Origin of the sequence: Pseudomonas sp. GD03842, assembly GCF_029841165.1 — a bacterium.
Classification (GTDB): Bacteria; Pseudomonadota; Gammaproteobacteria; order Pseudomonadales; family Pseudomonadaceae; genus Aquipseudomonas.
The window spans coordinates 173,015-230,685 of the sequence record NZ_JAOCEA010000008.1 but is presented as its reverse complement, the minus strand read 5'-3'; the positions used below and the strand labels follow the sequence as shown (position 1 = coordinate 230,685).

Annotated in this window: 48 protein-coding genes, 1 tRNA gene and 4 pseudogenes; 29 read left to right on the top strand and 24 right to left on the bottom strand. The window is 59.5% G+C overall.

The features are described from left to right. Positions 1 to 53 precede the first annotated feature (53 nt). Positions 54 to 1,283 (top strand): multifunctional CCA addition/repair protein, encoded by a 1,230-nt coding sequence (locus tag N5D61_RS13875; protein ID WP_279893251.1) that lies wholly within the window; start codon positions 54 to 56, stop codon positions 1,281 to 1,283. Between the two features lie 79 nt (positions 1,284 to 1,362). Here N5D61_RS13875 and folK read toward each other — a convergent pair whose 3' ends face one another. Together folK and folB are read right to left on the bottom strand one after the other, a co-directional pair. After that, the gene (gene folK / locus N5D61_RS13870) at positions 1,363 to 1,890 is read right to left on the bottom strand and encodes a 2-amino-4-hydroxy-6-hydroxymethyldihydropteridine diphosphokinase (protein ID WP_108239948.1); all 528 of its coding nucleotides are present in this window, start codon (positions 1,888 to 1,890) and stop codon (positions 1,363 to 1,365) included. Beyond that, entirely contained in the window at positions 1,881 to 2,234 is a 354-nt protein-coding gene (folB, locus tag N5D61_RS13865; RefSeq protein ID WP_108239947.1) for a dihydroneopterin aldolase, read from the bottom strand. Before folB ends, folK begins: the two co-directional genes overlap by 10 nt. Before the next feature lie 74 nt (positions 2,235 to 2,308). Between folB and plsY the strand changes: the two genes are divergently transcribed. Next, complete coding sequence (gene plsY, locus N5D61_RS13860) at positions 2,309 to 2,878, top strand: glycerol-3-phosphate 1-O-acyltransferase PlsY (RefSeq protein ID WP_279893249.1); 570 nt, start codon at positions 2,309 to 2,311, stop codon at positions 2,876 to 2,878. Positions 2,879 to 2,930: 52 nt separating this feature from the next. Here the strand turns inward: plsY and tsaD are convergent, their stop codons facing one another. Then, positions 2,931 to 3,956 (bottom strand): tRNA (adenosine(37)-N6)-threonylcarbamoyltransferase complex transferase subunit TsaD, encoded by a 1,026-nt coding sequence (gene tsaD, locus N5D61_RS13855; RefSeq protein ID WP_108239992.1) that lies wholly within the window; start codon positions 3,954 to 3,956, stop codon positions 2,931 to 2,933. A 195-nt stretch (positions 3,957 to 4,151) separates the two neighbouring features. Between tsaD and rpsU the strand changes: the two genes are divergently transcribed. The 6 genes and pseudogenes from rpsU to N5D61_RS13825 form a co-directional block, all read left to right on the top strand. After that, positions 4,152 to 4,367: a 30S ribosomal protein S21 gene (gene rpsU, locus N5D61_RS13850; RefSeq protein ID WP_108239945.1), complete on the top strand. Its 216-nt coding sequence runs from the start codon at positions 4,152 to 4,154 to the stop codon at positions 4,365 to 4,367. 245 nt (positions 4,368 to 4,612) lie between these two features. Next, positions 4,613 to 6,580: a DNA primase gene (dnaG, locus tag N5D61_RS13845; protein WP_279893248.1), complete on the top strand. Its 1,968-nt coding sequence runs from the start codon at positions 4,613 to 4,615 to the stop codon at positions 6,578 to 6,580. Positions 6,581 to 6,647: 67 nt separating this feature from the next. Continuing rightward, complete coding sequence (gene rpoD, locus N5D61_RS13840; protein WP_108239943.1) at positions 6,648 to 8,495, top strand: RNA polymerase sigma factor RpoD; 1,848 nt, start codon at positions 6,648 to 6,650, stop codon at positions 8,493 to 8,495. Between the two features lie 440 nt (positions 8,496 to 8,935). After that, positions 8,936 to 11,893: pseudogene (locus N5D61_RS13835) on the top strand (EAL domain-containing protein); the annotation flags it as partial. 16 nt (positions 11,894 to 11,909) lie between these two features. Next, positions 11,910 to 11,986 (top strand) — tRNA-Ile (locus N5D61_RS13830). Positions 11,987 to 12,092: 106 nt separating this feature from the next. Continuing rightward, a pseudogene (locus N5D61_RS13825) lies at positions 12,093 to 12,330 on the top strand (hypothetical protein); the annotation flags it as partial. A 7-nt stretch (positions 12,331 to 12,337) separates the two neighbouring features. Here N5D61_RS13825 and N5D61_RS13820 read toward each other — a convergent pair. Further along, positions 12,338 to 13,500 (bottom strand): annotated as a pseudogene (locus N5D61_RS13820) (IS3 family transposase). A 170-nt stretch (positions 13,501 to 13,670) separates the two neighbouring features. Here N5D61_RS13820 and N5D61_RS13815 point away from each other — a divergent pair. Then, complete coding sequence (locus N5D61_RS13815) at positions 13,671 to 14,084, top strand: hypothetical protein (protein WP_279893247.1); 414 nt, start codon at positions 13,671 to 13,673, stop codon at positions 14,082 to 14,084. 22 nt (positions 14,085 to 14,106) lie between these two features. Here the strand turns inward: N5D61_RS13815 and dctA are convergent, their stop codons facing one another. After that, positions 14,107 to 15,414, bottom strand: a complete 1,308-nt coding sequence (dctA, locus tag N5D61_RS13810) for a C4-dicarboxylate transporter DctA (RefSeq protein ID WP_279893246.1) — start codon at positions 15,412 to 15,414, stop codon at positions 14,107 to 14,109. 101 nt (positions 15,415 to 15,515) lie between these two features. Further along, a complete protein-coding gene (locus tag N5D61_RS13805) occupies positions 15,516 to 16,685 on the bottom strand; it encodes a mandelate racemase/muconate lactonizing enzyme family protein (protein WP_279893245.1) in 1,170 nt (389 codons plus the stop codon). A gap of 98 nt (positions 16,686 to 16,783) precedes the next feature. On the opposite strand from N5D61_RS13805, the gene N5D61_RS13800 reads away from it, so the two are divergent. The 3 genes from N5D61_RS13800 to N5D61_RS13790 all read left to right on the top strand — a co-directional run bounded on the left by N5D61_RS13800 (position 16,784) and on the right by N5D61_RS13790 (position 18,434). Next, positions 16,784 to 17,689: a LysR substrate-binding domain-containing protein gene (locus N5D61_RS13800; protein ID WP_279893244.1), complete on the top strand. Its 906-nt coding sequence runs from the start codon at positions 16,784 to 16,786 to the stop codon at positions 17,687 to 17,689. 124 nt (positions 17,690 to 17,813) lie between these two features. Beyond that, a complete protein-coding gene (locus tag N5D61_RS13795; protein WP_279893243.1) occupies positions 17,814 to 17,975 on the top strand; it encodes a hypothetical protein in 162 nt (53 codons plus the stop codon). 90 nt (positions 17,976 to 18,065) lie between these two features. Further along, entirely contained in the window at positions 18,066 to 18,434 is a 369-nt protein-coding gene (locus N5D61_RS13790) for a hypothetical protein (RefSeq protein WP_279893242.1), read from the top strand. A 246-nt stretch (positions 18,435 to 18,680) separates the two neighbouring features. Here N5D61_RS13790 and N5D61_RS13785 read toward each other — a convergent pair. Next, a pseudogene (locus N5D61_RS13785) lies at positions 18,681 to 19,839 on the bottom strand (IS3 family transposase). 526 nt (positions 19,840 to 20,365) lie between these two features. Here N5D61_RS13785 and N5D61_RS13780 point away from each other — a divergent pair. After that, entirely contained in the window at positions 20,366 to 21,412 is a 1,047-nt protein-coding gene (locus N5D61_RS13780) for an FUSC family protein (protein WP_279893240.1), read from the top strand. A gap of 28 nt (positions 21,413 to 21,440) precedes the next feature. On the opposite strand, the gene ppk2 is transcribed toward N5D61_RS13780, so the two are convergent. From ppk2 to N5D61_RS13755, 5 genes are all read right to left on the bottom strand, one after another. Further along, entirely contained in the window at positions 21,441 to 22,352 is a 912-nt protein-coding gene (ppk2, locus tag N5D61_RS13775; protein ID WP_108239941.1) for a polyphosphate kinase 2, read from the bottom strand. Positions 22,353 to 22,484: 132 nt separating this feature from the next. Further along, complete coding sequence (locus N5D61_RS13770) at positions 22,485 to 23,255, bottom strand: DeoR/GlpR family DNA-binding transcription regulator (RefSeq protein ID WP_108239940.1); 771 nt, start codon at positions 23,253 to 23,255, stop codon at positions 22,485 to 22,487. A gap of 54 nt (positions 23,256 to 23,309) precedes the next feature. Then, positions 23,310 to 24,311 carry a 4-hydroxythreonine-4-phosphate dehydrogenase PdxA gene (gene pdxA / locus N5D61_RS13765; RefSeq protein ID WP_279893239.1) on the bottom strand — a complete coding sequence of 334 codons (1,002 nt, stop codon included), beginning with the start codon at positions 24,309 to 24,311 and terminating at the stop codon, positions 23,310 to 23,312. Next, positions 24,308 to 25,600 carry a four-carbon acid sugar kinase family protein gene (locus N5D61_RS13760; protein WP_279893238.1) on the bottom strand — a complete coding sequence of 431 codons (1,293 nt, stop codon included), beginning with the start codon at positions 25,598 to 25,600 and terminating at the stop codon, positions 24,308 to 24,310. Before N5D61_RS13760 ends, pdxA begins: the two co-directional genes overlap by 4 nt. Further along, the gene (locus tag N5D61_RS13755; protein WP_108239937.1) at positions 25,597 to 26,601 is read right to left on the bottom strand and encodes a 2-keto-3-deoxygluconate permease; all 1,005 of its coding nucleotides are present in this window, start codon (positions 26,599 to 26,601) and stop codon (positions 25,597 to 25,599) included. The genes N5D61_RS13760 and N5D61_RS13755 overlap by 4 nt, the downstream gene beginning before the upstream one ends. Before the next feature lie 230 nt (positions 26,602 to 26,831). On the opposite strand from N5D61_RS13755, the gene N5D61_RS13750 reads away from it, so the two are divergent. The 10 genes from N5D61_RS13750 to N5D61_RS13705 all read left to right on the top strand — a co-directional run bounded on the left by N5D61_RS13750 (position 26,832) and on the right by N5D61_RS13705 (position 37,808). Beyond that, positions 26,832 to 27,293, top strand: a complete 462-nt coding sequence (locus N5D61_RS13750; RefSeq protein WP_279893236.1) for an Lrp/AsnC family transcriptional regulator — start codon at positions 26,832 to 26,834, stop codon at positions 27,291 to 27,293. Positions 27,294 to 27,473: 180 nt separating this feature from the next. Then, positions 27,474 to 29,168, top strand: coding sequence for an NAD(P)/FAD-dependent oxidoreductase (locus N5D61_RS13745; protein ID WP_108239935.1), 1,695 nt, complete (start codon positions 27,474 to 27,476; stop codon positions 29,166 to 29,168). Positions 29,169 to 29,178: 10 nt separating this feature from the next. Then, on the top strand, positions 29,179 to 29,979 hold the full coding sequence (locus N5D61_RS13740; RefSeq protein ID WP_279893235.1) for a carbon-nitrogen hydrolase family protein: 801 nt from the start codon (positions 29,179 to 29,181) through the stop codon (positions 29,977 to 29,979). A gap of 109 nt (positions 29,980 to 30,088) precedes the next feature. Further along, the gene (gene pqqF / locus N5D61_RS13735; RefSeq protein WP_279893234.1) at positions 30,089 to 32,530 is read left to right on the top strand and encodes a pyrroloquinoline quinone biosynthesis protein PqqF; all 2,442 of its coding nucleotides are present in this window, start codon (positions 30,089 to 30,091) and stop codon (positions 32,528 to 32,530) included. A 156-nt stretch (positions 32,531 to 32,686) separates the two neighbouring features. Then, positions 32,687 to 32,761, top strand: coding sequence for a pyrroloquinoline quinone precursor peptide PqqA (gene pqqA, locus N5D61_RS13730; protein ID WP_003422658.1), 75 nt, complete (start codon positions 32,687 to 32,689; stop codon positions 32,759 to 32,761). Positions 32,762 to 32,868: 107 nt separating this feature from the next. Then, positions 32,869 to 33,780 carry a pyrroloquinoline quinone biosynthesis protein PqqB gene (pqqB, locus tag N5D61_RS13725; RefSeq protein ID WP_108237791.1) on the top strand — a complete coding sequence of 304 codons (912 nt, stop codon included), beginning with the start codon at positions 32,869 to 32,871 and terminating at the stop codon, positions 33,778 to 33,780. Positions 33,781 to 33,814: 34 nt separating this feature from the next. Continuing rightward, complete coding sequence (gene pqqC / locus N5D61_RS13720; RefSeq protein WP_108237790.1) at positions 33,815 to 34,570, top strand: pyrroloquinoline-quinone synthase PqqC; 756 nt, start codon at positions 33,815 to 33,817, stop codon at positions 34,568 to 34,570. Continuing rightward, positions 34,567 to 34,842: a pyrroloquinoline quinone biosynthesis peptide chaperone PqqD gene (pqqD, locus tag N5D61_RS13715; protein WP_108237789.1), complete on the top strand. Its 276-nt coding sequence runs from the start codon at positions 34,567 to 34,569 to the stop codon at positions 34,840 to 34,842. The genes pqqC and pqqD overlap by 4 nt, the downstream gene beginning before the upstream one ends. 4 nt (positions 34,843 to 34,846) lie before the next feature. Further along, positions 34,847 to 36,016 carry a pyrroloquinoline quinone biosynthesis protein PqqE gene (gene pqqE / locus N5D61_RS13710; protein ID WP_279893283.1) on the top strand — a complete coding sequence of 390 codons (1,170 nt, stop codon included), beginning with the start codon at positions 34,847 to 34,849 and terminating at the stop codon, positions 36,014 to 36,016. Beyond that, positions 35,982 to 37,808 carry a S9 family peptidase gene (locus N5D61_RS13705; protein WP_279893233.1) on the top strand — a complete coding sequence of 609 codons (1,827 nt, stop codon included), beginning with the start codon at positions 35,982 to 35,984 and terminating at the stop codon, positions 37,806 to 37,808. Before pqqE ends, N5D61_RS13705 begins: the two co-directional genes overlap by 35 nt. A gap of 62 nt (positions 37,809 to 37,870) precedes the next feature. Here the strand turns inward: N5D61_RS13705 and N5D61_RS13700 are convergent, their stop codons facing one another. From N5D61_RS13700 to N5D61_RS13690, 3 genes are all read right to left on the bottom strand, one after another. Continuing rightward, positions 37,871 to 38,032, bottom strand: a complete 162-nt coding sequence (locus N5D61_RS13700) for a YqaE/Pmp3 family membrane protein (RefSeq protein WP_108237786.1) — start codon at positions 38,030 to 38,032, stop codon at positions 37,871 to 37,873. A gap of 180 nt (positions 38,033 to 38,212) precedes the next feature. Continuing rightward, on the bottom strand, positions 38,213 to 38,917 hold the full coding sequence (locus N5D61_RS13695; RefSeq protein ID WP_279893232.1) for an aminotransferase class III-fold pyridoxal phosphate-dependent enzyme: 705 nt from the start codon (positions 38,915 to 38,917) through the stop codon (positions 38,213 to 38,215). After that, entirely contained in the window at positions 38,914 to 39,612 is a 699-nt protein-coding gene (locus tag N5D61_RS13690; protein ID WP_108237784.1) for an MOSC domain-containing protein, read from the bottom strand. The genes N5D61_RS13695 and N5D61_RS13690 overlap by 4 nt, the downstream gene beginning before the upstream one ends. A gap of 102 nt (positions 39,613 to 39,714) precedes the next feature. Between N5D61_RS13690 and N5D61_RS13685 the strand changes: the two genes are divergently transcribed. Beyond that, positions 39,715 to 40,611 carry a LysR family transcriptional regulator gene (locus N5D61_RS13685; RefSeq protein WP_279893231.1) on the top strand — a complete coding sequence of 299 codons (897 nt, stop codon included), beginning with the start codon at positions 39,715 to 39,717 and terminating at the stop codon, positions 40,609 to 40,611. Positions 40,612 to 40,901: 290 nt separating this feature from the next. Here the strand turns inward: N5D61_RS13685 and N5D61_RS13680 are convergent, their stop codons facing one another. From N5D61_RS13680 to bioB, 9 genes are all read right to left on the bottom strand, one after another. Beyond that, positions 40,902 to 42,680 carry an acyl-CoA dehydrogenase C-terminal domain-containing protein gene (locus N5D61_RS13680; RefSeq protein ID WP_279893230.1) on the bottom strand — a complete coding sequence of 593 codons (1,779 nt, stop codon included), beginning with the start codon at positions 42,678 to 42,680 and terminating at the stop codon, positions 40,902 to 40,904. 225 nt (positions 42,681 to 42,905) lie between these two features. Continuing rightward, positions 42,906 to 44,201: a GGDEF domain-containing protein gene (locus N5D61_RS13675; protein ID WP_108237781.1), complete on the bottom strand. Its 1,296-nt coding sequence runs from the start codon at positions 44,199 to 44,201 to the stop codon at positions 42,906 to 42,908. A gap of 181 nt (positions 44,202 to 44,382) precedes the next feature. Continuing rightward, on the bottom strand, positions 44,383 to 46,188 hold the full coding sequence (locus N5D61_RS13670) for a phenylacyl-CoA dehydrogenase (protein WP_279893229.1): 1,806 nt from the start codon (positions 46,186 to 46,188) through the stop codon (positions 44,383 to 44,385). Positions 46,189 to 46,543: 355 nt separating this feature from the next. Beyond that, on the bottom strand, positions 46,544 to 46,840 hold the full coding sequence (locus N5D61_RS13665; protein ID WP_108237779.1) for a pyrroloquinoline quinone biosynthesis protein PqqE: 297 nt from the start codon (positions 46,838 to 46,840) through the stop codon (positions 46,544 to 46,546). A 146-nt stretch (positions 46,841 to 46,986) separates the two neighbouring features. Next, on the bottom strand, positions 46,987 to 47,667 hold the full coding sequence (bioD, locus tag N5D61_RS13660) for a dethiobiotin synthase (RefSeq protein WP_108237778.1): 681 nt from the start codon (positions 47,665 to 47,667) through the stop codon (positions 46,987 to 46,989). 88 nt (positions 47,668 to 47,755) lie between these two features. Further along, positions 47,756 to 48,604 carry a malonyl-ACP O-methyltransferase BioC gene (gene bioC / locus N5D61_RS13655; RefSeq protein ID WP_279893228.1) on the bottom strand — a complete coding sequence of 283 codons (849 nt, stop codon included), beginning with the start codon at positions 48,602 to 48,604 and terminating at the stop codon, positions 47,756 to 47,758. Beyond that, positions 48,597 to 49,328 carry an alpha/beta fold hydrolase gene (locus N5D61_RS13650; protein ID WP_279893227.1) on the bottom strand — a complete coding sequence of 244 codons (732 nt, stop codon included), beginning with the start codon at positions 49,326 to 49,328 and terminating at the stop codon, positions 48,597 to 48,599. The genes bioC and N5D61_RS13650 overlap by 8 nt, the downstream gene beginning before the upstream one ends. After that, positions 49,321 to 50,526, bottom strand: a complete 1,206-nt coding sequence (gene bioF, locus N5D61_RS13645) for an 8-amino-7-oxononanoate synthase (protein ID WP_279893226.1) — start codon at positions 50,524 to 50,526, stop codon at positions 49,321 to 49,323. Before bioF ends, N5D61_RS13650 begins: the two co-directional genes overlap by 8 nt. 153 nt (positions 50,527 to 50,679) lie before the next feature. After that, positions 50,680 to 51,735, bottom strand: coding sequence for a biotin synthase BioB (gene bioB, locus N5D61_RS13640; RefSeq protein ID WP_108237774.1), 1,056 nt, complete (start codon positions 51,733 to 51,735; stop codon positions 50,680 to 50,682). Between the two features lie 110 nt (positions 51,736 to 51,845). On the opposite strand from bioB, the gene N5D61_RS13635 reads away from it, so the two are divergent. The 5 genes from N5D61_RS13635 (at position 51,846) to rarD (ending at position 57,610) form a co-directional block, all read left to right on the top strand. Continuing rightward, complete coding sequence (locus N5D61_RS13635) at positions 51,846 to 52,580, top strand: ComF family protein (RefSeq protein ID WP_279893225.1); 735 nt, start codon at positions 51,846 to 51,848, stop codon at positions 52,578 to 52,580. Positions 52,581 to 52,730: 150 nt separating this feature from the next. After that, the gene (locus tag N5D61_RS13630) at positions 52,731 to 53,495 is read left to right on the top strand and encodes a TOBE domain-containing protein (protein WP_279893224.1); all 765 of its coding nucleotides are present in this window, start codon (positions 52,731 to 52,733) and stop codon (positions 53,493 to 53,495) included. Between the two features lie 105 nt (positions 53,496 to 53,600). Beyond that, positions 53,601 to 55,529 (top strand): PhoX family phosphatase, encoded by a 1,929-nt coding sequence (locus N5D61_RS13625; protein ID WP_279893223.1) that lies wholly within the window; start codon positions 53,601 to 53,603, stop codon positions 55,527 to 55,529. A 172-nt stretch (positions 55,530 to 55,701) separates the two neighbouring features. Continuing rightward, positions 55,702 to 56,676: a serine/threonine protein kinase gene (locus N5D61_RS13620; protein WP_279893222.1), complete on the top strand. Its 975-nt coding sequence runs from the start codon at positions 55,702 to 55,704 to the stop codon at positions 56,674 to 56,676. A 40-nt stretch (positions 56,677 to 56,716) separates the two neighbouring features. Then, positions 56,717 to 57,610: an EamA family transporter RarD gene (gene rarD, locus N5D61_RS13615; RefSeq protein WP_108237769.1), complete on the top strand. Its 894-nt coding sequence runs from the start codon at positions 56,717 to 56,719 to the stop codon at positions 57,608 to 57,610. Positions 57,611 to 57,671 lie beyond the last annotated feature (61 nt).

Genomic DNA, 57,671 nt, shown 5'->3' with positions numbered 1-57,671 from the left:
ACCTCCGCAAGCGCGACGTTAGGTTTATCCTGTCGCGCTCACGGAGGTTTTTTATGCAGATCTATAAAGTTGGCGGTGCCGTTCGCGATCGCCTGCTTGGCAAACCCGTGTCGGACACCGACTGGGTGGTGGTGGGCGCGACGGCCGACGACATGCTCATCAAGGGCTACCGCCCAGTGGGTACGGATTTCCCGGTTTTTCTCCATCCGCTCACGGGCGAGGAGTACGCGCTGGCGCGCACGGAACGCAAGAGCGGGCGTGGCTACGGCGGCTTCGTTTTTCACACCGATCCCGACGTCACGCTCGAGGAAGACTTGATTCGTCGTGACCTGACCATCAACGCCATGGCCGAAGACAGAGAAGGTCACCTGACCGATCCCTATCACGGCCAGCGCGATCTGGAAGCGCGCCTGCTACGTCACGTTTCCCCGGCCTTCGCAGAAGACCCATTGCGCGTATTGCGTGTGGCGAGGTTTGCGGCTCGCTACGCAGCCGACGGTTTCACCGTTGCACCCGAAACCATGGATTTGATGCGTGAAATCAGCGCATCGGGCGAATTGGAAGCCCTGACCCCCGAACGCAGCTGGAAGGAAATTTCCCGCGCCCTGATGGAGCCAGAGCCCCAAGTCTTCATTCAGGTATTAAGGGATTGTGGCGCGCTCAGCGTGCTCATGCCCGAAGTCGATAAACTGTTCGGCATTCCCCAGCCCGAGGCCCATCACCCGGAAATCGACACGGGCGTGCACGTCTTGAGCGTCCTGCATCAATCGGCGCGGCATCGCCAGCCTCTCAGCGTCCGTTGGGCATGCCTGCTTCACGATCTGGGCAAAGGGCTGACGCCGGAAGAAGAATGGCCTCGCCACATCGCCCATGAGCAAAAGGGGTTGAAGGCAATCAAGGCCGTGAACACGCGCTTCAAGGTGCCGAAGGACTGTCAGGAACTGGCGCTGCTGGTCGGCCAGTACCATACCCATGGCCATCGCGCGCTGGAGCTCAAGCCCTCCACCCTCCTCGATTTGCTGCAAAGCTTCGACGTCTATCGCAGGCCGCAGCGCTTCGAGGAATTCATCGTCGCCTGCGAAATGGATGCTCGCGGGCGCAAGGGCTTCGAAGAACGCAGCTATCCGCAGGCCCAATACCTGCGAGGCGCGGCGCAAGCGGCGCGGCAGGTAGCGGTTCAACCATTGCTGGACAAGGGGTATCAGGGGCAGGCGCTGGGGGAAGCGCTCAAGCGGGAGCGGCTGGACACATTGACGTTTTACAAAGCGTCATACCAGGCCTGACGCTGGCTGACGGACGAACCTTCGATTTCGGCGAGCATGCCGACGACAGGCATGCCCTCCCCCGTAGCAGTCGTGCCCGCTAGCTTGCAGAAAGAAGCGTGTCCGGTGTCAGCGCCTGGCCTCGCCAGTCGAACGCCACCGGCCACAATTGTTGGTCAATTCGGGCGTTTTCCCACAGTTGCGCGAACGTCTGCCCGACTTCGGGATGAACCTTCTCCGGCGCGATCAGCGAGAGCGGCCACAGGACAAAGGCATTTTTCAAGATTTCGGCTCGCGGCAAGACCAGCCCATCGAAGTTGCCCACGTGCTCGTCGTACAGCAGCACGTCGATGTCCAGCGGCAAACCTTTGCGATCCGGGGCATAGCGGCCGTTGTCGGCTTCGATGAATTTCAGCCGACGATCCAGCGCCATCAACGGCAGATCGGTCAGCGCTGAAACCACCAGATTGAAGAACGGCCCGCTCTTGATTCCCACCGGATGACTCTCGAACACCGGCGAGCAGGACATGTCTTGCAGAAACCCTGAAAGCGCATCAAGCCCGGCATTCAGGTGACGGTGCCGGTCAATGTTACTGCCCAGCCCGAGGAAAACGCGTGTCAGCGGCATCCGCGCTCGATCTCCACACCCACGCCCTTGGCAGCCGCAACGGCGCCCGGCTTGGTCAATTTCAGATGCAGCCAGGGTATGTTGAACTCGCTCATCAACACCTCGGCCAGTCGCTCGGCGAAGGTTTCCACCAGCTGGAATTGCGAAGCGTCGGCGAACGCCTGGATGCGTGCGCTCACGCTGGCGTAATCCAAGGCCTTGCTCAAATCATCGCCCGCAGCGGCCGGACGGTTGTCCCAGGCAAAACTCAGGTCCAGACGCAGAACCTGGCGAATGCCACGCTCCCAGTCGTAGGCGCCAATCACCGTGTCGACCTCCAGACCCTCAATGAAAACTCTGTCCAAGCCTTTTACTCCGCTGCACGACAAGGGCGCGATGCGCCGTTAGAATCAGGCCATCCCCGCCCGGAATGGTTAGCATGTTTTGGTCACTGGCGATCCTCGCCTACCTGCTCGGCTCGCTGTCCTTCGCCATCCTGCTCAGCCGCCTCAATGGCAGCCCGGACCCGCGCGACAGCGGTTCGGGCAATGCGGGCGCCACCAATATGTTGCGCCTGGCGGGCAAGAAGCTCGCTATCCTGACCCTGATCGGCGACGTCTGCAAAGGGTCGATCCCGGTGCTGATCGCAGGCTGGGCCGGGCTCAACGCCAGGGATCAAGCCTGGGTCGGACTCTGCGCAGTGCTCGGTCACCTGTTTCCTTTGTACTTCCGCTTTCGTGGCGGCAAGGGCGTCGCCACGGCAGCCGGTATGTTACTGGGGCTGTACGCACCCGCCGCGCTTCTCGCGGTCGGCGCCTGGTTGCTGACGTTTTACCTGACCCGCACCAGCTCGCTCGCTTCATTGATCGCTACACCGCTGACCCTGCCGCTGCTCGCCTGGCAGTTGCCCCAGGCCCTGCTACCGATGACCGTCCTGACACTGTTGATCGTCTGGCGCCACCGCGGCAATTTACGCGACCTCTACGCCGGGCGCGAACGACATTTCTGAATCCATAATAGAAAAAAGGCTCATACGAGCCTTTTTTCTGCCTGCCCAGACGTCATAACCCGGGCAACTGCTCCATCGGCCAACGGGCCTGGACGCTGATGCTCAGGTCGTCCTTCTGGCCGGCCAGCAACCGCTGGCATCCTGCAAACGCGATCATTGCTCCGTTGTCGGTGCAAAACTCGGGGCGCGCGTAGTAGACGCTGCCACCCAAGCCGTGCAGCATCTGCTCCAGCGAACGTCGCAGCGCCTTGTTTGCGCTCACGCCGCCGGCGATGACCAGCCGCTGTAGCTGAGTCTGCCTGAGCGCGCGTTGGCACTTGATGGTCAGAGTCTCCACTACCGCGTCTTGGAAGGCCAGCGCGATGTCGCAACGGGTTTGCTCGCCGTCGTCCCCAGCGTTCTGGCACTGCTGCCAGGTGTTCAGGGCGGAGGTTTTCAGACCGCTGAAACTGAAGGTCAGGCCCGGACGGTCGGTCATGGGCCGCGGGAACGCGAAACGCCCCGGCTTACCGTTGAGCGCCAGACGCGAAATTTCCGGGCCACCTGGGTAATTGAGCCCCATCATCTTCGCGGTTTTGTCGAACGCTTCGCCGGCGGCATCATCCAGCGTTTCGCCCAGCAACTCATAAAGGCCGATACCGTCGACCCTGACCAGTTGGGTGTGGCCACCGGACACCAGCAAAGCGACGAACGGAAACTCGGGGGGTTGCGCCTCCAGCATCGGCGCCAGAAGATGGCCTTCCATGTGGTGAACCCCGAGCGCCGGGATATCCCAGGCAAAGGCCAACGCCTGAGCGCAGGAGGCACCGACCAGCAAAGCGCCCACCAGGCCGGGGCCGGCGGTGTAGGCAATGCCGTCGATCTCGGTCACGGCACAGTCCGCTTCGGCCAGCACCTGTCGGATCAGGGGCAGCATGCGCTTGACGTGATCGCGGGAGGCCAGCTCCGGCACCACGCCACCGTAGACCCGGTGCAGGTCGATCTGGCTGAACAATGCATCGGCGAGCAAACCGCGTTCGCTGTCATACAGCGCAACGCCTGTTTCGTCGCAGGAAGTTTCCAAACCCAGTACTAGCATGGGGTACGCCTTGTGGAGGCTGATTTCGAAGGCGCGCATGATAGTCGCCACTCATGCCTGCGACCAGTGCTTTTCGATCAGAGGCTTTGCATTCCTCGCGCCGAGGAGTTAACATCCGCAACCCTTAAAACCGGCGTACTCTGTACAAGCGTTGTGCGAGGCGTCGACCCCGGTAATGAATGAAGGTAGCTCTGGATGCCAGCCGTCAAAGTTAAAGAGAATGAACCCTTCGACGTAGCTCTGCGTCGTTTCAAGCGCTCCTGCGAGAAAGCCGGCACTCTGGCCGAAGTTCGTAGCCGCGAATTTTACGAGAAACCAACTTCCGAGCGTAAGCGCAAGGCAGCTGCTGCTGTTAAGCGTCACGCCAAGAAAGTTCAGCGCGAACAGCGCCGCGCCGTTCGTCTGTACTAATACAGACGTTCGTCGCAAGTTTCTGCCCCGCCCGGCCCTAAAGCCGGGCTGTCGGCAGTTACAGATCTTGCTCCACGCTGCACCGACGTGGCTTTCAGCGTTATCAACGCCTTCACGACAAGCCTCGTCATATTCTTCCAGCCTGAGCCAGGCTACGTTGACCCGTCTACACTGACCAAGCAACCGTCGTTACGCTTTGGATTCGCCACGATCTTGCTGGCGCGGCGCCTGATGATGAGAACGCCATGGCCGGATTGATTCCCCAAGGTTTTATTGACGACCTTCTGAACCGCACCGACATCGTCGATGTTGTCAGTTCACGCGTACAACTCAAGAAAACCGGGAAGAATTTCAGCGCATGCTGTCCTTTTCACAAGGAAAAGACGCCATCGTTCAGCGTCAGCCCTGACAAACAGTTCTATTACTGCTTCGGTTGCGGCGCAGGCGGCAACGCCCTCGGGTTCATCATGGACCACGACAACCTGGACTTCCCCCAGGCTGTCGAGGAACTGGCCAAGGCCGCAGGTATGGAAGTACCGCGGGAGCAGGGCGTCAGAGGCCAAAAGGCCCGGCAACCCACGGATTCGCCGCTCTATCCACTGCTGGCCGCTGCCGCCGAGTTTTACCGCGCCGCACTGAAAAACCATCCCACGCGCAAAGCAGCCGTGGATTACCTGAAAGGCCGCGGCCTGTCAGGCGAGATCGCTCGGGATTTCGGGCTGGGGTTTGCCCCGCCCGGCTGGGATAACCTCTACAAGCACCTGAGCAGCGATACCCTTCAGCAGAAAGCCATGATTGATGCTGGCCTGCTGATCGAAAACGCCGAGACCGGCAAGCGCTACGACCGCTTCCGCGACCGCGTGATGTTCCCAATCCGCGACACACGCGGCCGGGTCATCGCCTTTGGTGGGCGGGTACTGGGCGACGACAAACCGAAATACCTGAACTCTCCGGAGACACCGGTATTTCATAAAGGCCAGGAATTGTATGGCCTGTTCGAGGCACGCAAACATAATCGCAACCTCGATGAAATCATTGTGGTCGAAGGCTACATGGACGTCATTGCGCTGGCTCAACAAGGCCTGCGCAATGCCGTCGCCACGCTGGGCACCGCCACTAGCGAAGAGCATTTGAAGCGACTGTTTCGTGTCGTCCCGAACGTGCTGTTCTGTTTCGATGGCGACCAGGCGGGGCGAAACGCAGCATGGCGGGCATTGGAAGCAACGCTTTCCAGCTTGCAGGACGGGCGCCGGGCACGGTTTCTTTTCCTGCCGGAGGGCGAAGACCCGGACACCCTGATTCGCGCCGAGGGCACTGACGCGTTCAGAGCCAGGATCAACCAGCATGCGCAGCCTTTGGCGGACTACTTTTTCGAGCAACTGACCAAGGAGGCGGACCCACGCTCCCTGGAAGGCAAGGCGCACATGGTCACGCTGGCCGCGCCACTGATCGAAAAAGTACCCGGTGCAAACCTGCGCGAACTGATGCGCCGACGACTCAAAGAAATCACCGGCCTGGATGCGGCCACGGTGAACCAACTGGTGCAGTCGGCCCCGACGGAAGCGCCGCCACCGTTTGACCCGGGCCTCGACTACGATTCGATACCGGATTATGGCGATTATCAGCCGCAAGACCCGTATGAGTCGGCCAAGGAATGGACAACTCAGAGTTCGGGCAGCGGCCAGAAAAAGAAATGGGAAAACAAACCCTGGGACAAGGGCAAGAAGTGGGACAAAAACGGCAAGCGGCCCGACTTCGAACCACGCCGGATTCCGATTGGCGTGGAAGCGCCGATCCTGACCGCGCTGAGAACCTTGCTGCATCACCCCGACCTGTCGGCAAAGGTAGCCAATGCCAGCACGTTCGCCGATGAAGAGCACAGCACTTCGCAGCTTTTGGTGGCCTTGATCGAAGCCATGCAGAAAAACCCGAAGCTCAAATCCATGCAACTCATCGCGCGATGGCATGGGACAGAACAAGGGAAATTATTAAGACAACTGGCGGAAAAGGAATGGCTGATCGCGGCCGATAACCTTGAACAACAGTTTTTCGACACTATAACTAGGTTGTCCGCTCGCCAACGCGAGCGCCACCTGGATGAATTGATCAGGAAGGAAAGGCAGACAGGGCTGAGCGCCGAGGAAAAAGTTCGGCTGCTCAACCTGTTGAATCGCAATCTTCCTGCACAAACCCCGACCTCAACTGGCGCGTGAGGTCCTAGCTCGGGTATAATCCCCGGCTTGTTTTTTGCCCGCCAAGACCTTCAGTGGATAGGGTGTTATGTCCGGAAAAGCGCAACAGCAGTCTCGTATTATTGAGTTGATCAAACTGGGCCGTGAGCAGAAGTATCTGACTTACGCCGAGGTCAACGACCACCTGCCTGAGGATATTTCAGATCCTGAGCAGGTGGAAGACATCATCCGCATGATTAACGACATGGGGATCCCCGTACACGAGAGTGCTCCGGATGCGGACGCCCTTATGCTGGCCGACGCCGATACCGACGAGGCCGCTGCGGAAGAAGCAGCCGCCGCGTTGGCAGCGGTAGAGACCGACATCGGTCGCACCACCGACCCCGTGCGCATGTACATGCGAGAAATGGGTACGGTCGAGCTGCTGACTCGTGAAGGCGAAATCGAAATCGCCAAACGCATCGAGGAAGGTATCCGCGAGGTGATGAGCGCCATCGCTCACTTCCCGGGTACCGTCGAGCACATTCTGTCCGAATACGATCGCGTGACCACCGAGGGCGGTCGGCTGTCCGACGTTCTGAGCGGTTACATCGACCCAGACGACGGTATTGCGCCACCTGCCGAAGCGCCGTTGCCGATGGATCAGAAAGCCGGCAAGGCCGATGACGCGGACGACGACGAGGAAGAAGAAAGCGACAGCGATGACGAGGAAGAGACCGAAAGCGGTCCGGATCCGGTCGTCGCTGCGCAACGTTTCGGTGCCGTTTCCGACCAACTGGCTGTTACCGTCAAGGCGTTGAAGAAGCATGGCCGTGGCAGCAAGCCGGCCAACGACGAACTGTTGGCCCTGGCCGAGCTGTTCATGCCGATCAAACTGGTTCCGAAGCAGTTCGAGAACCTGGTCGAGACCGTTCGCGGTGCGCTGGAGCGCCTGCGTGCCCAGGAACGCGCGATCATGCAATTGTGCGTCCGTGATGCCCGTATGCCTCGCGCCGATTTCCTGCGCCAGTTCCCGGGCAACGAAGTCGATCAAGGCTGGACCGAAGCACTGGCGAAGGGCAAGACCAAATATGCCGAGGCCATCAGCCGCTTGCAGGAAGACATCCAGCGTTGCCAGCAGAAGCTGAGCGCTCTGGAAGAAGAGACCGGCCTGAGCGTCGTGGAAATCAAGGACATCAACCGTCGCATGTCGATCGGTGAGGCCAAGGCCCGCCGTGCGAAGAAAGAGATGGTTGAAGCGAACCTGCGTCTGGTGATCTCGATCGCCAAGAAGTACACCAACCGCGGCCTGCAGTTCCTCGACCTGATTCAGGAAGGCAACATCGGCCTGATGAAGGCGGTGGACAAGTTCGAATACCGTCGTGGTTACAAGTTCTCGACCTATGCCACCTGGTGGATCCGTCAGGCCATCACGCGCTCGATCGCCGACCAGGCCCGCACCATCCGTATCCCGGTGCACATGATCGAGACGATCAACAAGCTCAACCGCATCTCCCGCCAGATGCTGCAGGAGATGGGCCGCGAACCGACCCCGGAAGAGCTGGGTGAGCGCATGGAAATGCCAGAGGACAAGATCCGCAAGGTATTGAAGATCGCCAAAGAACCGATCTCCATGGAAACCCCGATCGGCGATGACGAAGATTCGCATCTGGGTGACTTCATCGAAGACTCGACCATGCAGTCGCCTATCGATGTCGCCACAGTGGAAAGCCTGAAAGAAGCGACGCGCGAAGTGCTATCGGGCCTGACCGCCAGAGAAGCCAAGGTGCTGCGCATGCGTTTTGGCATCGACATGAATACTGACCACACCCTTGAGGAAGTCGGTAAGCAGTTCGATGTAACCCGTGAACGTATTCGGCAGATCGAAGCCAAGGCCCTGCGCAAACTGCGCCACCCGACCCGAAGCGAACACCTGCGTTCGTTCTTGGACGAGTAAGCGATCCACGTTAAAACAAAACCCCCGGCCGCACCGGGGGTTTTGCATTTTCAGGAATAAGATTTCCGCACTGTGCCACCGAGCCTCAGCCCGGCTACACTCGACTCCATCTCACCACCGAAGCGATTGGGGCTGCCATGTTTTGGATGCCGGCCATTGTTTTCCTGTGTTTGACGGGGTCAGCGTACGCTGGAACATCGGCGCCTGCCCAGGGAGCGCTGACTTGGCAAAGTCCACAACGGGATTCAATGCAGAGTCAGGACGCTGCGTCGCCTGAAACCATGGGCATCAGCGAGACAGCATCGCTCTCCGTAGCCGAGAGCGCCCGTCCTACAGACGTCGGCAGCCCCACGCAGGGGGCCATCACTCCCACCGAAGCGGTCGAGCAGCGCCCGGCCGATACCTCTGCCGTGCCACAACGCCCTGCCGATTCGACGAGGTTCTGGAAAGACTTCGTGCTCTATGGCCTACCCGGCCTTCTCCTGCTGTCGTCGATCCTGGCCGTCGTCGTGCGCATCAACCGCCGGCTCAGTTCTGAAATTTCACGCCGGGTCGCGCTGGAGCAGGAACTGCGCAGCAGCGAGTACCATTATCGCGGCATGATCGAGAGCCTGTCGGCCATCGCCTGGGAAGCTGACGTCCAGGATTACTCCTACAGCTATGTGTCTCCCCATGCCGAGGACCTGCTGGGTTACCCCCTTCATCAATGGCGCAAACCAGGCTTCTGGCGCAGCATTGTTCATCCCGAAGACCTTACATGGGCTCAGACGTACTGCGACGAGCAGACGGCCCAAGGCAACGACCACAGTCTCGATTACCGCGTCATCGATGCCGAGGGCAAAGTCCTGTGGGTACGCGACCTCGTCACCTTGATCAGCTACGGCCATCAACCGATCATGCGCGGGCTGATGATCGACATCAGCGAAGCCAAGCAGACCGAAGAGGCCCTGCGTCGCTCAGAAGGCAAATTCGCGTCGGTCTTCGCTCAATGCCCCGACATCCTGGTGATCGCGAGACTCTCCGATGGCTGCTTCCTCGAAGCGAACAGGGCATTTGTCGAGCAAATTGGCCTCGATGCCGACAGTGTCGTTGGCCGAACGCCGAGCGAACTCAACATATGGGGCATCCCGGACATCGGCCCGAGCCTGCTGCAGCGCTTGCAAAAGGGCAGCATTCGCAACCTTGAAATGCCTTTTCGACGCAGCAACGGCCAGACATTCACCGGCCTGCTCTCCGCCGAGCCATTCGATCTGGATTCCACACCCGCCGTCGTCGTGGTCGTGCGGGACATCACCCCCCTCAAAGAAGCGCAGCAACAACTGCAACTGTCCGAAGAGAAATTCGCCAAAGCCTTCCACTCCTCGCCCGACGGCATGCTCATCACCCGGCAAAGCGACGGCATGCTTGTGGAGATCAACGACGGCTTCAGCCGCATCACCGGTTATCACAGCGCGCTGTCGCTGGAACGCACCACGCTTGACCTGGGCATCTGGGTCGATCTCAACGAACGGCAGCAGCTTCTGGAACAGTTGAGCCGCGACGGCTTCGTCAAAGACTTCACCAGCCACATTCGACGTAGGGATGGTCAGGTCCGCCTGTGTGAAATCTCATCGCGACCGCTGCCCATTGGTGGCGAGGACTGCATGCTGACCATCGCTCGAGACATAACAGAGCGCTACCAAATGCAGGAAAAGCTGCAGTTGGCGGCCACCGTTTTCGAAAGCACTGCTGAGGGCGTCCTGATCACCGACACACGTCAACGCATCAACGCGGTGAACCGGGCGTTCAGTGAGATCACTGGGTACAGCGAAGGCGAGGCGATCGGAGAAACGCCTCGCCTGTTGGCGTCCGGCCTTCACGACAGCGCGTTCTATGCCGCGATGTGGTACCAGTTGACCGCTGAAGGCCACTGGCAGGGGGAAATCAGCAACCGGCGCAAGAATGGCGAGGTGTATCCCAGTTGGCTGACCATCAGCGCAGTGCGCAACCGTGACAAATTCATCACCCATTTCGTTGCCGTGTTTGCTGATATCTCAAGCCTCAAACAGGCCCAGGCGCGACTTGACTATCAGGCCCATCACGACCCGCTCACGGGCCTGCCCAACCGGACGCTTTTCGAGAGTCGCCTGCACGCCGCGCTGGTGCACAGCAAAGAAGCGCAGAGTCTGGGCGCGGTCTTGTTTCTCGACCTCGATCGCTTCAAGCACATCAATGATAGCCTCGGCCATCCCGTAGGCGACTTGCTGCTCAAAGGCATCGCCCAACGCCTGAAAGAAAACCTGCGTGACATCGACACCGTCGCGCGACTGGGCGGAGACGAATTCATCATCCTGCTGCCCGGCTTACAAACCGGTCACGATGCCGAAGTCATCGCCACCAAACTGCTGAACAGCTTCTCCGCGCCCTTCCAAGCGGGAGAGCACGAGTTTTTCATCAGCACCAGCATCGGCTCCGCATTGTTTCCCACCGACGGCGCAGACGTGGCCACGCTCATCAAAAATGCCGACGCCGCGATGTACCGCTCCAAAGCCAAAGGGCGTAACCGGGTGGAGAGCTACACCCGCGACCTCACGGCCCAGGCCAGTGAACGCATCGCGCTGGAGCACGAGCTGCGACGGGCCATCGAACGCAACGAATTCACCCTCTCCTACCAGCCCAAGGTCAGCCTGCTGACACAGCGCCTGGTCGGCGCCGAGGCATTGATTCGCTGGACCCACCCCACGTTCGGCGAAGTCCCACCCGAGCGGTTCATTCCGCTGGCCGAAGAAAACGGCATGATCCTGCAAATCGGTGAATGGGTGCTCGATCAGGCATGCCAACAACTCCACGAATGGAACCAGGCCTACGACGTCTTCGGACCGCTCTCGGTCAACCTGGCCGGTGCCCAACTGCGCCAGCCCAATCTGGTCAACCGCATCGAACAACTGCTCAAGCGCTACGCGCTACAACCCGGCTGCCTGCAACTGGAAATCACCGAAAACTTCATCATGTCCCAGACCGAAGAAGCGCTGTCAGTGCTGCACCGCCTGAAAAAACTGGGCGTGCAACTGGCCATCGACGACTTCGGCACCGGCTACTCATCGCTCAGCTACCTCAAGCGGCTGCCGTTGGACATCCTCAAAATCGACCAGTCCTTCGTCCGCGGCCTCCCCGACGACCCCCACGACGCCGCCATCGTACGCGCCATCATCGCCCTGGGCCGCAGCATGCAACTGACCGTCATCGCAGAAGGTGTGGAGAACCTCGAACAACAGCAATTCCTCGCCGATGAAGGCTGCGAACAGATCCAGGGCTACATCGTCAGCCTACCCCTGCGGCCGGACGAATTCTGCGCGACGTTCCTTCGTATCACCGTTTCAGACTTTTCGGATAGCACAGCAGGGAAACCGTCGTTATAATCCGCGGCCAGACTGAGGGCCTATAGCTCAGTTGGTTAGAGCAGAGGACTCATAATCCTTTGGTCCACGGTTCGAGTCCGTGTGGGCCCACCATATAAATCAAGGGTTGCAGCGCTGCTGCAGGTTCGAGAGGGTGTTTTGGAATGCCCCCGAGGTACAGTTTCGGTACAGTCCGTGCCGATGTCCTTCGGAGAACAGCATGGCAACTCTCGTAAAAACCCCTTCAGGTACGTGGAAAGCAGTCATCCGAAAACAAGGATGGCCGACAGCTTCCAAGACCTTTCGCACCAAACGCGACGCTGAGGATTGGTCACGTTGAGCCAAAGACGAGATGGTCAGAGGCGTCTACATCCAGCGAAGCGGTTCAGAGCGCATGACCTTAGAGGCATGCCCTGAAGCGTTATTTTTCCGAAGTCACTCCCACCAAGAAGCCCTCTGTAGTGGTCAACTAATCCCGGACACGACGTTAAGTTTTTCTTCGGCCCGAGCTGGCGCCAGCCCACCATTGAATTGATGGGGGTCGAATCCAGTTGTACCGATGCATCAAAAAATAGCTGATGTCGCGCTGAGCCTCTTGAGCCGTTCGGTAACCCGTGGTCGGTATCCATTCCGTTTTCAAACTGCGGAAGACTCGCTCCATTGGTGCGTTGTCCCAGCAATTTCATCGGCGACTCATGCTCTGACCTATGCGATATCGCCACAACCGCTGACGAAACAACCGGCTTGCATATTGCGACCCTTGATCCGAGTGGAATAATAGACCTGATGGCCTGCCACGCTGCTCGTAGGCCATATCCAGCGCCTTGATCACCAGTTCAGCGTCCGGCTTTTCCGACAGTGCCCAGCCCACTATCCGGCGCGTACAAAGATCCAGGACTACAACTAGGTAATGCCAATTTCCCTGCGTCCAAATGTAGGTGATATCGCCGCACCAGACTTGATTGGGCGCTGGCACGTCGAACTCGCGGTTCAATGTGTTCGGGATATCCAGTCTTTCGACTGTTGCTCGTCTGTAGGCATGGGAGCCGGGTTGTTTGCTAACTAAATCAAGCTCGCGCATCAAGCTACGCACTTTGAATCGACCGAGTTGCTCACCGTCTTCACGCATCAGCGACAGGATGCTGCGACTGCCCGCAGAGCTGCGACTTTGCGAGAACAGCTCACTGACGCGACTCCGCAATCGAAGCCGTTCAACATAGAGCGTGCGACGCCGCAGGCGCTGGGCGTAGTAACACGAGCGAGTGACGTCAAATACCTTGCACATCCAATCAACCGGCTCCTGGGCGCTCAGTGATCAATCAGCGCGAACGCTCGTGATCTTCCGACATCAAGAGCGTGGTAGCCTTTTTTAGTATGGATTTCTCTCGCTCAAGCCGAGCGATCCGTGCCTCCAGCTCCTGAATTTTTTGCTGTTCAGGCGTCAGCGCCCTGCTCTGTGGGGTGACGCCTTTAAGTTCTTTCTGAATGTGGTCGACCCAGCGGCGCAATGCCGACTCACCAATACCGAGTGATCGGCTGGCTTCGATGTAGCTGTAGTTTTGCTTGAGTACGAGGTCGGCAGCCTCGCGCTTGAATTCAGGAGTAAAGGAGCGGCGTTGTTTGGTCATCTGACACCTCGATCTGGCGAGCATTCTCACCTAAATGGGTGTCCGGTTTCATAGACCACTATATCGAGGGCTCAGCACTGACGCACGTAATTTTCCGTGAACACCGCAGGAACACTGGCGGTAGGCTTCGCAAAGCCATAAGTAAAGAAGAATGAAAAAAGGAGGCCACCTTGAGCGTCTTAAAGAAGGATATCCCCGGCGGCACTCTGATTTTGCTGGCCATGGTGATTATCCCTATCGTCTGGCTTTTTACTACGCATGAAACTGATGACGTAAAACGGGACAAAGCGCTTGCCGGGTTCATAGCTCAGATTCCCAAAGCAGGTACGTTGGGCCGCTGGCATGACGATCTAGGCTCGAAGTCCTACGGAGATGCAACCATACAATTTCAGCCGAAAACGGGCGCTACACGGCAACCAGAGTCAGTGGCGATGGAACCAGAACGAATCTCGTTCTGGTTCGACTGGGTGATCAAAGCAATGTCTTCGCGATCGATCATGACAAATTCGGTGCCAGCTACCTTGTTACGCCCGCCGGGCTTGAGCTTCACGACAAGAATGGATACGTCCGCACCGCAAAGCTAATGCACTAGGAAATGACGGCGAGTCACTTATGCGCCAGCAATGTCTTCCTTGCCGCCTTTTCCTGTTTCATGGCTGCGATTTCTCGTTCACAAGCTCCGACATCAAACGAGTTGTCCCATTTGGCAATCGCTATGGTTCCGATGCCATTACCGATCAGGTTGGTCACCGCCCGCGCTTCGTTGAGGAACCGATCGATGCCCAAAAGCAGCACAAGACCCACCAGCGGAATGGAATGGATAGTTGTAAGCGTTGCAGCCAGCGTCACGAACCCCGCACCCGCAACGCCAGCCGATCCTTTGGAGGTCAGGAGGAATACGGCTAAAAGAATCATCTGATCCATGAATGTCAGCGGTGTATTGGTCGCTTGAGCAATGAAGATGGCAGCCATGGTGAGGTAGATGCAGGTGCCGTCCGCGTTAAAGGTGTAGCCCGTAGGCAGCACCATTCCGACCACCGATTTCTTGCAGCCAAGCTTCTCCAGTTTCACCATCATTCTCGGAAGTACGGCTTCGGTTGAGCAGGTGCCAAGGGTGATGAGAATTTCGTCTTTGAAGTAACGCAAGAACTGCATCAGCGGCATTCCGGACCATCTGGCTACGGCGCCGAGCACGACCACAATGAATATCAGCGTGGTGATATACAGTGCGACCAACAATTGACCGAGTGACAGCAACGTGCCGATACCGTATTTGCCAATGGTGAATGCCATGCCAGCACCGGCGCCGATCGGAGCGAGGCGCATGACCATTGCGACGATTTTGAACAAGCCTTGAAGGAACAAGTCGATGGTATTGATCAGCGGTTTGCTGGCTTCACCCATCTGCACTAGGGCGACGCCCATCAATACTGAAAGCAGGATCACCTGCAGCATCACGCCGTTGGAGAATGCGCCGACGAAAGTATGCGGAATGATATTGAGGAAGAAATCGATCGTGCCGCCTTGTTCGCTCGCGGCTTGGCTGTATTTGCTGATGGTACTCCCATCGAGGGCGTTGGCATTAATGTTCATACCTTCGCCGGGTTTAACGATGTTGACCACAATGAGGCCGACGACCAAGGCAATGGTCGACAGGATCTCGAAGTAGATAAGTGCCTTAACACCAATTCGGCCAACCTCTTTGATGCTGCCCATCTTTGCGATACCAACAACGACAGTACCGAAGATGATCGGTGCCAAGAGCATCTTGATCAGTTTGATGAAGCCATCGGCGAAAGGTTGGAGCTTGGCGCCGATGTCGGGTAAGACGTAACCGATTGCCGCGCCTATCACGATGCCAATCAGCACTTGAACATACAGCTGGCTGTACCAGCGGGATTTGGAAATTTCCACGAGAGCACCTCATTTTATTCTTGTGATGGGCATGTGGTTTGGCGCGCTGCGCGCCGCCTAGTGCTGCGGGCTCTTCTTCAGAGACCGCACACCGAGGATGATCAGCCCTCGCCCAGCTCACGCATCACTGCGTACAAGGCGGATTTGGCTTCAAAGCCTACACCTGGGATGTCGGGAAGACCGACGTAGCCGTTTTCAACCTTAATGCCGTCCGCGAAGCCCCCGAACGGCTGGAACACATCGGGGTACGACTCGTTACCACCGAGGTGCAGGCCTGCGGCAATGTTGAGCGACATCTGGTGGCCACCGTGGGGGACAACACGGCGGGACGACCAACCCATTTCTTCCATCACCTTGAGGGTACGCATGTATTCGACAAGGCCGTAAGACAACGCGCAGTCGAACTGCAGATAGTCACGATCTGGTCGCATGCCGCCGTGACGCAGCAGGTTGCGGGCGTCCTGATGAGAGAACAGATTTTCGCCAGTGGCCATAGGCAGTTCATAATGATTTGCCATCTCAGCCTGCAGCGCATAGTCAAGCGGATCACCGATCTCTTCATACCAGAACAGGTTGTACTTCTTGATGGCTTCGGCGTAAGCGATGCCGGTCTGCAAATCGAAGCGCCCATTGGCGTCGACGGCAAGGCGACGGCCGTCGCCAACCACTTCAAGCACGGCTTCGATACGGCGGATGTCCTCGTCCAGCGGGACCGCGCCGATTTTCATTTTCACGACATCGTAGCCGCGGTCGAGATAGCTCTGCATCTCGGCTTTGAGTTTGGATTGGTCTTTGCCAGGGTAGTAGTAGCCGCCGGCTGCGTACACCCAGACTTTGTCGTCGGCAACGCCGTTGCGGTATCGGTCAGCGAGCAAGCGGTACAGCGGTTTACCTTCGATTTTTGCTACGGCATCCCAGACCGCCATATCGATAGTACCCACGGCGACAGAGCGCTCGCCGTGACCTCCTGGTTTCTCGTTGGTCATCAGGGTTTTCCAGATGGCGAACGGGTCCAAGTTGTTGTTTTCGTGGTCGATGAGAGTCTCTGGGTCTGCTTCAGTGATACGGGCCAGGAAACGGTCACGCATTAATGCGCCTTGGCCATAGCGACCGTTGGAGTTGAAGCCATAACCGATGACCGGCTTACCGTCGCGAATCACATCCGTGACCACAGCGACAACCGAGCAGGTCATCTTGGAAAAGTCGATATAGGCGTTGGCAATTGGAGAGGCGATAGAAACGGTTTTTTCACGGATGTCGACGATGCGCATGACGGTTCCTCTTGTTGTGTTTGAACCCAATTTATGCGTTGAAGTAGCGCTCGCCCAATGCTATTAATGCCGGACCCTATGCACAGAAGGCATGGCCCTTGGAACTAGTTTGGCTTGAAGATCTTTCAGCGCTGGCGGAGTACGGAAGCTTTGTGCGAGCTGCCGAAGCGCGACACGTAACCCAGCCGGCATTCAGCCGCAGAGTCCGCTCTCTAGAGAATTGGATGGGAGTTGAGCTGTTCGTGCGCTCACCACACGGAGCTACGCTCACCGAGGCTGGAAGACATATCTTGTCCAGTGCCCAGGAAGCTGCCCGGTCGTTGTACCGGCTACGCAGCGAAGCTCAAGAGGTCGCAGGGGTTGCAGCGAGATCACTACAATTTGCGGCGACCCACTCTCTCTCTTTTACCTTTTTCCCGAAGTGGCTCCGGAGTTCCGAAAGCGGTGCGCCAATTGAATCAGTACAACTGCACTCAGATAGCATGGCCGTTTGTGAGCAAATGCTGATTCATGGCCAGGTTCAATTTTTACTATGCCACCGCCACCCCGACGTTCCGCCGCTATTGGCACCTGAACAATTCACCAGCAAGAAGGTAGGCGAAGATACGCTCGTTCCGCTTGCCAGTGCTCGCACCGACTTCGGTACTTTGCCTGCGGCACTGCCTTACCTTGCTTACACCCACGAATCCGGACTGGGCCGGATCGTCGCGCACAGACTGAGGGGCAAAGAAGATTACCTTCACCTGAAGCCCTCGTTCACCAGTCACCTTGCAGCGGTATTGATGTCCATGGCCTTGGAAAGCAAGGGTGTAGCGTGGCTACCCAAGAGCCTTACGGAGCAAGAGATACTAGACGGGCGTTTGACCCGGGCGCTCGATGAAAGCTGGGACATTCCCCTTGAAATTCATCTGACCCGGCCAAAAGCAACCCTCAGTCAGTCTGCAGAAACATTCTGGGCCAGAGCGGGATTTGATCAGTTGCCTGCAATGTCAGGCGACGCGTGATGGCGCTTCTCACGTACGACGAAAGAGTTTTCATCCGTTTGAATTGGGATGGGTATGAGATAAAGCCAGTACTAAGTCGTGGTAATGCAGGGTGCTTGTAAAACCGGCGGTAGAGGGAAGCGCCATGGATAAAAACAAAGCACAGCAACTGATCGGCGCCGTTGAGGCCGTCCAGGCGCGCTCAGAGTTCACCAGCGGTTACAGCGCCTGCAAGGCCGTAGGCGTATCGTTTGCCGCATACAAGGAAGCTCGCTTTCTTGTGTACGGCCACAACACCGCCGCGTAAGGGAAAGCGCCGTGCCCTATCAGCCCGCCCAGTAGCGGGCTTTGGCAGTATCAGAGGACGCATTTGGCGCCTTTAAGTCGAGGGATTGAAATGGGATTATCTGTAAACCTTAGCGTTCGCTATATCAACGCACTTCGGCAGTTGCCGCAGTATCACTGCTGTGTTGATGGCTTTGGTCCATTGACACATGTTTTAACAGGGGTGCGCGTATCACCAACTGGTGAACTTCACGATATGGATGACGCCACAGGGATCTTGGCAGTTGAGTTTCCAGGTGGTCATAGGATCGAGGTTGAGGCTTCTGCTTTTTTCAAAATCGCGTTGAAAGAAGCTGCCGAAATCGAAATCAGCACTATGCCGGACGATTTTGGAATTCGAGAAGGGGCACAGACCCCGGTACAGCTACGCATAGCCCATCTCGATGCGCATCTCCGGGGCAAGCACTCCCTGGACGAATAGGAAAACGCCGCCATACCTAAGCCCCGGCATCACCGGGGCCGAGTACGTAAGAGAGGTGCGGTTTTCGCGCCCGTTAAAAGGAAAGAGCAGCTTGTGAGTGACAATGACCCCTACAACGATCCTGATAACTGGAACGAGTGGGGCTACATACCCGCTCAGCAAGAAGAACCGATGTCCGGAGAGGACGACGAGGATTGATCGCGACACTGCTCAAGCCCAGCCCACGCCCGGGGCCGAGTGTAGTGGTCAACTCATCCCGGACACGGTTTTGAGTTTTTCTTCAGCTTTCGCCGGAGCCAGCCCATCGTTGAACTGATGCGGCCGGATCCAGTTGTAATGGCCCATCAGGTATTGGCCAGTGTCTCATTGAGCTTGCTGCCCGGTCAGGTAGCCGTGGTGGGTATCCACTCTGATTTCAAGCTGCGGAAGACTCGCTCCATCGATGCATTATCCCAACAGTTGCCTCGGCGGCTCATGCTCTGGCGCATGCGGTAGCGCCACAGTCTCTGGCGAAACTGACGGCTGCCATATTGCGATCCCTGGTCAGAGTGGAACAGAAGTCCTTTAGGCTTTCCACGTTGTTCGTAGGCGACGTCCAGCGCTTTGACCACCAGGCCTCCATCCGGCTTTTCTGATAAGACCCAGCCAACCACTTTGCGTGCATAGAGATCCAGGACAACTGCCAGATAGTGCCATTTGCCTTGTGCCCAGACGTAAGTGATGTCTCCACACCAGACCTGATTTGAAGCTTCGACATCAAACGCGCGGTTCAAGGTATTCGGTATATCTGGCCGCTCCACTGTGGCCTTTTTGTACGCATGTGATCCTGGCTGCTTGCTGATCAACGCCAGCTCACGCATCAGGCTGCGTACCTTGAACCGCCCGATTTGCTCACCCTCTTCTTGCATCATTGCCATGATGGTACGGCTGCCGGGCGCACTTCGACCTCGCGTGAACAAATCATTCACTCGACTGCGCAACCGTAGTCGTTCAACGTCCGGAGTTCGCCTTCTGTGACGATGTGCGTAGTAACTTGAGCGAGTGACTTCGAAAACTTCGCACAAACAATCAACGGGCTCATGGTCGCTGAGCTGGCGGATCAGCGCGTACGCTCGATATCTTCCGACAAGAGCGCGGTAGCCTTTTTTAGTATCGATTTCTCGCGTTCAAGGCGCGTGATCCGGGCTTCCAACTCTTGGATTTTTTGCTGCTCTGGCGTCAACGCTTTGCTGGCCGGCGTAACGCCGCCGCGCTCCTGCTGAAGCTGATTAACCCATCGGCGTAGGGCCGACTCGACCAAGCCGAGCGAACGGGCCGCTTCGGCATGGCTGTAGCCTTGATCGAGCACCAGGCAGGCAGCTTCGCGCTTGAACTCAGGGGTAAAGGTACGGCGTTGCTTGGTCATCGGACACCTCTCTGTGGCGAGCACTCTCGTCTAAATGGGTGTCCGGGGTTAGTAGACCACTACAACGTCAGTCCAACCGCCTCCAAGGGACTCAAGCGCATGGCTCCGATTCCTCTCCAACGCTTCGCTTTCCTCCCGAAATCCAGAGGTACTTTAGCGGTACAATCCCAAGTCGTAGCCGCATTACCAAGGCTGGGCAAAACTCAGCATAAACAAAGAGTTAACACTGTTGTACCTTGCCCTACCCTCGCCTAGACTTACAAGGCCTCGGGGTGTCATTTTCCGACTCATAATCCTTTGGTCCACGGTTCGAGTCCGTGTGGGCCCACCACCTTCAAAAGCCGCGCGCTGCGCGGCTTTTTCGCGTCCGAAAACCCCGATCCGCGTGCTGAAAAACGCTCCGCTGGCTCTGAAATTTCATCAGCGCCATTCCGACACATCTCCTCGGCAGACCGTAGCGCTGGCATAGGTGAATCCACCGACTGCCCCATGGGATACTTTGTCGTCAGCCGTTGTCAGTAAGCCCATGAATACATTTCCGCTCCCCATGCTCCTGCGCCGCGTTCTGCGGCCGCTTCTTGACCCATACCGTCGCTATCGCCATGCCCGCTACATCCATGCGGGGCGGATTGTTGTGGGGTTGCTGGTTTCTATCCTGCTGACCACAGGAATGCACCTTCCCCATGGGGAGTGGGCGTCGGTGACGATGTTGATCGTAATCGGCGGTTTGCAGCACCACGGCAACATCGGCAAGAAGTCGGTGGAGCGGGCCTACGGGACGCTGATTGGTGCGGCGTTGGGGCTGGCGGTGGTAGCGCAGCAGAGTTACCTCGGGCTGCCGCTGCTGACGTACGTGATCATGTCGCTGATTTGCGGTTTCTTCGCCTATCACGCCATCGGTAAAGGCGGTTACACCGCGCTGTTGTCGGCGATTACGCTGTTTATCGTGGCGGGTCACGGCGACAATCCGATCACCGATGGGCTGTGGCGCACGGTGGACATCTTGATCGGGATTGCGCTGGCCCTGGCGTTTTCCTTCGCCTTGCCGCTGTATGCGGTGTACTCGTGGCGCTATAACCTGGCGAGTGGGTTGCGCGACTGCGCGAAGGTGTACGAGCGGATCAGCAACGGGCAATCGATCAGCGCCGACGAACATTTGAAGCTGACCGGCAAATTGAACGCGACGATGTTGCAACTGCGTTCGCTGATGCCTTCGGTGTCGAAGGAGGTGAAGATTTCGCTGGTCGAACTGGACGCGATTCAGGGGCATTTTCGAATGTGCCTCAGCACCCTCGAGATCCTGTCGAACCTGCGTCCTGCCGACTTGGGCAGCGCCGGGATGAATGCCGAGCAGCGCAGAATTCGGCGGCTGTTCGTGGGCATGGCGCGGGCGCTGCAAAGTGGTGCGACCGAGCGCCTGGAGAAGCCCAGCGAATCCTTGGCGGTTGGGCCGGAGGCTCCTGCCGTTTCGGCGGAAGTGCTCGGTTATCAATTGATGAACCGCCAATTGGCGCTGAACCTTGAAGGGCTGCAGCAGCGGCTGGCGAAGACCGCCACAAAGTGGAAGATCTGAACGCCTCCTCCTTCTTCTTCACCCTCGGTCAGTAGACCGCAGGAACCACCATTTCCCGAGGCACAGGCGCCCGCAGGTAATTGGCGTTGTATTCGCGCTCCGGAAGGATCACATGCGGCGCCTCAACGTCCCCGCGAGGGATCTGTTGCAGCAGATGATGGATGCAGTTGAGCCGCGCGCGTTTCTTGTCATCGGCTTCCACTATCCACCACGGCGCCACGTCCGTGTGAGACCGAGTGAGCATTTCCTCTTTGGCCCGTGTGTAGTCTTCCCAACGGCGGCGGGATTCCAGGTCCATTGGCGACAGTTTCCACTGTTTCAGCGGATCATGGATGCGCATCAGGAAGCGACGGTACTGTTCGTCATCCGTGATGGAAAACCAGTACTTGATGAGGATGATGCCGGAACGGACCAACATCTTTTCGAACTCTGGGACCGTGCGAAAGAACTCTTCGTACTCGCCCTCATCACAGAAGCCCATCACACGCTCGACGCCCGCGCGGTTGTACCAACTGCGGTCGAACAGCACCATTTCCCCGGCGGCCGGTAGATGCGCGACGTAGCGCTGGAAGTACCACTGCGTTCGTTCGCGCTCGCTGGGCGCAGTCAGCGCAGCCACCCGACAGACCCGCGGGTTGAGGCGCTGAGTGATGCGTTTGATGGCGCCGCCCTTGCCTGCTGCGTCGCGCCCTTCAAAGAGCACGACCACTTTGAGCTTCTGGCTGACGACCCAGTCCTGCAGCTTGACCAACTCCCCTTGCAGGCGCAGCAGCTCGCGGAAGTACAGCCGTCGGTCCATGCCCTTTGGGACGTCCTCCCCCAGATCGGAAAGCAAGCCGTCGAGGCGAGCGTCGTCGTATTCCATCTCCAACTCTTCGTCGAAGCTGTCGAGTAGATCGGCCTGGATGTAGCGGGCGGTTTCGGAAAGGTCCAGTGTCATGACAGGCTCCCGGGCTGGCTTCAGAGGATCAGGCCGGAATTTAGGCACGCCGGGGGTGACAGATGAATGACAAAAAGCCAGTCGCGCAGAAAAGTCCTACAGGTCAACCCTTCAAAGCGCTGGCGCAACCACTCAGGGGCCTACCGTCTCGACCACGATTTGCGTCACCGCTTTGAAGGGTGTCAGGAGGCTTTCGTCTGCCTCGGAAGAGGTGATCAAAGTCCACTCACGCTCGATGGGCGTCCAATGCTGTTGCCGGGCGCGCCCCAATTTGTCGGTGTCCGCCAGCACGAAGACCTGAGCGGCGCGTTTGATGATGCATTCCTTGAGGTAAGCCTGCTGGTCGCTGGCCTCACAGAGACCGAACTCCGCCACCACGCCGTCAGCGCCGAGAAACGCCTTGTCGACGCTCAAACGGCTGAGGGTCAGCTCCGCCAGCGGCCCTAGCGTACTCATGCTCGAGCCGCGAAGGTCTCCACCAATGAGCGTCAGGCGTACACCCGGTGCGTTCGCCAGCGTCATGACGGCCATGAGGTTGTTGGTGACGACGTGCAGGTTCTGCCGCGAGCACAGATGCAGCGCCAGCGCCGCGCAGGTGGTGCCGCCGTCCAGCAGCACCGTGTCACCCTCTTGCACGTGAAGGGCAGCGGCCTTGGCGATGGCTTCTTTTTGGTCCCGCTGAGTGGCCTTGCGCTCTTCGAGGGATGCCTCAGGCTCATGGACGCCGATCAGCGCCGTCGCGCCGCCGTGGGTGCGCACCAGATGACGCTGCTTGGCGAGCGCCGTCAAATCGCGCCGCACCGTGGCTTCCGACACACCGAGTGCGGCGCTCAGTTGCTCGACGTTGGTGTCGCGCGCGCGCACCAGTTCGAGAATGGCGCGATGACGGTCGGTGGCTTTCATGGACGGCCTCGTTGGCGAAAGGTCGATGATCTTACACGACCAGGGTGCACGCCCTCACCCTCGACGTGTAGCCAGCTCGGCCCCCTGACGCAATGCCTCCAGCAGGCTGCGCTCGTCGGCGATGCCCTTGCCCGCGATGTCGAACGCGGTGCCGTGGTCGACCGAGGTACGGATCACCTCAAGACCCACCGTGACGTTCACACCCGCCTCCAGGCCCAGCACTTTCACGGGGCCATGGCCCTGATCGTGATACATCGCCACCACCAGATCGAAGTCCCCACGCCCGGCGCGAAAAAACAGGGTGTCGGCGGGCAGCGGGCCCGTCACGTCCAGCCCCTGCTCTTGCAGCACTTTCACGGCTGGGATGATCTTCTCCTCTTCCTCGCCATACCCGAACAGGCCGTTTTCACCTGCGTGCGGGTTGATGCCACACACGCCGATGCGCGGCCGGGCGATACCCGCCTTGACCAGCGTTGCATGACCACGCTCGATGGTGCGTTGAACCAGCCCCGGTTCGATCTTGCGAATCGCGTCGATGATGCCGATGTGGGTCGTGACATGGATGACACGCAGTTGCGGCGCGACCAGCATCATTGACACTTCGTCGACGTGGGTCAGGTGCGCGAGCATTTCCGTATGGCCAGGGTACTTGTGCCCCCCTGCGTGCAGGGCCTCTTTATTGAGCGGCGCGGTGCAAATGGCGTCGATCTGGCCCGCTTCTGCCAGCTGCACGGCCCGTGCGATGTACTGATACGCACCATCACCGGCAATCGGTGACAGCTTGCCGAACGGCAGGTCGTGAGGGATCAGGTTGAGGTCGATGCAGTCGATGGTCCCGGGCTCATACCGGGCTTCGGATGCCTCGTTGATGCGACGCACTTTCAAGCTGCCTTTGACGATGCTATTGGCCAGTTCCAGGCGCGCCGCATCGCCGATGACCAGCGGACGGCATTGCTGATACACCACGTCGTGGGTAAGGCTCTTGACGATGATTTCCGGGCCCACGCCAGTAGCGTCGCCCATGGTGATGCCGATGACGGGCAGATAAGTGCTCATGATTGATTACCTTGGATCGCGGGATTCGAGACAGTGTCCGCAACGGATTGCGCGGACTCTACAACGTTGTTCATGTGCAGCCAGGCGGCGTAAAGCGCGCGGTCTGTGCCGAAGGCACCGGCTTTGGTGACCACGCCGGGCCGATGGCCTTCCTGGCTGGAGACCGGGCGCCCGAACGCGACGCCCGCTTCGATTTCGCACTGCAGTTGCAAGCTGCCGATGCCCACCGCGGCCAGCATGGCGCGGGCGGTCTCCCCTCCGGTGGCGATCAGGCCACCGACATGGGCGAAATGCGGGCGGACCAGTGCCGCGAGCAGCGTCGATAAACGCGCCCCTTCGGCAGGATCGAACGCCTCGTCACGGCCGATCCGCAGCAGCAAATCTTCGCCGCGACGCAAGCATTGCCCGATACGAATCCCCCAACCCGCCCAATCGGGGTGGGCCATCCCTTCGCGCAAGACGGCAGGGGGCACGACCAGCTCACTGATGGCGGCACGCTCCTTGAGCATTGCGCACTGCCGTTCCGACACGCTGGACAGGCTGCCGACCAGCACCAGCGTCGGCGCAAACTTTTCGGGCTTGGCCACACGACGCGCAGCAGCGGTCTGGGCAAGCCCGGGTAACCGTGCCATTTCACGCGCCAGGCCGCCGGACCCGACCCAGAACATGGGCTCGGACAGCGCAGCCGTCACCTCGGCGAGGGTTTGCAGGTCCTCTGTGGTTTCGGCGTCGACGATCAAGGCGTGCGCTCCACTGCGCCCGATTTCGGCAAGATGCCCCGCCAGCGCAGCGCGATCCCCTCTCAATGCCGCCATAGGCAAACGAGCAGAATGCAAACCGGCTTCGTCCAGCATGGAAGCGATGTCGGCAGAGCGACCTGCGTGTTCAAGCTGCCAAGTGTCGGTACTGTCCAGCGGCTGACCGTTGACCCAGATCTGACCGTACAGCGTGGTGCGCCCTGTAGCCGGAAACGCCGGGGCGATGATCGCCAGCCCGGCATGGGGTTGAAGCGCGGCGACTTCCGCCGCCCAATTGCCGCGCAGGGTCGAGTCGATTTTCTTGTACAGGCGCCGTCCTGGCTTGATGAGAGCCTGATAAGCCGTCAGCGTGCGCTTGCCCGCGTCGGCCCCTGGCAAGCGACGGGTGTCGGTGTCGACGGCAATGACACTGGCATCGCCGGTGTCATGGGCGGCGTCCAGAGTAACGACGGTATCCAGACCGGCGCCTGCGAAGGCGATTGCGCAATCTGCCGCGCCCGACAGGTCGTCGGCGATGATCAGCAATGTCATCGAGCGACCTCCCGCTCCACGCCTACCTCGGCGCTCTTCTCGGCATGACGCTCTTTGTAGCGCTTGGCGACAGACGCGGTGAGAATCGGTGACAGCACGGCGGTGACAACTACGCACGCGGCGACCAGCAAAGTCGCGGAGCTGGCCGCTTCGGCGTACACCGGATTCGCTGCAGCGACTAGCGCAGGCACGGCCGCTGCGTTGCCTGCCGTGTTGGCTGCTGCGACGCCCGCCACGCCGGTACCGCCCGATACGCGATCGGCGAAATACAGCGGAATGCCGGTCAACACCACCACGGCCAGGCCCAGACCGATACCAAGCAAACCTGCCTGCCAGACCTTGTGCAGGTCCAGACTGGCCCCCAGCGCCAAGGCGAAGAAAGGAATCATCACCGGCACCGCCTTGGCCAGGAATTCGCGCATTTCGCGATCCAGATTGCCCAGCAACATGCCCAGCAGCAGCGGCAAGATCGCGCCCACCAGCGTCGGCCATGGAAAAGCCGCCAATCCAGCGACGCCCAGTGTCACCATGGTCAGGAATGGCCCGGACTCCAGCGACATCACCGAGTAGGCGCCTACATCCTCGGACCGCCCGTATTGGCCCATCAGCGCCATGTAAAGACCGCCGTTGGTGTCGTTCATGGCCGCCACGACAGCCAGGGTCGAAAGCCCGGCAAAGATACCCGACGTGATCGGTTGCTCGCCCAGGAATTGCCCCATGATGACGCCGATGACGATCGCAGTCCCAACCTTGGTTCCGAAGAGCACGCCACCTTTCTTCAACAGGTAAGGTGTGGCCTTGATATCGATGCTGGCGCCCATGCACACGTAAAACACCGCCAGAATCGGCAGCGACCCGGTGAACAGCGCGTTGGTGAACGAGCCGAAGAATTTCGGCATGTCGGGCAGGAAGGTCGCGACGAGCGAACCGATCAGCAGCGGCACGATCATCATGCCGCCGGGTACGCGTTCGATACTGCGTTTGATTGGAATCTGGGCCATGAGAGCTCTCCTTGTTTTTATAGGTACGGCGGATGGGTGACGCGACAAACGCTGAGAAGTCTTGCGCGAAATGATCACGCAAATGATCAAACCACTCACATCAGCCTAACGCACAGGATAATTATGCGCAATTCGAGCAAATAAATGATCATTTCAATCAGACAAATGGAGAGTCCTGACCGCGTCGAGGGTAACGGTTACCATCACCGCTTTAAGAAGGAGAGCCGCCCTTGTCTGAACCCCGTCCCCCTGTCCTCGATGAACTCGATCGCCAATTGATCGCAGCACTGCAGATCAACGCACGTGAACCCGTGGCCAACCTCGCTCGACAGTTGGGGATCGCCCGTACAACGGTGACCTCGCGCTTGGCGCGCTTGGAAAAGAGCAAAATCATCACGGGTTACGGTGTGCGGTTGAGTCAGCGAGTGGTCGATGGCGGCCTGCAGGCCTATGTGGGAATCACCGTTCAGCCCCGCTCTGGCAAGGAAGTGCTCCGGCGACTGAGTGCGTTGGCGCAAGTGCAACAGCTGTGCGCGGTAAGCGGCGAGTTCGATTACGTGGCTTGGCTACGGACAGATTCGCCCGAACAACTGGACCAGTTGCTCGATCTAATCGGCAGCGTCGACGGCGTCGAAAAAACCACCACGTCGATCATTCTCAGCAGCAAGATCGATCGGGGTCAGCCCGTTTAAGGCACAAGCCCTGTCTTGGCCACCTGTGTGCTCACAAGTGAATGCGAACCGGCAGAGTGCATAGTGGGCTCGTCATATTGCTCAGACTCTCTGCATAACGACGACACTCTGCGTCTTATTAATGTTTGAACTGTTATCTAGACTTTCCTCTTCCCGCGCTAACGCCGAACAAGGTCAGTCATGAAAAACAACCGCCACCCCGCCGACGGCAAGAAACCCATCACGATGTTCGGCCCGGACTTCCCGTTCGCGTTCGATGAATGGATCGAGCACCCTGCGGGCCTGGGCAGCATTCCGAGCGAAAACCTGGGCAAGGAAGTGGCGATTGTCGGGGCTGGCATCGCCGGGCTGGTGGCGGCCTATGAATTGATGAAGCTTGGCCTCAAACCCGTCGTCTATGAGGCGTCCAAGATGGGTGGCCGGTTGCGCTCGCAGCAGTTCGAAGGCGCTGAGGGCATCATTGCCGAACTCGGCGGGATGCGTTTCCCGGTTTCCTCCACCGCGTTCTATCACTACGTTGACAAGCTGGGCCTGGAGTCGAAACCCTTTCCGAACCCTCTGACCGCCGCGTCGAGCAGCACGGTCATCGATCTGGAAGGCACGACCTACTACGCACAGAAGCTGTCGGATCTGCCTGCCCTGTTTCAGGAAGTGGCTGACGCCTGGGCGGATGCACTGGAAGACGGTGCTCAGTTCGCCGACATCCAACAGGCCATTCGCGACCGTGACGTGACGCGTTTGAAAGCACTGTGGAACACCCTCGTTCCCCTGTGGGATGACCGTACCTTTTACGACTTCGTCGCCACTTCCAAGGCGTTTGCAAAGCTGTCGTTTTACCACCGCGAAGTGTTTGGCCAGGTCGGGTTCGGCACCGGAGGCTGGGACTCGGACTTCCCTAACTCGATGCTGGAAATCTTCCGAGTGGTCATGACCAACTGCGACGATCATCAGCACCTGATCGTCGGCGGTGTCGAGCAGGTGCCGTTGGGCATCTGGCGCCACGTTCCCGAACGCTGCGCACATTGGCCGGAAGGCACCAGTCTGTCCACCTTGCATCATGGCGCGCCGCGCGCGGGCGTCAAACGCATCGCCCGTGCCGAAGATGGCAAGTTCGCGTTGACCGATAACTGGGGCGATACCCGCTATTACGACGCCGTCCTCGCGACCTGCCAAAGCTGGCTGCTGACCACCCAGATCGAATGCGAAGAGTCGCTATTTTCGCAAAAGATGTGGATGGCGTTGGATCGCACCCGCTACATGCAGTCGTCCAAGACCTTTGTCATGGTCGATCGGCCGTTCTGGAAAGACAAAGATCCTGAGACCGGTCGTGACCTGATGAGCATGACCCTCACCGACCGACTGACGCGTGGGACCTACCTGTTCGATAACGGCACCTACGCGGATGGCACAGAAAAACCGGGGGTGATCTGCCTGTCGTACTCATGGATGAGCGATGCGCTGAAAATGCTGCCGCACCCGGTGGAAAAGCGCGTGAGTCTGGCCCTTGGTGCACTGAAGAAGATCTATCCGAAAGTGGACATCGCTGCGCGCATCATCGGAGATCCGATCACTGTGTCGTGGGAAGCGGACCCGCATTTCCTGGGCGCCTTCAAAGGTGCCCTGCCAGGGCACTACCGGTACAACCAGCGGATGTACGCCCACTTCATGCAGAAGGACATGCCTGCAGAACAACGGGGCATTTTCATCGCTGGGGACGACGTGTCCTGGACACCGGCCTGGGTGGAAGGCGCCGTGCAAACGTCGCTCAATGCGGTGTGGGGGATCATGAACCACTTCGGCGGCAAGACCCACGCGGAAAACCCCGGACCGGGTGATGTGTTCGAGGCAATCGGCCCGATCAAGCTGCCGGAATGAGGAGAACTCCATGCGCGTAGCCCTGTACCAATGCTCGCCTCACCCATTGGAGGTTGCCGACAACTTGGAGCGTCTGCGCGTTCAGGCAGCAGAAGCGGCCAGCCAAGGCGCGGCGCTGGTGGTCTTTCCCGAAATGTTTCTGAGTGGATACAACATCGGGGCTCGGGCCGCGCGTGAACTGGCGCAACCCAGCGATGGTCCGGCGGCACAGACGATCCGTGACATCGCTCGGAGCAGCGGCATTGCCATCGTGTATGGATACCCTGAGCTGAGCGATGACGGTCAGGTGTACAACGCGGTGCAGATGATCGATGCGCAAGGCGCGCGACGTTGCAATTACCGCAAGACCCATCTGTATGGCGAGCTAGACAAATCGATGTTCAGCGCAGGTGATGCGCATTTCCCAGTGGTGGAGATGGATGGCTGGAAACTGGGATTTCTCATCTGTTATGACGTGGAGTTTCCTGAAAACGCCCGCCGGCTGGCCCTGGCGGGCGTCGACCTCATGCTGGTTCCGACGGCCAATATGGCGCCTTATGATTTTGTAGCGCAGGTCACCGTCCGCGCACGCGCCTTCGAAAACCAGTGCTATCTGGTGTACGCCAACTACTGCGGCAGCGAAGGCAGCATTCACTACTGCGGACAGAGCAGCATCTGCGCGCCGGATGGCCAGCAAATCGGTCTGGCCGGAAGGGACGACGTGTTGCTGATCGCGGAGCTGGATCGGGCGTCGATGAGTGAGTCACAGGCGATCAATACCTATTTCAAGGATCGTCGCCCGGCGTTCTATTCGGGGCTGGGCGAGCCCTGATTGCCTTGGCGGAAGAGCGCAACGGCTGACCTCACAAGGCGCTACGCGTCGTAGGCGGTAATCCGCTAGCATGAGCAGTCACTTGCTTGTGTCGCTGCGGAAACCCGTCATGTCTGCGTCAGCTTCATCCCGTCTTCGCACATTGACTTTGCCCAACGGGCTGCGCGTCGTGCTGTGTTCGGCGCCGCGTTTGAAACGCTGCGCTGCAGCATTGCGCGTGGCAGCGGGCAGCCACGATGTGCCTTCACAATGGCCAGGGCTTGCCCACTTCCTTGAACACCTTTTCTTTCTAGGAACCGAGCGTTTTCCTGCAGGCAACCATCTGATGGCCTACGTCCAACGGCATGGCGGCCAGGTGAATGCCAGCACGCGCGAGCGCACGACCGATTTCTTCTTCGAACTCCCACCCCCTGCATTCGCGGGAGGGCTCGAACGCTTGTGCGAGATGCTCGCCCACCCACGCCTGTCGCTGGACGATCAGCTTCGTGAGCGCGAGGTGCTGCATGCCGAATTCATCGCCTGGTCGCGTGACGAGGCCTCCCGCAGCCTGATCAAACGCCTCCAGTCATTGTCAGCGGCCCACCCACTGCGAGGCTTTCATGCTGGCAACCGGTTCAGCCTGCCCGTTTTGCGCGAGGGCTTTCAGCAGGCTTTGCAAGGGTTTTTCCGGACGTACTATCAGGCGGGCCAGATGACCTTGAGCCTAAGCGGGCCGCAGCTGCTGGACGACCTGCAGGCACTGGCGACGGGTTGTGGCGAATATTTCGCCAAGGGCGCAAAGGTTGAGCCGAGTGAAGCCCCCGCGTTGATAGCGTCAGGTCCCGCAGCCTGCCTCACGCACGTCGAGCAACGCCGACTGCATGTGATGTTAGCGGCCGACCGATTGCCAAAAGGCCACGAGCGGGCCGCGGAATTTCTTTGCACCTGGATCAACAACGCCCGCCCCGGCGCACTGGGGGCGCACTTACGTGAGCGAGGCTTGGCCGATTCGTTGAATGCGCAGGTGCACTATGCCTTCGCTGGCCAAGTGCTGATCGACATTGAAGTCACCCTGACTGCCGGGACAGGTCACTTGGTATCGACCGAGGATGAAACCTGCGAAGACACGAATGCCCTCGCGATGGGACCCTCCCCTACCCACCTGATCCGCAACCTGGTCTTGGATTGGCTGGTGTTCTTCAAAACGCATTGCCCCAAGCTGTTGCCCGAGTACGCGCGTCTGCAGAACCGCCAGCTCGAAGTGGCCAGCGCGCTGGCCTTGGCACGTCATCACAGCGTTGACGACAGTCTGCCCGGGCTGCACGACGACGCGGCCCTGGCGCTGGAAGCGCTGCTGGCCGGGCTCATTAAGTCGGCCGGCGTTGAATCATCGAAACTCAATCATTGGCGGTTGCCCGGGCCCAACCCGTTTCTGCAAGCCTCGTCAGCGCCTGTATCGAGGAAGCCGATTCCGCCCGCACTGGTGTTCAGCGAACACCTGCCAGCAACCGGTGAAGCGAGTGTTTACCTGCGCTGGACGCTTGAAACGGCGCAACCTACGTTGTTCAAGGCCCTCAACGCCCGGCTGGAAGTGCTGGTCGCCGACGCTCATCAGGCGGGCGTGACGTTGGTCTTTTCGGCCTATGGCCCTCACTGGGAGCTGAAGCTCAGTGGTTGCGCCGAACCCTTTCCCGCCATCCTCGAACACGCGTTACAGCTACTGGCGCAGCCTATCGCTCGGCTCCAAGACCCCTATGGTCAGGCAGCGGCTCCTCCGAAGCTGATGCCCATTCGTCAGTTGCTCAAGACGCTACCTGATCATTATTTGAACAGCGCAGGCAGTGAGCAGGGCCACGATGTGCAAGCCGTGTGGGACCGGGCGCACTGGATCGGTTTCGCTGTCGGGCTCCATGGTGACGCTCGCAACGCACTCGCTTGCGCACTATCGCGCACGCCGGGCACTCCAGTCACCGGCGCGCTGCATCCCGGTAAAAGCGCGACCTTGCCGCGATGGGCGGTGGAGCCCTCAGACTCGTCTGAAGATGCCGTGCTCCTGTTCTTGCCCACACCGTCGGGAAGCATCGAGGAGGAAGCGGTGTGGCGGGTGTTCGCCCAGTTGATCCAAGGCCCGTTCTATCAACGCCTGCGTGGGGAACTGCAACTGGGGTACGCCGTTTTCAGCGGTTTCCGACAGATCGCGGGGCAATCCGGGCTGCTGTGGGGCGTGCAATCGCCCACTGTGCATGTCGCGCAGTTGGTCGAACACGTCCGCGAGGTGCTGAATGGGTTACCCGCACTGGTGGAGCGAGCAGATCTGAATGCAGTAGCCGAAACGCTCAAAACTCAGCTCACACTCACCGCCCAAGATGGCCAAGCCGCCGCCGAGACGCTCTGGCAAGCTCATCTGGCTGGCCACGGTGCCGATTACCCCGAACGACTGCAACATTCGCTTTCACATTTACAACGCCAATCGTTGGGCGAGATCGCCAGTGGGGTAGCGCTACCTCAAGCACCGGTGCTCTACTTGTCCAACCGCGCGCTGCCAGGCGGGCTGCGGCTTGTACAGGCGTGATCATTGCTCGGTGTGCAAAACGCTTTATCCGATATTTCACCGTTGGCAAGCCGAGATTTTTAGTAACATAGCCGCCTAAGCATTTGAACGTCTCCTCGTGCAGGCGTACTAACGCTGTACCTACTCACCGTTGCATTCAATTGGAAGGAGTCTCCCATGTCGTGGACTAAACCTGCTTACACCGACCTGCGCATCGGCTTTGAAGTCACCATGTACTTCGCAAGCCGTTGATCGACGCGCGATGAAAAGCCTCGGTTCGCCGGGGCTTTTTTATTACAGGATTCAAGATTTTCGGGCCGGACAGCGCCGTTCTCCGGCTCATGGGTTACGGAGCACACATGCACATCCAGATTCTCGGGTCCGCAGCGGGCGGCGGCTTTCCTCAGTGGAACTGCAACTGCGCCAACTGCGCCGGTTTTCGCGACGGCAGCCTGCGAGCACAGGCGCGCACTCAGTCATCCATCGCGTTGTCGGATGACGGCGTGAACTGGGTCTTGTGCAACGCATCTCCCGACATTCGCGCACAACTCCAGGGTTTCGCCCCCATGCAGCCCAATCGCGGCCTGCGCGACACTGGCATCAGCGCGATCATCTTGATGGACAGCCAGATTGACCACACCACCGGCCTGCTGAGCCTTCGCGAAGGCTGCCCGCATCAGGTGTGGTGCACCGACATGGTCCACGAAGACCTGACGACCGGTTTTCCGCTGTTCAACATGCTCAAGCATTGGAATGGTGGCCTCGTCTGGAACCGAATCGAATTGCAAGGCAGCTTCGTGGTTCCAGCCTGCCCTAACCTGCGCTTTACGCCCTTTCCCTTGCGCAGCGCCGCACCGCCCTACTCGCCGCATCGATTCGACCCTCATCCAGGGGACAACATCGGGCTGGTCGTCGAGGATCTGCGCACAGGGGGCACCCTGTTCTACGCACCAGGGCTTGGCCAGGTCGATGAACAACTGATGGAGAAAATGGGCAGCGCCGATTGCTTGCTGGTGGACGGCACGCTGTGGGACGACGACGAAATGAAGCGCCGAGGCGTGGGTACCCGCACCGGCACAGAGATGGGCCATCTGGCACAGAGTGGCCCCGGCGGCATGCTCGCCGTGCTGGAAAAGCTGCCCAAGCCGCGCAAGGTGCTTATCCACATCAACAATACCAATCCGATTCTTGACGAGGACTCCCCCGAGCGCGCCGAGCTGGCGCGACGTGAAGTGGAAGTAGCGTTCGACGGGATGAGTATTGCGTTGTAACCACGGAACGGATCAACCGAAGGAAACTGCCGAGATGAGCGACCAAAAGCCACTGTCCCCTTCCGAATTCGAACAGGCGCTGCGCGCCAAGGGCGCGTATTACCACATCTATCACCCCTACCATGTGGCCATGTACGAAGGCCGCGCGACGCGGGAGCAGATTCAGGGCTGGGTCGCCAACCGCTTTTACTACCAAGTGAACATTCCGTTGAAGGACGCCGCTATTCTGGCCAACTGTCCGGACCGGGAAGTCCGTCGCGAATGGATTCAACGCCTGCTCGATCATGATGGTGCACCTGGCGAAGACGGCGGGATCGAAGCCTGGCTGCGCCTGGGTCAGGCCGTGGGGTTGGACCCCGATCAACTGCGCTCGCAGGAGCTGGTCCTGCCTGGCGTCAGATTCGCCGTCGACGCTTACGTGAACTTCGCCCGCCGAGCCACTTGGCAAGAGGCGGCGAGCAGTTCGCTCACTGAGCTGTTCGCCCCGCAGATCCACCAGTCTCGCTTGGACAGTTGGCCCCAGCACTACCCTTGGATCGACCCAGCGGGCTACGAGTATTTCCGCACGCGTCTGGGTCAGGCCCGCCGCGATGTCGAGCACGGCCTGACCATAACCCTGCAGCACTACACTACTTGGGAGAGTCAGCAGCGCATGCTCGAAATCCTGCAGTTCAAACTCGACATTTTGTGGAGCATGCTGGATGCCATGACCATGGCCTACGAGCTGAACCGCGCGCCCTACCACAGCGTCACCGATCAACGGGTCTGGCATAAAGGAATCGCCCTATGAGCTTCAATCGTCAACAAGTGCCCAACTGGCGCCGGGGGTATCGTTTTCAGTTCGAACCGGCACAGAATGGCCACGTGCTGCTGTACCCCGAGGGCATGATCAAACTCAACGAAAGCGCTGCGGCGATAGGCGGCCTGATCGACGGTCAGCGTGACGTGGGTGCGATCATTGCGATTCTCGACGAGAAATTCCCCGGCGTTCCGCAGTTGGGCGAAGACGTCGAGCAATTCATGGAGGTCGCCCGTGCCGAACACTGGATCGAACTGGCCTGATGCAATGAGCGAGCAGTCGACCGTTGGCAGCTCCAATGTCCACATCCCGCCCACGCCCCCGGTCGGCCTGCCGCTGTGGCTGCTCGCCGAACTGACCTACCGTTGCCCGCTGCAATGCCCGTATTGTTCCAATCCTTTGGATTTCGCCCGACAAGGGGCCGAACTGACGACCGAGCAATGGTTCAAGGTGATGGCCGAAGCGCGGCAGATGGGCGCGGCACAGATCGGCTTTTCCGGTGGTGAACCCTTGGTCCGCCAGGACTTGGCGGAGCTGATCCGCGAGGCTCGTAGGCTGGGCTTCTACACCAACCTGATCACCTCCGGCATCGGCCTGACCGAGCAGAAAATCATCGATTTCAAGGCCGCCGGCCTCGACCATATCCAGATCAGCTTCCAGGCCAGCGACGAGCAAGTGAACAACATGCTCGCAGGCTCGAAAAAGGCTTTTGCCCAAAAGCTGGAAATGGCCCGGGCGGTGAAGAAACACGGCTACCCGATGGTGCTTAACTTCGTCACGCATCGTCACAACATCGACCGAATCGACAAGATCATCGAACTGTGTGTGGCCTTGGAAGCGGATTTCGTCGAATTGGCCACCTGCCAATTCTATGGGTGGGCACATTTGAACCGGGTTGGGCTGCTGCCCACTCGAGCGCAACTGGAGCGCGCCGAGCGGATCACCAACGAGTACCGGGCACGCCTTGCGGCGCAAAACCATCCGGTCAAACTGATCTTCGTCACGCCTGATTACTATGAAGAACGGCCAAAGGCGTGCATGAATGGCTGGGGCAACCTGTTCCTGACCGTCACCCCCGATGGCACGGCCCTGCCTTGCCATGGCGCACGCCAGATGCCGATCCAGTTCCCCAACGTGCGCGACCACAGCCTGCAGCACATCTGGTATGACTCGTTTGGCTTCAATCGCTTTCGCGGCTACGAATGGATGCCTGAGCCGTGCAGGTCTTGCGACGAGAAGGAAAAAGACTTTGGCGGGTGCCGCTGCCAAGCATTCATGCTGACGGGAGATGCCAGCAACGCGGACCCGGTGTGCGCCAAGTCGCCACAGCACAGCTTGATCACCCAAGCGCGTGAAGAAGCCGAGTATGCTAACCAGACCATCGAGCAACTGGCCTTCCGCAATGAACGAAACTCACGCCTCATCGCCAAATCCTGACCTGTTCACTGCCGCCCAGGCCGTGGCGGCGGGCATCGATTTCGCCGAACTGAGCGCCAGCCCTGCGGGCCTTTTCTGGAGTGAATTTCGCCCGCAGGATGCCGCTTCGCGCATCTGGCGCTGGCGCAATGGCGACAAGATCTGTTTGACGCCAGAGGGTTTCAGCGTCCGCAGTCGGGTCTACGAATACGGCGGTGGCTCGTTCTGCGTGACAGACAACGCGGTGGCATTCGTCAATGAGGCGGATCAGCAGATCTACGTGCAGGCGTTCGAGGGCGGGCTCCCCGAAGCACTGACCACCGACGACAAACGCTACGGCGATGTCCGATTCGCTCACGGACAGATTCTGGCGGTCGAAGAAGACGGCGATGTCCATCGACTCGTCGCCATCGATTTAGCGGACGCCCAGCGCCATGTCCTGGCCGAAGGCGCCGACTTCTACGCGTCGCCGGTGATGAGCCCTGATGGCAATCGACTTGTCTGGATCGAATGGTGGCGGCCTCATCAGCCGTGGACCTCGACCCGTCTGATGAGCGTCGAGCGCCACAACGGTGGAAACTGGGGCCGCCCGCATTGTCTGGCAGGAGGACTGGGGCTGGAATCACTCCAGCAGCCGCGCTTCGATGCTTGCGGCCGTCTGTACTGCCTGACCGACCGCGCCGGCTTCTGGCAGCCGTGGGTCGAGACCCTGGAAGGCCTCAAAGCCTTGCCCGCCGCCAGCGCCGATTACGCGCCCGCGCCCTGGCAACTGGGGGGTTCGACCTGGTTGCCCATTGACCACAGCACGTACCTGGCGACGTGGTCGGAAGATGGCGTAGGAAAGCTGGGCATCCAGTCAGCCAGCGGTGATTTGGACGATTTCAGCAGCAGCTACAGCCGGTTTCGCAGCTTGGCCATGGACGATGACTACTTGTATTGCATTGCCGCGTCGGCAGTCAGCCCCTCGGCAGTCCTGGCAATCGGGCGGACGGACAAAAACATTCGTGTGTTGGCAGGCGGCGTCGCGCCGCTGCCCTCGGCACGCATCAGCCAGCCACAAACCCTGCGCTATCCCAGTGGCGGCGAAGAAGCCCATGGCTACTTTTACCCGGCCATGAATGGCGAAGAGAAACCGCCGCTGGTGGTGTTCATCCACGGCGGCCCGACGTCTGCCTGCTACCCAGTGCTCGACCCGCGCATTCAATACTGGACGCAACGAGGCTTCGCGGTGGCCGACCTCAATTATCGGGGCAGTACCGGTTACGGACGCGCCTATCGGCAGGCGCTGTTTCTGGAATGGGGTGTGGCGGATGTCGAAGACGCTTGCGCAGCCGTGGAGTATTTGGGTGATCAAGGGCTGATCGACCCTGACAAAGCGTTCATACGCGGGGGCAGCGCAGGCGGTTACACGGCATTGTGTGCGCTGGCATTCAAAGACGTGTTTCGGGCCGGCGCCAGTCTTTATGGGGTCAGCGACCCTTTGGCATTGGCCGAGGCAACACACAAGTTCGAGGCGGACTACCTGGATTGGCTGATTGGCGATCCCGACATCGACATGGCTCGTTACAAGGAACGCACGCCGCTGTTACATGCCGATCGCATCACGGCGCCCGTCATCTTCTTCCAGGGCGAACTCGACGCGGTGGTCGTGCCGGCGCAGACTCGCGATATGCTCAACGCATTGTTGGACAGAGGGATTCTTGCGGAGGGGCATTTCTATCCGGATGAGCGCCATGGCTTCCGCAAGGCCAGCAATCAGGCCCACGCACTGGAGACCGAGTGGGCGTTTTATCGCAAGGTGCTTGAAGGGTGAGGCACAGAGTCCATCGCCCGTAGCAGCACGGCTGCTACAGACGAAAGCATGAGCAGGCAGGCTTATTTGCGGCTGGCGATGATGTACACGGCATGAACGATGCCGGGAATATAGCCCAAGAGCGTCAGCAGGATGTTGAGCCAAAAGGCCCCGCCGAAACCAACTTGCAGGAACACGCCCAGGGGTGGCAGCAGGATGGCGAAGATGATGCGAATGATGTCCATGGGAAAGGCTCCTGAGTGAGTTCGCGGCCTGTGAGGCCGCACAGTCAATCGACCTTGTTGGCACACAGGGGTTCCGCCTGGCATGTCAGCAAGCCATTACCTGATGGCAAAAAAACGCCCCGCACCTATTTTTCCGGTGCAGGGCGAGGCGTACGCAACGCAAGACGGTATAGGGTCGCTTCAAGCCGTCAAGCCACGGGGCAGGAGGGCGCGCTGCGGTCGAGTTGGCGCGACCGAGTACGCCGCGCGCACATCGGAAGATGGCTCCTGAACGTAGCCAGGCAGCACATTCATGGGCGCCATGCACGCGTGATCTCGTGCAAGCAGCGCCGCGATGCGCGGGCTGCGATTGGAGTGATCGCCCACCACGACGATGTCCCCGCGAACGCCATAGGCCTCCTCGCACAACAGGCCGCCAAGCGGGCCAGGCGTGCCGCGTGCCACATTGAGGATCAGCAGGATGTTCAACGCCCGGCATAGCCGTTCCACACCCCGCACATAGGCGTGAGTGGCTGGCGTCACTACGGTTTCGCCCTGTATGGGCTCCAGAACGATGGCCACCGTGCGGGAATCCACGGCTGCTTCGACGGCGGCCAGATCGTTGAACGGGACACGGCAGAAATCGGTCGCGAGGGATTCGAGCAGTCCATCGAAACGGCCGCCGCTGGCCGAAAGCACACCACAATGCCCGCGCCGGTGGCGTTCGCCCCATAAGCGGGCAAGTTTCATCGCACCCGTAAAAGCGTCGTACTCGGCAGCGAAGAACCCGGCCTCATCGCTGCCGGTGCGCTGGCGCAGACGTTCCAAGGGCGGCAACAGGCTGGAAGGTTCGGCGACAGAAGAGGGCGATTCGGCGACTGAGCGCAGCCGTTTGAACAGGTTCATGCGCGCAATCCCTCGAGTGGCAGGCCAAGCAAGCGATCGCTCCAGTCCTCGACGCGACCGGTGCGCAGGCGTTTCAGGGCAATGTCCCGCCAGCGGGTCGACAATACCGGGCAATCGACAAGTTTCTTGAGGCCCGCGTGTTCGAGCGGCTCCTGGAAAAAACTGCGCAACGCCCAGGCCACGGTGAGGCCGGGGTAGCTGCGCTGAATAAGCTGGAACTCGTCCTCGGGGCTGACAAAGCCGGGTTTCAACACGCGATAGAACCAGCCACAACGGCCCGTTTCCTGGGCATGCTGGGGCAACCCTTCGATCCCCCAGCGGTGGCTCAGCCGGTAGCAAGGGGAGCGTGGCTGGCTGATCTGCAGAAGTGCCTCGCCCCAGCGAAAGAGATCCCCGAGGCAGGCATGCTCTTCAGTCAGCCCGCTGGACGACAGGTTTTCCCCAAACGCGGGCGCACACCAGTCAACGTTCGGGTAATGCTTGCGCCAGTAGGCGTAATGCTCGGAGGGGTAATGGTGCAGGGCGCGTTCAGGCCCAGTGTGGAAGCGCGGATCGCCGTGCTCATCGGTGCCCAGCCCTTGCGGCCATAGCCATAAGCGTCGGTCTAACCGGTGCTTGTCGATATCGCTGATCAATCCATGACCCAGATTTTTCGCTTTACCTATGTAAACACCGTCAACACGAACACTGTTCATTCTGCCGCGAGGTCCTGTAACCCTAGAGAGTTGCGGGTAGACTATGCGTCAGCCAGGCAAACGACCATTTCGATTTTCCAGCCATTTCGATAAGCAGGGCTTATGGATTTCCGCCAACTGCGTTATTTCGTCGCGGTCTACGAAGAAGGCCATGTGGGACGTGCGGCCGAACGGTTGTCCTTATCCCAACCGGCACTGTCGCAACAGATCCGCCTGCTCGAACACAGCCTCGATGTGAGCCTGTTCGAGCGCAGTAGCAAGCGTTTGCTGCCGACCCTGGCCGCCCACACGCTGTACAACCACGCCGTTCCGTTGCTGGAGGGTATGCAGCGGGCACGCGATGCGCTGCGCAACTTCAAAGGTCAATCGCAAAGGACGCTGGCCATTGGCGTGATGCAGACCGTGCATTCCAGCCTGGTTCCGCAAATGCTGGAGCATGTGCGCAAGGCGCAGCCACATCTGGTGGTCCAGATTTACGAGTTGAGCGCGATGGAAATTGAACGACGTCTGCTCAACGGCTCGCTGGACATCGGCATCAGCTATTTGCCACCACGTCAGCCGGGGCTGCACGGACTGATGCTCTACGAAGACGAACTCAAGCTCGTCATCCCGGCCAATCATCCGTTGCGGGATTTCAAGAAAGTCTCGATGAGCCAGGCAGCCGAGCTGCCGATGTTGCTACTGGGTGAAGAATTTCAAGTGAGGCAGATCTGGCAAACGCAACTGAGCAATCTGGGGCGCCGCGCCCACGTCCAGGCCGAACTGAACAACATGGCGGGCATTCTCGACAGCCTCGCCCACATGAAACTGGCCACGGTGCTGCCGGGGCGGGCCGAGGGCATCCAAGATAATGAGGAGCTGTTGTGGAAGCCTCTGAGCGAGCCGCGAGTTCCACTGCAGATCGGGCTGGTCTACCGAGACGCACAGCGGCAGCAAGCCACGTTGGCATTGTTGAAAACGGTGTTGGATGAAGTAGAGAAACCGGTGATCGTGCCCTGATCGACCGATACGGCAGCCATATACCCGCGTGAGGCTCAACGTGACACCCCAAAACCGATTTCCGGCATGCGGATAAAAGAAAACCCCGCCGAAGCGAGGTTTTCCAGACTGTTTCCCTTTTGACTTCCCTTTCACCCCACCGTCCTGGCAGGCAATCCTTACGTGTCCGTGTTATCTGTTTGCGCATCCTGCGCGACGTCCATGTGTGTAGATTAATGTTGGATCCATTAAAACGGTAGAGCTATTTTTCCAACACGTCGTGTAAGCAAAAGCTTACACGACGAGGACATTCAGAACTCAGAAGCGTCCAGCAGGTAGAGCGGTTCGCTCCCGGCCTGTACGGAGGCGGCGAGCGAGTGAATTCTCGGCAACAGCCGCGCGAAGAAGAACCGTGCAGTGCCCAGCTTGCTGGCGTAAAAGCTCTCCTCCGACGCCTTGTCGAGAGCGGCCTTGGCCGACATCGCCCACATATAGCCATAAGCGGTGTAGCCAAAGGCATGCAGATACTCGACGGACGCCGCGCCGATTTCATTCGGGTTGGATTTCGCGCGATCCAAAACCCAGTCAGTCAGTTCGTCCAGCTTAGTCAGCGCCATGGCCAAAGGCTTGGTGAATTCACTCAGAGCGCTGTCAGACGCCGCAATGAACTGGCGAACTTCATCGGAGAACAACCGGTAGTACGCCCCGCCGCTGGCGACGACTTTGCGCCCCATCAAATCCAGCGCCTGAATGCCGTTGGTGCCTTCATAGATCTGGGTAATGCGTACATCCCGCACCAACTGCTCCTGCCCCCATTCACGGATATAGCCGTGGCCGCCGAACACCTGTTGGCCATGGACCGTAGTTTCAAGACCCATGTCTGTCAGAAAAGCCTTGGCCACGGGAGTCAACAGTGCGACCAGGGCATCGGCGCGCTGGCGCGTCTCGGCGTCTTCGCTGTATTTGGCGATATCCAGCTGCAGCGCGACGTAGGTCGAAAACGCGCGGCCACCTTCGTTCAGCGCCTTCATGGTCAGCAGCATGCGACGTACATCGGGGTGCACGATAATCGGATCGGCGACCTTATCCTTCGCCTGAGCGCCGGTGGGTGCGCGGCTCTGCAGTCGATCACGGGCGTATTCGATTGCGTTCTGATAGGAGCGCTCACCCGAGGCCAGACCTTGAATACCCACGCCCAGGCGTTCGTAGTTCATCATGGTGAACATGGCGGCCAGCCCTTTGTTGGGCTCGCCGACCAGGTATCCCTCGGCCTGATCGAAATTCATTACGCAGGTGGCTGAGGCCTGAATCCCCATCTTGTGCTCGATGGAGCCGCAGGAAACGGCGTTGCGCGTTCCAAGGCTGCCGTCGTCATTGACCAGAAATTTCGGTACCAGGAAGAGCGAAATGCCTTTCGGCCCGGCTGGCGCATCCGGCAGTTTGGCCAGTACCAGGTGAATGATGTTTTCAGTGAGGTCATGCTCCCCACCCGTGATGAAGATCTTGGTGCCGCTGATCGTGTAGGAGCCGTCAGCCTGTGGCTCGGCCTTGGTGCGGATGATCCCAAGATCGGTGCCCGCATGAGCCTCGGTAAGGCACATGGAGCCTGCCCAGATTCCCGCGTACAGGTTAGGCAGGAATTTGGCTTTCAGGGTTTCGCTGGCGTGGGCATTGATGGAAACGCAAGCCCCCGACGTCAGCATCGGGTACAGCCCGAACGCCAGACTGGACGAGTTGACCATCTCCTCGACCTGCGCCGACACTGCCTTGGGCATGCCCATGCCACCAAACTCCGGGTTGCCCCCTACGCCCACCCAACCGCCTTCGGCGTAGGTCTTGTAGGCCTGCACGAAGCCTGCTGGAGTGGTCACGACGGTATCCTTCCAATGGCATCCTTCTTCATCGGCCGCTCGGCTGAGCGGCGCGACGGATTTGCCAGTGACCTTGCCTGCCTCTTCGAGGATCGCCTCGACGGTTTCCGCATCCACGTTTTCAGCCAATTCGGGCAGGGAGGCCCACAGGCTGGAGACGTCGAATACTTCATTGAGGACGAAGCGCATATCGCGCAACGGCGCTTTGTAGTCAGCCATGGCAAACCTCGCAAACAGCAACAGATACCCGGAAAGAGGAGCACCGCAGGTCATCGGCGGCGCCAAGTGTGTCAGCTGGCTCGAGTGTACAGGAACACCATTTGCGACACATAGGGTCAGGTAGTGACCATTTATCAATTAATGGTCACAAACAGATGAGCCCCACCCCTTCGCCTTTACCAAAAGGGTTAAGGCGCTGCTTGATCACGTAGGAGAGAAAGGAGATCAGCCGACGGCAGCCATTCGGACAGCGCCGCGCTTGGTGGTCTGGCCGTATGCGATGACGCAATTCCGACCGGCGCCCTTGGCGGCGTACAGGGCCTGATCCGCAGCTTTGAGCACTTCTTCAGGATTGCGATGCTCTGGCTGACGTTCGGCAACGCCAATGCTGACGGTCACGGAAACGGTTGACGCTTGCGAACCGGCCCGGCGTTGACGCCCCTGCTGATCATCCTGGGGGCGGTTTTCCTGGTTGCGCAGGTGGATCGCGTAATTGGCGATGGTTTCGCGAATGACCTCAAGGTGAGGCATGCATTCGTCCAGCGTCTTGCCAGCAAATACAATGGCAAACTCTTCACCGCCGTAGCGGTAGGCGCGGCCGCCGCCATTCGTGATTTTGGACAGTTTGCTTGCCACCAGACGCAAGACTTGATCCCCCACGTCATGGCCGTGGGTGTCATTGAATTTTTTGAAATGATCGACGTCACTCATGGCCAACACGTAATTGCGTCCCAGCCTCTGCATGCGTTCGTTGAGGGCCCGACGCCCGGGAAGGCCGGTCAACTCATCGCGAAACGCCATTTGATAGGCCTCATGAGCGACAGCTGCGGCAATCATCAGCATCACCTGACTGCACATGATGTTCAGCGTGAATGGCAGGATGAAGGTTTTCGGCAGCGCCCAGAACAACCCGAGCAGCCCCACGATCTGTGCGGCGTGCAAAGGGCGCGGCTTACGAACGTACTGCGTGATCAAAATCGCGAATGCAATGAGGAAGGTCGCGTAGGACAGCTGGATCAGACTCATCCATTCGCCATGCAGCGAGGGCCAGCGAATGTCGGCCAACCAGGCGAGCAGCGCCTCGGGAAAGCTCTGCTCAAGGCCCAACGCAACGCCCCCAACCGCCACCAACACCGCGAGCCGCGCAATCAGATCCTGGCCGAGATGAGTGCGTTCTTCCCACGCGGCAAACAAGCCGTACATCACCGGCAACAGCAGACAACACAGGTGAAACACGACCGCTGCATCTTCCCGAACCTTGCCATGGTCGCGGTAGTAGTCCGTCTGCGTATCGAGCAGAAAATACGCGACGTAGACCGTCACCATCAAAAACAGCTCACGCTGACGCTTGTAGACACCGCAATAGGCGCCACCCAGCAACAGCACCAAGGTCGGCAGCACGTTGAACAGTGACGTGAAGAACACATTGAGGTCCTTCACGTAGGCGGCAGCAAGCCCGGCGATAAATAACGCCAGCGACGGTAAAAAATGGCTGATCCGTGCAGTGGATGCGCCCAGCAAAAGGACTTTCTCCAACCCAAGTGAGGCGAGTGTAATTCAAAATGGCACAGTGCCTGTATCGGCGAGGTGCACAATATGATGAGAAAAAAGTGTGATTGGGTTGCACGAGAGCCGAAAGGTGAAAACAAAAAGCCGCTGGGCCCGAAGGACCAGCGGCTTTGAAACACAGACCGGACGTCGATCAGTACGCCAGACCGAAGTGCTCCTCGTTCATGTCCATCAGGTTACTGGCGCCCGACAGCATGGCCGCAACGTGAGTCCGGGTGCGCGGAAGGATGCGCTGGAAGTAGAACCGGGCGGTTTGCAACTTGGCGGTATAGAACGCTTCGTCTGTGGTGCCGGCAGCCAGCTTCTCGGCAGCGACCCGCGCCATGTCGGCCCAGAAATAGGCCAGACACGCATAACCTGAGAACATCAGGTAATCCACGGAAGCAGCGCCGACTTCTTCACGGTCTTTCATGGCTGCCATCCCGACCTTCATGGTCAGCTCGCCCCACTCTTTGTTCAGCGCCGCCAATGGCGCGATGAACTCGCTGACCGCTTCGTTGCCTTCCTGGGCCTGGCAGAACTTGTGGACAATCTTGGTGAAGCCTTTGAGCGCCTCGCCCTGCGTCATCAGCACTTTACGGCCCAGCAAATCGAGGGCCTGCACGCCCGTGGTGCCTTCGTACAGCATCGAAATACGGCTGTCACGAACGTTCTGCTCCATGCCCCACTCGGCGATGAAGCCATGGCCACCGTAGATCTGGATGCCATGGTTGGCAGACTCGAAACCGACCTCGGTCATGAATGCCTTGGCGATCGGCGTCATGAACGCCAGCAGGCCATCGGCTTGCTTCTTGGCCTCGGCATCTTCGCTGTACTTGACGATGTCCACCTGCTTGGCAGTGAAATACACCATCGCCCGCGTGCCCTCGGCGAAGGCTTTCATGGTCAGCAGCATGCGACGCACATCAGGGTGCACGATGATGGGATCCGCCGCCTTGTCTGGCGCCTTCGGGCCGGTCAACGAACGCATCTGCAGGCGCTCACGGGCGTATTTCAAGCCACCCTGGAAGCCGATTTCGGCATGGGCCAGACCTTGAAGCGCCGTCCCCAGACGCGCGGTGTTCATGAAGGTGAACATGCAGTTCAGGCCTTTGTTCGGAGGCCCGATCAGAAAGCCTGTCGCGCCGTCGAAGTTCATCACGCAGGTGGCGTTGCCATGGATGCCCATCTTGTGCTCGATGGAACCGCAATTCACAGCGTTACGCTCACCGATGCCACCTTCGGCATTCGGCAGGAATTTAGGAACGATGAACAGCGAGATGCCCTTGGTGCCGGCCGGGGCATCTGGCAGGCGGGCCAGCACGATATGGACGATGTTGTCGGCCATATCGTGTTCGCCAGCGGAAATGAAGATTTTGGTACCCGACACTTTGTAGGAGCCATCGGCCTGAGGCTCGGCCTTGGTGCGCAGCATGCCAAGGTCAGTACCGCAGTGAGGCTCGGTCAGGCACATGGTGCCGGTCCACTCGCCGGACACCAGCTTGGTCAAGTAAGCCTCTTGCTGCTCGGGGGTGCCGTGCTCGGAGATCGTGTTCATCGCGCCATGGGACAGGCCGGGGTACATGCCCCACGACCAGTTCGCTTCGCCGACCATTTCGCTGACCGCCAGACCCAGCGACTCCGGCAGCCCCTGACCACCGTGGGCGACGTCGTGAGCCAGGCTTGGCCAGCCGCCTTCGACGAATTGCTTGTAGGCCTCTTTGAAGCCGGTCGGGGTTTTCACGCCCGACTCGCTCCAGGTGCAGCCTTCGGTGTCACCGACGCGGTTCAACGGGGCCAATACCTGCTCACAGAATTTGGCGCCTTCCTCGAGAATGGCGTCGACCATGTCAGGCGTGGCGTCCTGGCAGGCTGGCAGACTCTGATAGTGCGCTTCATAGCCAAGCAGTTCGTCACGAACGAAGCGAATATCACGCAAGGGAGCCTTGTAGTCAGGCATAGCGATAAACCTCTGCTGATGAATCCTGGAAATTGGCTGACCGTCGGGTCACGGTGGGGGCCTACCCCATTTCACATGGCCGGACATTGCCGAAGGTCAAACAGGTGTTTGAAACATACGTTTACGCCTGGCTCGTTGTCAAGGGCGCAACCAAAACCTTTCTTCCCCGATCAGAGGGACGCCCATGCACCGCGCGCACGCGACGACCACAATCGGCGGGACATGAGGATGAGTTTAGTCGAGCGGACACGCCGGGGCGGCTCATGAAAAGCTGCGATTCGGTCGCGTGATAGGGCGTTATTCAGAGCGAGAAGGGAAATGCGAACGTGCGCCGAAGCGCACGCTGGGGAACAGGTCAGGCGTAGGTGTCGATCAGTGTGCCGAGCATTTCATCGCTGGCCTTTTCAACTTTGACGCCAGCCATGACTTGAAACTTGCCTTCGGCCATCTCGACGACATTGGACGCCAGATCCGAACGATCCGGGCGCTCGACCGCTCGCAGACGTTCAAGTTGATAGTCGGAAGACTGACTACGGCCCGACACCTCGCTCGCTGGACTCGCCAGTTGTGTCGCAGCCTGATCCACTCGGTCCTGACCCACCTGGATGGCGGTCAACCCCGGATACAGCGTGTTGTTCAGAGAAATCTGCATGACCTGAGTCCCTTGTTCAAAAAACGAACAACGTCATTAAACCAGTAACGACGGCGAAACACCCAGCAAAAAGACTAATGGCATTGGGCCTTGTGATAGAGGTCACAGCTTGGGACCGCTCAGGCGTGCGTCCTGCCACATTCCGGCTAATCCAGCAACTCCAGATGCAGATGCCCCGCCACCGTTTCCGGCGTGGGCTTTTTCAAGTGGGGGACGCGTCCCAAGCAGGGGGCAGGCAGCCGTTCGGCCAGGGTCGCGAGATTCTCTTCCAGGCGGGAAGTCTTCGGATCGATGATGTTGGCCACCCACCCTGCCAGTTGCAATCCGTCAGAGGCAATGGCTTCAGCGGTCAGCAGCGCATGGTTGATGCACCCCAGGCGCACGCCCACCACCAGAATCACGGGCAACCGCAGCGCAATGGCCAAGTCCGAAAGGTTGGCTTGGTCTGCCAGCGGCACGCGCCAGCCTCCCGCGCCTTCGATCACGGTAAAGTCAGCGTTCTTCCCCAGAATGTGGCGCATAGGCTCGAGCAGCGATTGCACGGTCAGCGCAATGCCCGCTTCACGGGCGGCCAGATGCGGGGCGATGGCCGGCTGCAGGGCAACCGGGTTGACCTCGTTGTAGGTCAGTTCAACCGAGCACTCCCCGCGCAATGCGACGGCATCTGAGTTGCGCAGGCCTTTAGGCTTCACATCGCAGCCCGATGCGACGGGCTTACCTGCCGCCGTGCTCAATCCGGATTGCCGGGCCGCATACAGCAGCCCGGTGGAAATGGTGGTCTTGCCCACCTCGGTGTCGGTTCCCGTGATGAAATACGCAGCACTCATCGTGGCGACCTTTCGTTCAGATGTTTTCAAACTGTTGCCCACTGACTATAGCGCTCGGGTGAGCGACGCTGGTGAAGCTCATCATTCTTTAAACCGTTGCTGTTTTTTCCAGCACGGCATAAACGACCTGATAAGTCGCCGGCAGCCCGTTTTCCTTCCGGTAGCCTTCGTACGCCGCGATCAGCCTTTGAATACGCGCCCTGCCGGTCAGCCCGTCTGGACGCCCTGGATTGATATTGTGCGCGCCCAGTGCCTTGAGCTCATGGGTCAGGCTGCGGACATCCGGGTAGTGCAACACATGAGGTAACACATTTACGCTGCGGACCTGCATGCCGCTGGCGGCGCAAAGTCGTTGGTACTCCTCCAACGCCCTGAACCGGTTGACATGCACCCGACCGTCCACAGCTCGCCAACTGTCGCGCAACTCCTGAAGGGTGCCGACGCACAGGCTGGCAAAACCCAATAGCCCACCCGGCTGCAACACGCGCTTGGCCTCGGATAACACCGCGGCAAAGTCCCCACACCACTGCACAGCCAGGCTGGAGAAAATCAATCCGACACTGGCGTCCTTCAAGGGCAGGTTTTCCGCATCACCGGCGAGGTAATGCCCCGCACCGCCCAAAGGCCTGGCGTGTTGCAGCATGCCTTCGGCGATGTCCAGCGCGATGCCTTCGCTGTCGGGGAAGCTCTGGGCAAGCAGGCGGCTGAAGTATCCCGTGCCGCTGCCCAGATCCAGCCAACGCGCAGGGGACGTGGCGGGCAGACGCGACATGAGCTCGGTGCCCACCGCGCGTTGCAGTTCTGCAACACTGTCGTAACTGGCTGCGGCCTTGGAAAACGATGCAGCCACCTGGCGCTTGTCGGGCAGATGATTTTGGAAGTTCGCCTGTTTCTGCTTCACGGCCTTGAGCACCGCACAGTGGGAAAGATCAGTCATCACCGGACTCGTGTAGGAACGCCTGGACCGCTGCCGCGACGCCATGAGGGTTTTCGAGAATGAACGCGTGGCTGGCCTGCTCGATGACACCAACTTCTATGTCCGGCATCAGCGTCAGTAAATCCGCAGACGCCTCGGCCGGCACCAAGGCGTCCAGGCCACCGAACAAATGCAACTGGGGGCCCCGATAGGTGTGCAATGCTGCACGGGTATCCATTTGTTCGAGCAATTTAAGGCTTTCGATCAGCCCCGCGCTGGAGGCCAATGGAGCACCAGCCTTGAGCTGCCGGGACAGAGCGCGAGGCTCTTCGGCGCCTTGTACGCACAGTAAGCTGAAACGCTTGAGGGTGTTCTGCGGATCGATCTTGCAACCGGCAATGAAGCCATCGAAGTCCGTCTGGGGCATCGCATTCGGCCACTGGCTGCGGGCGACGAAACAGACATTGCTGGCGAACGTCGCCAACCCGCAACAACGTTCGCCGCGTCGCGCGGCCAGCTCGGTCGCCAGCATGCCGCCTAATGACCAACCGCCAAGCCAGGCATTGTCCGGAAGGGTGGCATCCAACTCGTCGAGCCATTCGTTCAGGTCGTCGCTTTGCAAGTCCGGCAGGGGCTCGATGTCAACGTGCAGATGCTCATCGAGTCCGCGCAACGCCGCCGCCAGCGGTTCCAGTGGAGACACGCCAAGCCCCCAACCAGGCAACAGGATCAATCGATCACGCATCGTAAGGCTCCTCCGGTTCATCCCTGCCGTTCGAGTCAAGCGCCAGCAACGGATAGCACTGCTCCAATGCTTGCAACAATAGCTGCACTTGAGCAGCGCTGTGTGCCGCAGACAAGGTCACCCGCAGTCGAGCACTGCCGACGGGCACGGTAGGCGGGCGGATCGCAGTGACCATCACCCCCCGCTCGCGCAGCATCTGCGACAAGCGCAAGGCCCGGTCACTGCTACCGATGAGGATCGGCTGGATCGGGGTGAAGCTGTCCATCAGCCTAAGTCCCAATGCCTGCGCGCCTTCGCGGAACTGTTTGATCAGCGATTGCAGATGCTCGCGACGCCAGTCTTCCGTACGCAGCAATTCAAGGCTTTTCAACGTTGCACAGGCCAGTGCGGGAGGTTGGCTGGTGGTGTAGATATAGGGCCGAGCGAATTGGATCAGGGTCTCGATCAGTTCCTCGCTCCCAGCCACGAAGGCCCCTGCCGTGCCAAAGGATTTGCCGAGCGTGCCGATCAGCACCGGGACGTCGTCGACAGTCAGTCCGAAGTGCTCGACGATTCCCGCGCCTTGCGCGCCCAGTGGGCCGAAACCGTGAGCATCGTCGACCATCAGCCAAGCGTTCCTCGCCTTGGCAGCCCGGGCGAGTGCGGGCAGATCGGCGACATCGCCGTCCATGCTGAAGACGCCGTCAGTTACCACTAACGTATCGCCCGTGGCCTTTTCCAGGCGGCTCTTGAGGCTGTCTGGATCGTTGTGCAGATAGCGCGAAAACCGCGCGCCGCTGAGCAACCCCGCGTCGAGCAGCGAGGCATGATTGAGGCGGTCTTCCAGGACGGTATCACCCTGCCCCACCAAAGCGGTCACAGCGCCAAGGTTGGCCATGTAGCCATTGGAAAACAGCAACGCGCGCGGGCGCCCGGTGAATTCGGCCAACGCCTCTTCCAGTGCATGGTGCGGCGTGCTGTGGCCGATCACGAGATGCGATGCTCCCCCGCCAACGCCCCAGCGCTCAGCGCCGGTTTTCCAAGCGTCGATGACGGCAGGGTGACTGGCCAGCCCCAGGTAATCGTTGTTACAGAACGCGAGCAGCGGCTTGCCGTCGACTACCACTTGCGTGCCTTGAGGGCTCTGCAGCAGCGGACGTTGTCGGTAGAGGTGCTCGGCACGCCGGGCAGCGAGACGTGCGCTCAGATCGAAGGACATGCAAGCCTCGTGAATTCAAATCGCGGAATCAAAATGGACGCCGCGCCTGAAAGAGCGAACCGGGCCATGATCGCAAGGCCGCGCCCAAGCCCAGCATGGGTGAAATCGCTCCCACAGGGAGTGTGTCGATCAATCAACTGAGTAACGTCGACCTTAAACTGCCGCGTCGTAAAACAGTTCGCTGCTCATTTGCTCCACCAATGCCTGCTCGATCGCCGCTTGATGCACCTCGTCCGAATGCTCTTCGCGGGCTTCCGGCTGAATCCCGAGCCGGGAGAACAAGAGCATGTCTTTGTCGGCCTGTGGGTTGGCAGTGGTCAGCAGCTTGTCGCCGTAGAAGATCGAGTTGGCACCGGCGAAAAACGCCAAGGCCTGCATTTGGTCATTCATCGCCTCACGGCCAGCTGAAAGGCGGACGTGCGATTTCGGCATGAGAATGCGCGCCACGGCGAGCATCCGAATGAAATCGAAGGGATCGACGTCCTCCGCATTGGCGAGCGGCGTGCCCGCGACTTTCACCAACATGTTGATGGGCACCGACTCGGGGTGCTCTGGCAAGTTGGCCAACTGAATCAGCAAATTGGCGCGATCGTCCAGCGACTCACCCATGCCCAGAATGCCGCCCGAACAGATCTTCATGCCCGCGTCACGCACATAGGCCAGCGTTTCCAAGCGCTCGCTGTAGGTGCGGGTGGTGATGATGCGCGTATAGAAATCCGGCGAGGTGTCCAGATTGTGGTTGTAGTAGTCCAGCCCGGCCTCGGCCAGGGCCTTGGTCTGATCCTGATCGAGCTTGCCGAGCGTCATGCAGGTTTCCAGCCCCATGGCTTTCACGCCTTTGACCATCTCCAGCACATAGGGCATGTCTTTCGCAGAGGGGTGCTTCCAGGCGGCACCCATGCAGAAACGGGTCGAACCAATGGCCTTGGCGCGCGCCGCTTCCTCCAACACTTGCTGGACCTGCATCAGCTTTTCTTTTTCAAGCCCGGTGTTGTAGTGGCCGGACTGAGGGCAGTACTTGCAGTCTTCCGGGCATGCGCCGGTTTTGATCGACAGCAGCGTCGAGACTTGAACACGATTGGCGTCGAAATGAGCGCGATGCACGGTTTGCGCCTGAAACAGCAGGTCATTGAAGGGCTGTGTGAACAACGCCTTGACCTCGGGTAAGGTCCAGTCGTGACGCAAAGTGGCATTGATACTGGCGCTCATGGGCGGCTCCTTCATGACTTTTAGGCGAGTACCCGGGCGGCTCGCTCGGCAGGCGATACCAGAAAAACCACAGGCATAACACGGATGTTCGGCATCTTTAAGGAAGTCCCATGCGCTGTCAACCACACGAAGGAGGCCAGGTTTACATCTGGTTAAAAAACGTACAGACCTGTTTGCTGTGCGACGAGCGAACGGATACCACTCTTCCCATTTGCACCGCGTGTGAAAGCGAGTTGCCATGGTTGATCGACTTCTGCGACCACTGCGCGCTGCCCATGCCGATGTCCGGTTTGACATGCGCGCAATGCGTTCGACACCCACCAGCCTTCAGCGAAGTTATCGTGCCGTGGCTGTACGACTTCCCTATCGACGCGCTGGTCACACGCTTCAAGCACCAAGGCAAATGGCCGCTGGGGCGCTTGCTGGCTGAACTCCTCAGCCAGACATTGCGTCACCGCTTCGAAGAAGACCTCGAGCGCCCGGAGTTGCTGATGCCCGTCCCTCTGGCCGATGGACGATTGCGCCAACGCGGTTACAACCAGGCCGCCATGATCGCGAACTGGTTAGGTTCAGTGATGAACCTCGACGTGGATGAAACCCTGGTCAAGCGGATAAAGGACACGCCTGCGCAGCAGAGCCTGAACGCCAAAGCCAGGAGACGGAACCTTCGGGATGCGTTCGTGCTGCCAATGCCGGCGAAGGTGTCCGGGAAACACATCGCGCTGATCGACGACGTCATGACAACCGGCTCGACCGCCGACACCCTCGCCCGACTGCTGCGACAAGCCGGTGCGAAACGGGTGGATCTGTATTGCTTGGCGCGCACAGCGAAGCCCGGACAGTGAAATCGAAAGACCTGCGCGCAAAGCGCTCGATCAAGCAGCGCTGCCGCACCTCAAGCGCTACCGAACCCAGACCACCTTCAGTCACCGCTTGCTGAAAAATTTTGGATTACACTGACGCTCCTATTCATTCACCCTCTGCCGACCCCCAGCATGTCTTTGCCCCCTTCCCTCACTCAACACATGGTCCGCCGCCCGCATCGCATCGCGCTGTTGCAGCACATTGCCGAGCAGGGCTCGATTACCCGTGCCGCGAAGAGCGCGGGGTTGAGCTACAAGGCGGCTTGGGATGCCATCGATGAGCTGAACAATCTGGCGCAGAAGCCGCTGGTCGAGCGCAGCGTGGGCGGCCGTGGCGGGGGCGGGGCGAAACTGTCGAATGAAGGCGAACGGGTTCTGCGTTTGTACCAGCGTTTGCAGGCCTTGCAGACTCAGCTCCTGGAGACGCCCGAGGCATCTGACGATCTGGCGTTGTTGGGCCGCCTGATGCTTCGCACCAGCGCACGCAATCAACTGCACGGCGAAGTCGAAAGCATTACGCCATTTGGGCGCAATGACATGATCAGACTAATCATGGCAGGGGACCTGCGGATCGACGTGCAAGTCACTCGCGACAGCAGTCAGCGGCTAGGGCTGGAAAAAGGCGTTCACGTGTTCGCTTTGATCAAGGCCAGTTGGTTGACCATGATGCCCGCCGGCCACGCCGTAACAACTGGACACAATTGCTTGTCTGGCAATATCGAGGCGGTGCTCGAGGGAGAGGACGGCCCAAGTGAAGTGAAAATTGGGCTGTCAGGCGGTCAGATATTGTGCGCGATGGCGGAGCCCGATCATCTCAACGCTTTGAATTTAAAGCAGGGCAGCGAAGTGGACGTTCATTTCGCCCCATCGTCCGTGTTGATCGGCACGCCGCTGTAATCGTAGGCAGGGTGGGGCATCGACGCTCAGTGCTGTCATTGAACGGACACAATAGCGTCATCCGGGCTGAATAAGGTTTGCGCCAAAACCGCAGGAAGCCCCGTGATGAAATTATTAGAAGCGCATCAGCCCACCGACCTCGAAACCCTCGTCACTCGTCATGACACCGGCCTGACCCGCCGCGGCTTCATTGGCGCAGGCGCACTGTGCGGCGCCGCCATGTTTCTGGGTGGCGATTTGCTGAGCCGCAGCGTGTTGGCTGCGAGTGTCAGCGCAGGCCATAGCGCGCTGATGGGCTTTGACAGCATCCCCTCCTCTACCGCAGACAGCATCACCCTGCCGCCGGGGTACACCGCTTCTGTGTTGATCAGTTGGGGCCAGCCCTTGCATAAGGGCGGCCCCGCATTCGACCCGCACGGCCAAGGTACGGCCGAGGCTCAAGCGCTGCAATTCGGCGACAACAATGACGGCATGAGTCTGTTCACTTTCCCGGGTGACAACCCTTCCACCGCCAAGCGCGCGCTGTTAGCGATCAACAATGAGTACACCAATTACCGCTATCTCTTCGACCACGGCAAAAACCCGCAATCGGCTCACGACGTAGAAAAAGCCCTGGCCAGCGAAGGGGTTTCGGTCATTGAAGTACAGCGTGAGGGCAACCAATGGCAATTTGTCCAGGGCTCACCCTACAACCGGCGCATCCATGGCAACACGCCGCTTCGCCTGAGCGGCCCTGCCGCCGGCCACGCTTGGTTGAAGACCGCCGCCGATAGCACGGGTACACGTGTGCTGGGCACCTTTCAGAACTGCGCTAATGGCAAAACACCATGGGGCACCTACCTGACGTGCGAAGAAAATTTCACTGACTGCTTCGGCAGCAGCGATCCAGCTCAGACGTCCGATGCAGCAGCCAAGCGTTACGGCGTCGTGGCCACCAGCAAGGACGTGAACTGGCATCCTCATGACCCGCGTTTCGACGTGGCGAAGAACCCCAACGAAATGAACCGCCACGGCTGGGTGGTGGAAATCGACCCGTTCGACCCTTCGTCCACGCCAGTCAAGCGCACCGCCCTGGGCCGATTCAAGCATGAAAACGCAGCGGTCACCGAAGCCAAAGACGGCCGCGTGGTGGTGTACATGGGCGATGACGAACGCGGCGAGTTCATCTACAAATTCATCAGCCGCGACACAATCGATCGGAGCAACCCCAAGGCCAATCGAAACCTGCTCGATCACGGCACGCTGTACGTCGCGCAGTTCGATGACGGCGATGCCGATCCGGACCATCCCAAAGGCAGTGGCCGGTGGATTGAGCTGACCCATGGCAAGAACGGCATCGAGGCTTCCAGCGGCTTTGCCAGCCAGGCCGAGGTGTTGATTCACGCGCGCCTGGCCGCCAGCGTCGTCAAGGCCACGCGCATGGACCGCCCGGAATGGATCGTGGTCAGCCCCACCGATGGGCGGGTGTATTGCACGCTGACCAATAACGTCAAACGGGGCGAGGACGGGCAGCCCGTCGGCGGCCCGAACCCGCGGGAAAAGAATCAATACGGGCAGATTCTGCGATGGCAGGAAAAGGGGTCGGATGCGGCGGCGCTGGCATTTTCATGGGATCTGTTCGTCGTCGCGGGTAATCCGGAGGTGCATGCGGGCACACCTCAAGGCGGCTCCAGTCAGATCACGCCGCAAAACATGTTCAACAGCCCGGACGGGCTGGGTTTTGACAAGGCGGGTCGCCTGTGGATCCTCACCGATGGTGACTACTCGAATGCGGGAGATTTTGCAGGCATGGGTAACAACCAGATGCTTTGCGCCGACCCCGCCAGCGGAGAAATCCGTCGATTCATGGTGGGCCCGGTTGGTTGCGAGGTGACGGGGATTACCTTCGCACCGGATCACAAAGCGCTGTTCGTGGGAATCCAGCACCCCGGGGAGAAAGGCGGCTCCACCTTCCCAGACCATTTGCCGAATGGCACACCCAGATCCTCGGTGATGGTGATCACGCGGGACGACGGCGGGGAAATCGGGGGCTAAGTCAGCAACCGGAATGCACGACCCCTCCTCAGCGTCTGGAGAGCGTCGGCATGCGTCAGACGCCCCTAAACAGGGGCTGCCGTGCAATGGCCGTCACGCGGTGTGTCGGCCAAGCCACGGCTGAGTTACCATCACTGGCCCGACGCGGCCCCTGCCGCGCGCAGGAGTCAGTATGGCCCACCCCTTTGAAACACTTACCCCGGATCTGGTGCTGGACGCGGTCGAGAGCATCGGCTTCGTCAGCGACGCGCGTATTCTGGCGCTCAACAGCTACGAGAACCGCGTCTATCAAGTCGGCATCGAAGATGGCCAGCCACTGATCGCCAAGTTTTACCGTCCCGGTCGCTGGACCACCGAGGCCATCCTCGAAGAGCACAGCTTCACCGCCGAGCTCGCCGAGGTGGAAATCCCGGTCGTGGCGCCCCTTGTCCACAATAGCCAGACGCTATTCGAACACGCTGGGTTTCGCTTTACGCTCTTCCCCCGAAGAGGCGGTCGAGCACCGGAGCCCGGCAATCTGGATCAGCTTTATCGCCTCGGTCAGTTGTTGGGGCGTATCCATGCGGTAGGCGCTGCGCGTCCGTTCGCACACCGCGAAGCGTTGGGCGTGAAGAACTTCGGTCAGGACTCACTGAACTACCTGCTGGAACATGACGCGATCCCCCGCAGCTTGCTCCCTGCTTACGAATCCGTTGCCAAGGATTTGCTCAAGCGTATCGAAGACGCCTATGCCGCGATCCCGCATCAGAACATCCGCATGCATGGCGATTGTCACCCCGGGAACATGATGACCCGCGATGACATTTTCCATATCGTCGATCTGGATGACTGCCGCATGGGGCCTGCCGTTCAGGACATCTGGATGATGCTCGCCGGCAGTCGTCAGGATTGTCTGAGCCAGTTATCGGAACTGATGGACGGCTACAACGAATTCCACGATTTCGACCCGCGCGAACTTGCGCTGATCGAACCGCTGCGAGCATTGCGCCTGCTGCACTACAGCGCGTGGCTCGCTCGTCGTTGGGACGACCCTGCTTTCCCCCACAGTTTTTCCTGGTTCGGTACCGAACGCTATTGGGGAGATCAGGTGCTGGCGCTGCGAGAACAACTGGCGGCGTTGAACGAAGAACCGTTGAAGCTGTTTTGACCGCTACCGCATCACGAAAACACTTGCCGAAGGACCACCCATGCAAGCTGCCAACCCGCGTCGCGGGTACGTTCTGGGCCTCAGCGCCTACATCATCTGGGGGCTGTTTCCGATCTACTTCAAACTGCTGTCTGCCGTGCCTGCCATTGAGATCATCGTGAACCGCGCCATCTGGTCGGCCGTCTTCGGCTCGCTGCTGCTGCTCGTGTGGAAACACCCCGGCTGGTGGCGTGAGTTGCGGGAGAACCCTCAACGCCTGGCGATTCTCACCGGCAGCGGTTCGCTGATCGCCATCAACTGGCTGATCTACGTCTGGGCGGTGAACAACAACCACATGGTCGAGGCCAGTCTGGGGTATTTCATTAACCCACTGATCAACGTGATGCTGGGCATGGTGCTGCTGCGCGAGAGGCTCCGCCCGCTGCAATGGGTGGCGGTGACGTTCGCGCTGATCGGCGTGTTGCAGCAGGTCTGGCAGGTCGGCAGCCTGCCTTGGATTTCGCTGGCCCTGGCCCTCAGCTTCGGTTTTTACGGTCTGATCCGCAAAAAAGCGCCGGTGGCAGCGCTCCCGGGCTTAGTGGTTGAGACTTGGATTCTGGTGCCGCTTGCGATCGGCTGGTTGTTGTTCAACCCGATGGCGCACAGCGCGCAAGCCGAATTCTGGACGACATCAGAAGCCATCTGGCTGGCCGCAGCAGGTCCCGTCACGCTCGTCCCGCTGGTGTGTTTCAACGCGGCTGCTCGGCATTTGCCCTACGCCACCCTGGGCTTTTTGCAGTACATCGCGCCGATGCTGGTCTTGTCACTCGCGGTCTTGGTGTTCGGCGAACAACTGCCCTCCACCACCGTTGTCACCTTCTGCTTCATCTGGGCGGGGCTGATTGTCTACAGTGCCGACGCCCTCATGGCGACCCGACGACGCGCGCAACGCTGATCAAAAAACAACCACTTCGCTACAGGCCAGCTGCTTGCGGCCTGCAGCGATGTTTGCTCAG

Coding starts and splice junctions, on each gene's coding strand:
- N5D61_RS13875 (WP_279893251.1), top strand. CDS start 54: ATGCAGATCTATAAAGTTGGCGGTGCCGTTCGCGATCGCCTGCTTGGC.
- folK (WP_108239948.1), bottom strand. CDS start 1,890: ATGCCGCTGACACGCGTTTTCCTCGGGCTGGGCAGTAACATTGACCGG.
- plsY (WP_279893249.1), top strand. CDS start 2,309: ATGTTTTGGTCACTGGCGATCCTCGCCTACCTGCTCGGCTCGCTGTCC.
- tsaD (WP_108239992.1), bottom strand. CDS start 3,956: ATGCTAGTACTGGGTTTGGAAACTTCCTGCGACGAAACAGGCGTTGCG.
- rpsU (WP_108239945.1), top strand. CDS start 4,152: ATGCCAGCCGTCAAAGTTAAAGAGAATGAACCCTTCGACGTAGCTCTG.
- dnaG (WP_279893248.1), top strand. CDS start 4,613: ATGGCCGGATTGATTCCCCAAGGTTTTATTGACGACCTTCTGAACCGC.
- rpoD (WP_108239943.1), top strand. CDS start 6,648: ATGTCCGGAAAAGCGCAACAGCAGTCTCGTATTATTGAGTTGATCAAA.
- N5D61_RS13805 (WP_279893245.1), bottom strand. CDS start 16,685: ATGCGCATCGTCGACATCCGTGAAAAAACCGTTTCTATCGCCTCTCCA.
- N5D61_RS13795 (WP_279893243.1), top strand. CDS start 17,814: ATGGATAAAAACAAAGCACAGCAACTGATCGGCGCCGTTGAGGCCGTC.
- N5D61_RS13790 (WP_279893242.1), top strand. CDS start 18,066: ATGGGATTATCTGTAAACCTTAGCGTTCGCTATATCAACGCACTTCGG.
- N5D61_RS13780 (WP_279893240.1), top strand. CDS start 20,366: ATGAATACATTTCCGCTCCCCATGCTCCTGCGCCGCGTTCTGCGGCCG.
- ppk2 (WP_108239941.1), bottom strand. CDS start 22,352: ATGACACTGGACCTTTCCGAAACCGCCCGCTACATCCAGGCCGATCTA.
- N5D61_RS13770 (WP_108239940.1), bottom strand. CDS start 23,255: ATGAAAGCCACCGACCGTCATCGCGCCATTCTCGAACTGGTGCGCGCG.
- pdxA (WP_279893239.1), bottom strand. CDS start 24,311: ATGAGCACTTATCTGCCCGTCATCGGCATCACCATGGGCGACGCTACT.
- N5D61_RS13760 (WP_279893238.1), bottom strand. CDS start 25,600: ATGACATTGCTGATCATCGCCGACGACCTGTCGGGCGCGGCAGATTGC.
- N5D61_RS13755 (WP_108239937.1), bottom strand. CDS start 26,601: ATGGCCCAGATTCCAATCAAACGCAGTATCGAACGCGTACCCGGCGGC.
- N5D61_RS13745 (WP_108239935.1), top strand. CDS start 27,474: ATGAAAAACAACCGCCACCCCGCCGACGGCAAGAAACCCATCACGATG.
- N5D61_RS13740 (WP_279893235.1), top strand. CDS start 29,179: ATGCGCGTAGCCCTGTACCAATGCTCGCCTCACCCATTGGAGGTTGCC.
- pqqF (WP_279893234.1), top strand. CDS start 30,089: ATGTCTGCGTCAGCTTCATCCCGTCTTCGCACATTGACTTTGCCCAAC.
- pqqB (WP_108237791.1), top strand. CDS start 32,869: ATGCACATCCAGATTCTCGGGTCCGCAGCGGGCGGCGGCTTTCCTCAG.
- pqqC (WP_108237790.1), top strand. CDS start 33,815: ATGAGCGACCAAAAGCCACTGTCCCCTTCCGAATTCGAACAGGCGCTG.
- pqqD (WP_108237789.1), top strand. CDS start 34,567: ATGAGCTTCAATCGTCAACAAGTGCCCAACTGGCGCCGGGGGTATCGT.
- pqqE (WP_279893283.1), top strand. CDS start 34,847: ATGAGCGAGCAGTCGACCGTTGGCAGCTCCAATGTCCACATCCCGCCC.
- N5D61_RS13705 (WP_279893233.1), top strand. CDS start 35,982: ATGAACGAAACTCACGCCTCATCGCCAAATCCTGACCTGTTCACTGCC.
- N5D61_RS13700 (WP_108237786.1), bottom strand. CDS start 38,032: ATGGACATCATTCGCATCATCTTCGCCATCCTGCTGCCACCCCTGGGC.
- N5D61_RS13695 (WP_279893232.1), bottom strand. CDS start 38,917: ATGAACCTGTTCAAACGGCTGCGCTCAGTCGCCGAATCGCCCTCTTCT.
- N5D61_RS13690 (WP_108237784.1), bottom strand. CDS start 39,612: ATGAACAGTGTTCGTGTTGACGGTGTTTACATAGGTAAAGCGAAAAAT.
- N5D61_RS13685 (WP_279893231.1), top strand. CDS start 39,715: ATGGATTTCCGCCAACTGCGTTATTTCGTCGCGGTCTACGAAGAAGGC.
- N5D61_RS13680 (WP_279893230.1), bottom strand. CDS start 42,680: ATGGCTGACTACAAAGCGCCGTTGCGCGATATGCGCTTCGTCCTCAAT.
- N5D61_RS13670 (WP_279893229.1), bottom strand. CDS start 46,188: ATGCCTGACTACAAGGCTCCCTTGCGTGATATTCGCTTCGTTCGTGAC.
- N5D61_RS13665 (WP_108237779.1), bottom strand. CDS start 46,840: ATGCAGATTTCTCTGAACAACACGCTGTATCCGGGGTTGACCGCCATC.
- bioD (WP_108237778.1), bottom strand. CDS start 47,667: ATGAGTGCTGCGTATTTCATCACGGGAACCGACACCGAGGTGGGCAAG.
- bioC (WP_279893228.1), bottom strand. CDS start 48,604: ATGACTGATCTTTCCCACTGTGCGGTGCTCAAGGCCGTGAAGCAGAAA.
- N5D61_RS13650 (WP_279893227.1), bottom strand. CDS start 49,328: ATGCGTGATCGATTGATCCTGTTGCCTGGTTGGGGGCTTGGCGTGTCT.
- bioF (WP_279893226.1), bottom strand. CDS start 50,526: ATGTCCTTCGATCTGAGCGCACGTCTCGCTGCCCGGCGTGCCGAGCAC.
- bioB (WP_108237774.1), bottom strand. CDS start 51,735: ATGAGCGCCAGTATCAATGCCACTTTGCGTCACGACTGGACCTTACCC.
- N5D61_RS13635 (WP_279893225.1), top strand. CDS start 51,846: ATGCGCTGTCAACCACACGAAGGAGGCCAGGTTTACATCTGGTTAAAA.
- N5D61_RS13630 (WP_279893224.1), top strand. CDS start 52,731: ATGTCTTTGCCCCCTTCCCTCACTCAACACATGGTCCGCCGCCCGCAT.
- N5D61_RS13625 (WP_279893223.1), top strand. CDS start 53,601: ATGAAATTATTAGAAGCGCATCAGCCCACCGACCTCGAAACCCTCGTC.
- N5D61_RS13620 (WP_279893222.1), top strand. CDS start 55,702: ATGGCCCACCCCTTTGAAACACTTACCCCGGATCTGGTGCTGGACGCG.
- rarD (WP_108237769.1), top strand. CDS start 56,717: ATGCAAGCTGCCAACCCGCGTCGCGGGTACGTTCTGGGCCTCAGCGCC.